Raw genomic sequence first — 56,404 nt, 5'->3', positions numbered from 1 at the left:
GTGAGTCCCCCACAGTTGCCTGAACTAAGCCATTCGACTCATGAATGTACATAGACCTAAACTTTAAAATATAAATTATTTTTCCATGCAAACCATGTCGCTGCTGCTTAAAAAATACTGGCCCCGGTGAATCCACCCTGATTAAGATGGCAATAAAAAGTAGGAGTGGGGATAACAGGATCAACATCAAAATAGAGATGATGATGTCTATAACCCGCTTGAAATATGAAAAAAATGGGCTGACTAATTTAGGGACAGTCGATAATTGTATAAAGGGGAAGGTATTAATTGCCTCTAAGATATTATTTCGTAAAGTGGCATTCTTATTAAACTGAACATACCAAATCAGCTCAATTGGGTACTCTGACAGTGCGCGGACTAATTGCTTGTTATTTTCAAACTCATTTACTGTAAAGGGTAAGAAGATTGTTTTAACCCCCAAGCCTTCTAACAAATGGTGCGAAAGGGGAAGAATATCCTCGCCCCCCGACTTCGGGATATGAAGATACAGCCGCCCTTCGTCTTGCTCGATAAAGCCCAGTACACTCTTACCGCACTTACGCATAACGAGGCCTAGATGCTCCTTTGAAAAATATTCACGGCTGAAGAAAAGGGCTGAATCAGTCGATGACATATCGGCAGACATTGAGCTCCATATTTTTTTGATGACAAAGTAGGTGATAACCTGCGTTATAAATCCAAAAAAATAGAGTTGCAATATTACTAGGCGCGAAAAATAGTTGCTTAATTTAAAAAAAAATAATAATGCAATTCCGGAGGTTATAACTAAAGTCCACTGGATCAATAGAGAGAATAAAAAATCAAATTTTGACTTTTTAACGTAAATATTTGTCTGCCCATAGAAAATAAAACTGAGTATGGTAGTTACAGCTAAATAAAGATAATCCTGAGATTGGATGCCCCCCATTTTTAGTACTGTGAAACTAAAATACAAAGTGTTGAAAAAAATAATGGCAGCCAACCAATGAATTAGAAAATATCGAGACTGATTAAGATATTTCATTTACTAAATTTTAGAAAAAATTGGGGGAGTTTAATCATATATCGTAGCAGCAATTTAAAATAGCTTGTATCAATGCCGCTTTGAACGCATGCTCTTCGAATCTCTTTGTTCACCAATATCACGTTGGAAAGCCTGATGGCACTTGCGCCTCCAGTGAGCATTTTCACAAAAGGCATTTCAAGATACTTAGCTTTTATCCCAGAAACTTGAAATAATCTACAGCACATTTCAAAATCACCAGCAATTCTATAGCTCGCGTCATACCCTCCGATTTGCTTATAAATGCCTGCTTTTATAAAAAGCGACGGATGAGCTGGCATCAAACCATATTTGAGTTTTTCATCCGAAAACCGCTGAGAACTGTAATAACGAACTGGACTACCATCGGCCGACTGATAGAGTACATCACCATACACAACATTTAATTGATTATCTTGAAACGATAACATTACTTGCTCGACTATGAACGGAGAAAAAAACTCGTCGTCAGAATTTAGAAAACAAATTACATCGCCCTGCGACCTATCCAAACCTTTATTCATCGCATCATAGATTCCATAATCCGGCTCCGCCAATACTACCCCTGGTCGATCCTTGTATTTAGACACAAGCTCTAGAGTCTTATCTAGCGAGCATCCATCAATCACAATATGTTCAATGTTTTGATAAGTCTGCCCATTAACAGATCGAAGCGTTTTCTCAATTGTTCGCTCCGAATTAAAGCTTACTGTAATAACGGTGATTTTTTTCACGATTTAAAGAAAAACTTGCCTGCTTTATGATCTAGCAACTTCATAAATGGCTTACAAAATCTTTGTAAGCCAAGTCAAGACCCAGACGTAAATTTACCCGTGATCCCCATCCCATCCGGTTAATCAGCGATGAATCCATCAGCTTTCTTGGAGCGCCGTCAGGCTTATTGACATCAAAGTTAATTGCCCCTTGATAACCAATAACTGCGCTAATAGTGTTTGCTAAATCAGCAATCGTTATATCCTCACCAATACCTACATTGACATGACTTTGCATCGGCTCGGCATGCAGATCATAGATGGCTTTCTCCAAATTCATAATAAAAACTGATGCTGCAGCCATATCATCGACATATAGAAACTCACGTCTTGGGGTGCCGGTACCCCAAATGACTACCTCTGGCGATTTTTTTATCTTGGCCTCATGAAACCTCCTAATGAGCGCCGGTATGACATGACTATTCTCAGGATGATAATTATCGCCGGGGCCATATAAATTGGTCGGCATCACTGAGCGATAATCAACTCCATAACTTTGGCCATACTGGCGGTTGTAGCTTTCACATAACTTGATGCCCGCGATCTTTGCAACCGCATATGGTTCATTTGTGGATTCTAACTTACCAGTCAAAAGTGTATCTTCTGACATAGGCTGTGGTGCAAGCTTAGGGTAAATGCAGCTTGATCCTAAAAATAATAATTTCTTGATTCCACTAGAAAATGCTTGGTGAATAACATTGGCTTCTATCATCAGATTTTGATAAATGAACTCGGCTGGGTAAGCGTTATTTGCATGAATCCCACCAACCTTCGCCGCAGCTAAATACACTTGATCGGGCTTTTCAGATTTGAAAAAGGCTTTTACCGCTGTTTGGTTAGTTAAATCCAACTCAGCATGCGTACGAGTAATAATATTTTGATAACCTTTTGCTTGCAAATTTCTCACAATAGCCGAACCCACCATGCCCCGATGGCCGGCGACATAAACCTTTTGATTAAGATTCATATCTGCATTTGAACTCATGCGAACGAGCCCTTATTCAATACCTGCATTTAGTTTTCCTTGCCGACAGATACTGAATAACCATGCTTGTGAAGCAAAGCATGTTGCTTCGCTTGATCCAAATCATTGGCCACCATCTCTACGATCATTTGATCAAGACTGATTTCTGGGACCCAACCAAGTTTCTCTTTGGCTTTAGCAGGATCTCCTAAGAGAGTCTCCACCTCAGTAGGTCGATAGTAACGTGGATCAATTTGCATAATCACATCGCCCAGCTTTAAAGCAGGAGCTTTATCGCCCTCAATGGCGGCTACGATAGCTTTTTCGCTCTCCGCAGAGCCTTCAAACTTAAGCGTGATACCTAGCTGTTTTGAGCTGCGAATAATAAATTCACGAACAGTAAATTGCACACCGGTGGCAATAACAAAATCTTCGGGCTGATCTTGTTGCAACATGAGCCATTGCATGCGCACATAATCTTTTGCATGACCCCAGTCCCTTAAAGCATCAATATTACCCATAAATAGGCACTTCTCAAGGCCTTGAGCAATATTGGTCAATCCACGCGTGATTTTACGAGTTACAAAAGTTTCACCTCGACGCTTAGATTCATGATTGAAGAGAATACCGTTACATGCGTAAATACCATAAGCCTCACGATAATTCACAGTGATCCAATAGGCATACATCTTGGCTACAGCATAGGGGCTTCTAGGATAAAACGGTGTAGTTTCTTTTTGTGGAATCTCTTGCACTAAGCCATAGAGCTCGGAAGTGGATGCTTGGTAAAAGCGGGTTTTCTTTTCCAGGCCAAGAATACGAATAGCCTCAAGCATTCTGAGCGGCCCCATAGCATCAACGTCTGCCGTGTACTCAGGAGACTCAAACGACACTGCTACGTGGGATTGAGCGCCCAAGTTATAGATTTCATCAGGCTGAGTTTGCTGAATAATGCGCACTAGGTTGCTAGTATCGGTTAGGTCACCATAGTGAAGAATCAGGTCTGGATGACTAACATGTGGATCCTGGTATAAATGGTCAATTCGCTCAGTATTAAATGAGGATGCACGGCGTTTAATACCGTGAACAATATAACCCCTCTCCAAAAGGAATTCGGCTAAGTATGATCCATCCTGACCAGTGATACCTGTAATTAAGGCTACTTTTTGGGTTTTTGTTATTTTGGGCATATTGTTATCAAATTTATTCTTTTAATTACTAAATTTTCTTAGCTACGTCCATATACATCTTCTAGGCGAACTATGTCATCTTCACCAAGATAACCACCAGACTGCACTTCAATAATTTCTAAAGGTGTTTTTCCTGGATTGGCTAGGCGATGCGTTTGTCCTTGTGGGATATAAGTACTCTGATTTTCTGTCAAAGTGATTATTTGATCGCCATTAGTAATTTCAGCAACACCCCTAACCACAATCCAGTGTTCTGCCCGATGATGATGCATTTGTAATGAGAGACTTGCTCCTGGATTGACCTGAATTCGCTTCACTTTAAAACGATCGCCTTGGTCAATGCTGTCATACCAACCCCAAGGTCTTGAAACTTTTTGGTGCAAGTTTTTCTCTTCACGTTTTTGTGTCTCCAACCGTTTAACAATATGCTTTACATCTTGACTCTTTTGACGATCTGCAACTAGCACCGCATCAGCGGTCTCAACAATAATAAGATTTTCTACACCAACTGCACTTACCAATCGGCTGCTCGCATGGACTAGAGAGTTTTTAGAATCCGTAATCATAGTGTCGCCACTCGTGACATTACCTTGATCATCCTGCTTACCCACTTGCCAAACCGCATCCCAGGCACCTAAGTCATTCCATCCAGCATCAAGCTCTACCATTTTGACCGTGTACTTGCTACCTGCACATTTCTCAATCACAGCATAGTCAATCGACTCACTTGGAATTGAGCTGAAGAACTCCCTAGCGGGGCGCACAAAGGCAATATCAAACTCAGCGTTACTAGTCTGATCTATAGCTCTCGATACCCAGGCTGTTTCAGTTGCACTAAAGATATCAGGGCGAAATTCTTTTAAAGCAGCAAGCCAAGTGCTTGCCCGTAAAACAAACATACCGCTATTCCAAAGATAGTTGCCATTCTCCAAATAGGTCTTGGCAGTTTTTACCTCAGGCTTTTCAACAAACCCCTCCACAACATACTCTTGATTAATCCCCGCAGAAGCCTTGCGCCGAATATAGCCGTAACCCGTTTCTGGAGCAGTAGGAGTAATGCCCAAGATAGCAATCGTTTGATTGGTCCGATCAGCATCCACTACAGCAATACAGTCTTGCAAAGCCTTAGTAAAGGCTTTTGAATTTTTTACCGTCTGGTCGGCTGGAATCACTACCAGAATGGGATCATTATCACTCCTAGCCTGTAGCGCCGCCAAAGTGAGCGCTGGTGCAGTATTGCGGCCAGAAGACTCTAATAGCAAAGTAGCTTTCACGCCTTTAAGCTCACGCAACTGATCTAAAGCTAAGAACCGATGCTCCTCATTAGTCACAATTAGAGTCGAATCCAACTCAATTCCCGGGTTACCAATGGCATTAATTCGTTCAATAGCCTGCTGAAAAAGACTTTGGCCAGAGCCATCACCCGAAAGCACTAAAAACTGCTTAGGAAAACCTGTGCGAGATAAGGGCCACAACCGGGTGCCGGATCCGCCACAAAGAATGACTGGGGTGACGTGTGTCATGAAGATAAATACTGGCCGCTTTTATAAAAAATGAATATGAATTTTAAAGGTTTATCAAAGCTGTAACCATTTATTAGCATATTGGCTGCTAGAAAACACCAAATATTAAAAAATATGCGGGAATTTTATGATTACCTCAAGTAACGCTTAGAAAATTAATGTCCGTAATTTAGTCGCCGAGTGCGTTCATTCGCTTAAAAAAGGAAAATACCAGCGAATATCACAACTATAGAGTTAAAGATTGCATCATTCAATTGCTACTAGTAAAGGTAAGTAAAAATTCGTAAGTAATTGTTTTTGTTTGGGTTTTTTATATTTAGCCTAGAACGCTTACCTGTCGAATTACTATATACAGCCATAGCTAGTATTAGCAATATGGAATACACCATTACCGGAAGGAGGGCGTAACACTAATGCGTAATATAGCCAAGCAACCATAAATCTGTGCTGAATGTAGCCAAATCGACGCACCTAATAAAAAAGCTGCCAAAGCAGCTTTTTTATTGAACTCCCAACTAATTTGGCATTAAGCCTTCTTAGCGTAAGCAGAGCACCAGCCTTTGCTAGCAACTTGCTTACCAGCAAATAATCCACAACCACCAGCGGCTGCATCAGCTTTGCCTTGGAACAAAGCACAGTTGCTACATGCTTGACCAGCAGCATACTTGGGATACTTTGCTTTATCTACAGTTGTAGCGTTTGCTTTGTAACCCAAAGCAGAAGCTTGTGGATCTGTTTCAGCAACCATTGCTTGAGCTTGAACTGAACCGTTCAAAGCCAAGGTACAAGCACCAGCGGCAGACAAAATCATAAATTGGCGACGACTATTTTTCATACATTCTCCAGAGAGTGAAATAGAACAAAGATTGCATCTGGACGGATCATAGAGCAGATCAAATTTGTCGACTATAGGCAGTCTAAGCATCTGATTTATATAGTTATTTTGTTGAGAATTGTTCTCAAACTGAATTTACTACGAATTTCTAGTGCCAGCCCTTGAGATTCATGCAGGCAATACGCTGTTTTACGTGAATGCCTGATCCTGACTCTGGATAGGAGTGCGCGCAATCCAGAGCATCTTGACGAAAAGTCGCCTTATTGTTTTTGGCGAGATCGGTATTCACATCGGGATACACAGAGCACCCCATGAGAACGAACCCCATCAGCAATGTATGGATGACATCGGTCAGATGCTGACCCAATTTAGATACAGTCATGCGCCGGCTTTTGCCTACCTTTTATCAAGCAGGGATAAGAACTCTCTACGTAAATTAGAGTCCTTCAAGAAAGCACCTCGCATAACGCTATTGATCATCTTTGAATCACGATCTTTAACGCCACGCCACTGCATACAGAAGTGATCTGCCTCCATCACAACAGCAACACCAGTCGGCTTAATTTTTTTCTCCAGCATATCGGCTAACTCCACTACCGCCTCTTCCTGAATTTGGGGGCGGCACATCACCCATTCAGTTAAACGTGAGTACTTTGATAAACCAATGAGAGCAGATTCTTTACTTGGTAATACCCCAATCCAAATACGTCCCATGATTGGGCAAAGGTGATGAGAGCATGCACTACGAACAGTGATGGGTCCAATAATCATCAGCTCATTTAAGCGGCTGACATTAGGAAATTTAGTTAAGGTGGGTTGCTCTACATAGCGCCCATTAAATACTTCCTTAACAAACATCTTAGCCACACGTTGGCTAGTGCTCTTGGTGTTGTGATCGCTTTCAGTATCTATGACCAAGCTTTCTAAAACGGCTTGCATTTTTTCGGCCACCTCATCTACCAGGCCCTCTAACTCACCAGGCTGAATGAATTTAGCAATATTGTCATTGGCATGAAAGCGCGCTTTTTGAGCCTCGATACGTCGACGAATCACCACGGACAATGGAGTGCCCACGTCACTCTTTTGGGCGGCTACTTTCTTGGCGGGCTTAACGGCTGAGACTTTCTTAGCATTAGACTTAGCAACTGTTTTCGCAGAAGTTTTTTTAGTAGGCATATCTATTTATTGTCTCGATGAATTTGGTGAATTACTTTTTGTTCTTTTAAATCTGGAGGAAGATTGCTACTACGCAAGCTAAGCCAGCAAGCCATACGATAGACCGAATTGTTGGCCAGTCAGCTACATAGCTAACCAGATAAGAAATGCGTGCTACAACAAATCCGATTGCTAGCAGATCAATTCTGTTTTGTGGGGCGTTAGCCGTGGATGCAATGATGACGGCAGCGAAAAAGAATGGAAGAGATTCAAAAAGGTTGGCTTGCGCAGCATTGGCTCGCGCCCGAAATCCTGTCTGCTTAGCAAGCCATTGTCTGGGCATGCCATTGTCATAGCCCTCAAATCCTTTTTTAGCAATCCCTGTTGCCACATAGGGAAAGAGCCCCATGAACAACACACACCAATAAGCAATAGTCATGACTGTCCTTTTTTCTTAGAGCCAATACGACTTTCTTTACCATTCATGAGATTGTGAATATTGCTGCGATGACGCCAGATCAGCAGTAAGCACACCACTAAGAGTGCAACACCCGTCGGCTGAAAGCCAAACAAAAATATAAAATAGATTGGGCCAAAGACCGCAGCCGCTAAAGCCGCCAAAGAGGAATAACGCATGATCATCGCCACGATGATCCAGGTTCCCAAAGTTGCCGCACCCAAAATCCAATTAATACCAAATAAAATACCGCAGGCAGTCGCAACCCCTTTGCCACCTTTAAAACCATGGAAGATTGGAAACAGGTGCCCCAAGAATACGGCGACCACAACACCACATAACAACCAAGAATTGAGTGTCGATGTCAAAGATTCATCGCCCAACAAAATTCGGGCCAACATGACCGCAAGATAACCCTTAAAGGCATCACCAATGAGAGTGAGCACGGCTGCTAGCTTGTTACCAGTTCTAAGGACATTGGTTGCACCTGGATTACCAGAACCATAGGAATGGGGGTCAGGCAAACGCATGCACTTACTTACCACTACCGCAAAAGATATGGAACCAATCAGGTAAGCAATTGGAATTAGCAATAGATCTAAAGTTAAATTCATAGGGATATCTTAAACACTTATTACATTGTTGCTGATTGCTTGGATCAACACGCTTTATGTGCCCCTAGGATGGTGCTGCTGATGAATCGACTTCAAGCGCTCTCTAGCAACGTGGGTATAAATCTGAGTAGTTGATATATCAGCGTGACCCAGGAGGAGCTGCACAACCCTTAAATCAGCTCCATGATTGAGTAAATGGGTTGCAAAAGCATGTCGTAAGGTATGCGGAGATAAGGCAACGGGGATATTGGCAATGGTGGCGTAGCGCTTGATTAGCGCCCAGAAAGCCTGACGGGTTAGGCCTGAACCCGTGTGGCGCCCAATGAATACTGCATCTGAAGTCTTACCTTCTAGCAACAGGGTTCGAGCATCTGCTAAATAGCGACGCAACCACTGGCCTGCTTCACCACCAAAGGGCACTAAGCGCTCTTTGCCGCCCTTACCATTGACTACCCGAATAACACCTTCATTTAATCCTAAGGCAACCGTCTTTAATGACACTATCTCGGAGACCCGCAAGCCGCTGGCATACATCAATTCCAACATCGTGCGATCACGCAATCCTAATGATGTCTCCACATCAGGAGCATTGAGCAAGGCAGTAACCTGATCTTCACTCAAGGTCTTGGGGAAACGTAGCGCCTGCTTGGCAGCGCGTAAACCAATACAGGGATCACTTTTCACTAAGTTCATGCGCAGGGCATGACGATAAAAGCGCTTGAATACCGTCAACCGACGATTAGCAGTGGTCGCTTTATCTGCGCGTCGATGCGCAATGTAGGCAGTAAGATCTTTTTCTGTAACACCGTAGAGATCGGTGACGGCATCTTTTTGAAGCCACTGAGCCAAGAGCAGTAGATCTCGGCGATAGGCAGACAAACTGTTTTGTGCCAATCCATCTTCCAACCAACAAGCATCACAGAAGCGCTCAATGGCCTCTTGGCTTGCTGGATGGATGGACGGCACAACTACATTAGTCACGGAAGTTGTTAAAGCCTAATGGAGCCTCGCTGACTTCTTTCTTGAGCAATGCCATAGTCTCTTGCAAATCATCGCGCTTAGTACCAGTCACGCGCACAGCATCACCCTGAATACTGGCCTGGACTTTGATCTTGCTGTCTTTGATGATGCGCACTACTTTTTTAGCCAACTCGGAAGTAATGCCTTTTTGAATCTTCATGGTTTGCTTGCGCTTATCACTACCGATAGTCTCTTTTTTGTCGTCTTTGAGGTAGCGAACGTCCACATTACGTTTAGCCATCTTGCCGTAGAGAACATCACGCACTTGACCCAACTTAAAGTCGTCATCACCAAACAAGATCAAAGTCTCATCTTTTTGCTCCACTCGGCTATCGGAGCCTTTAAAATCAAAACGATTGGTAATCTCTTTATTAGATTGCTCGATTGCGTTTTTCAACTCAATCATGTCAGGCTCACACACTACGTCAAATGAGGGCATCTCAAACTCCTTAAATAATCTGGGTAATCAATTCTGCAAATTCAATCATTGCATTGTTACTTTTCAAGTTTTTTCATAAATTACGAACAGAAACTCGAACACGAATAAGATTGTGGCATGAACTCCGAGAAAAATGCGCCCAATCCAGCAAAATTGACCCCCAATCTGGGGCTCAAGCACCGGAATAGCTTTGGCCTAGATTCCAAGGCGGAGCTTGCGTACGAGATCACATCCGCAGATCAGTTACCAGCCCTGATGAAAGAGTTTGGGGATAAAAAACTTGCCTGGCGTGTATTGGGCGGCGGCAGCAATGTGATTCTTCCAGAGTCTTTGCCTGGAGCGACCCTACTCATTAATATTCTCGGTCAATCTCTCGTTAAATCGGATGACGCCAACTCATGGCTTGAGGTGGGTGCCGGCGTTAACTGGCATGAATTGGTTTCCTGGACGCTAGAGCACAATCTCCCGGGGTTTGAGAATCTGGCACTCATACCAGGAACGGTTGGTGCGGCACCGATTCAAAACATTGGGGCATACGGTGTTGAAATTGGTGAGTACATCGACAGCATCGAGGCATTTGATTCTGCGGCCCATGCCTTTGTCACTCTCCAGCAAGAGGCCTGCCAGTTTGCCTATCGCGACAGCTACTTGAAGCAAAATCCCAACCGATTGATCGTGACAAAGGTTGTTTTTAAAATCCCTAAGTCTTGGCAGGCACGATTACAGTACGCCGATCTGGCAAAGCAATTTGCTGAGTCAAACTCCAACCCAAGTGCAAAGCAAATTTTTGATGCCGTATGCACTATTCGATCTAATAAATTACCAGACCCCAAGGTGATTGGCAATGCGGGAAGTTTTTTCCAAAACCCGATTGTCAGCACTGAACAATGCGAGCAACTGAGCAAGCAATTTCCGAATCTGGTTTCTTATCCAGATAGCAATTGCAAACGTAAGTTGGCGGCTGGCTGGCTCATTGACCAATGCGGCTTTAAAGGCAAGCGTGTTGGCCCTGTAGGCGTTTATGAAAAGCAAGCGCTGGTGCTAGTCAATCATGGTGGTGGGACATCTATCGATATCCTTAATCTAGCAAAAAGTATTCAAGAAGAGGTGTTGGGGAAATTCGGAGTACAACTTGAGATTGAGCCAAATATTCTTTAGCCATACATCTGTAGGGGGCGGTTTCCTACCCTCTTTGCTTTCGGGTTATTCAAATCCTAGACAATATTGAATGTCCAAATTCTTGGGCCGTCTCAGTTTATACCGCCAAACAAAAACACAACAGATATGTTAATATTTCTATGAACTCAAAACAGATGAAGAAATGGCTTGAGTTACAAGGAGCAACATTTATGCCGGGTAAAGGTTCACACCTGAAAGTATTTTTAGGCGGGCGACAGTCATCCTTGCCAATGCATGGCACGACCGAGCTTGGCAAAGGTCTTGAGGCTGCGATTAAACGACAGTTAGGCTTGAAATAGAGGAGGGTTAAATGTTTAAGTATCCAGCAACAATTACCAAAGATGGTCGAAACCTTCTTGTTAAATTTAAAGATGTGCCTGAAGCGATTACTTTTGGCAAAACTGAAGCCGATGCACTCTCCAATGCTGTGGATGCCTTGGAAACAGGATTATCTTTTTATGTTGATGCACGTAAGCCACTACCCAAGCCGAGCAAAGCTAAGCGTGGACAAAAAATAATTTCTCCATCCGCACTTGAATCCGCAAAGCTGGGTGTGTACCAAGCCATGATGGATCAAGGTATTAAGAAAGCTGAATTAGCACGTCGTCTGGGCTGGCATATGCCTCAAATTGACAGATTGTTTGACTTAAAACACTCATCCAAGTTTGATCAGATTGAAGCTGCCGCAACCGTTCTGGGATGCCATATTGAAATTACAGTAGCCGCCTAATAGTGCAGTGATCAAAATTTTCTTTAAATAATTATGCCAAAAAAAGCTGCTATAGCAATGCAATACAAATCCCATCAGATTTACTCCGAAAAACAATATCGGAAAATGGTTGAACTTGCAGATATGTTGAGCGATGTCATCGGCTCATCAAAAAAACATCCTCTTCTGAACTTATTTGAACTAGCTAGTGAATTAATCCGAGCCTATGATCTCGAGCACTTTGATGTCCCAGATGCAGAACCCCAAGAGCTTCTTTCTTTTTTAATGGAGGAGCATGGCCTTAAGCAATCCGATTTGCCTGAGGTCGGCAATCAAAGCGTTGTCTCTCAAATTCTCTCTGGTGCCCGCGAACTCAATGTGCGCCAAATTAACTCTTTGGCAAAACGCTTTAAGGTGCCAGCAGGAGTATTTTTTGAGCGCGGCTATTAATCAATCTGAAGATTAGTAGGCTAACTCTCCCTTACCTTCGAAAACTCCACATCTACTCGCCCCTCTGCCAAGCACACTTTAAATACGCTTTCTGTATTGAGCTCGCTTGGGCTACGGACCGCATGCATTGCTTCCTCTTCTTTACTCAAGATGACTGCATAACCCCGCTCTAGAGTTCTTTGCGGGTTCAGCATTTCAAGCTGAGACTGGTAGTGACCTTGATTACGCTTCCAATTTTCAACTCTTACCATCCAAGCTTGATTCAGTCGTTTTTGCCAGCCGCTGATTTGCTCACGCATGCGATCAGGGTTGGGCAAAGCATGACTGAGACGCAAAGCCAATTGATCTAAGGTTTGAGCTTCGCGCTCTACTCGCTGACTCACTCTTTGTAGCAATGCCTGCATGATGGCATCTAACTCTTGCAGCATTTGATCGCGTCGTGGTGCCGCTAATTCTGCGGCGCCCGTAGGAGTGGGTGCACGCAAGTCAGCAACAAAGTCGGCGATCGTGACATCGGTTTCATGTCCAACGCCACTCACAATTGGAATGGGAGACTGCGCGATAGCGTAAGCAAGCTGCTCATCATTAAATGCCCAGAGATCTTCAATGCTGCCGCCACCCCTAACCAACAAAATCACATCAACTACATGTTCTTTTTCGGCAGCCCTCAGTGCGGAAATAATTCCAGCAGGTGCATCTGGTCCTTGAACCAATGTTGGGTAAATCACAATCGGTACATGCGGCGCTCTTCTAGCAAGCGTGCTCAAGACGTCTTTTAGAGCTGCTGCCTGGGGCGAAGTAACGATACCGATTGATCTCGGGTGAGTAGGAATCGGGCGCTTATTCTCAAGATCAAACAAACCCTCTTTGGCGAGCTTAGCCTTGAGCTTTAAAAAAGCCTCATAAAGACCGCCCATGCCAGCACGGCGCATGCTTTGCACCGTCAGCTGAATGTCCCCACGCGGAACATAAAACCCGAGATTGGCAGCAACTTCCACCAAATCTCCCGATTGAGGCATAAATCCCACTTGGCCATTGCGCCCCCTAAACATCACGCAACGAATCTGCCCTTCCTCATCCTTGAGAGAAAAGTACCAATGCCCACTGTCATAGGCCTTGAAATTGGAAATCTCACCGCTAACCCAGACGGTATCAAAGCGCTCCTCTAAAGAGCTTGCTATGGCGCGGTTTAGATCGCCAACACTGAGGATTTCCCTTGATATTTCCGACATTTTTTCTCTTTTTCTATACGAGCATTAGGCCTTACAGCCAATAAATATCCACAGAAGCTTATTCGCCCTTTGTCTGAGCCGCATAAGTAAGCAATTACTGACCCTATTCGTCTCATAAAACCAACATATAATCTCTATCTCATTGATTTATATAATGAATTATTAAGCTCAATATTAGACTGAATCCTTGACATTAGGGCAACATCACCATCAATCAAGGACTTACAACGCATTTTCTAAAAAGTTTTGCACAGAGTTATCCACAGGGTAGCTTTGTGAAAACGGGTTTTTAATTCAGCTAAAGTACTGAGCTTATGTACTCAATCTTACTGTCTGCTGGCTGGCCTATCTGGCCCCTTCTTCTTATCTCCATTATCGGGCTGGCCATTGTTATTGAGCGCGCCTGGTATTTGCGGAAGATTCATCTATTCCCGAAAGACAGCTTAGAAACAGTATTTGGACTGGCAAATACCATTTCTCAGAAACAAACAGTCTCAGAAGCCGAAATTAGCGCTACAGGCCAACTTTCCCCGGTGGGAAGCCTCTTTGCCTGCATCCTTCGGGAAAAAGCCTCTGGCAATACTGCAGATTCAGCCCTAGAAGAATTGCAAGCCAGCGCTCAATCCACTTGGTTAAGGCTAGAGCGTTATCTTGGCGTCTTGGCCACCATAGCGACCGTTGCCCCTCTCTTAGGGCTCTTTGGGACCGTTGTAGGCATGATTGAAATCTTTGGCAGTCAAGGTGTCGGCAGCCCTCAACAGTTAGCCCATGGCATATCTATTGCCCTTTACAACACAGCTTTTGGATTGCTGATTGCCATTCCCGCTCTAGCTGCATGGCGTGGCCTGCGTGCAATAGCAAATCAACGCCAGCATGAGTGCGAAGAATTTACCCGTCAATTATTTAAAAAACTCTATCCACATTCTACGGATACAAAATGAGTTGGTTAGAAAATAAGCCTCAATATCGAGGCCAATTTTCATTAGGGGTAAGGACAGCTCCGGTAGAGCCTGAGATTAACCTCATTCCTTTTATTGATGTGTTGTTAGTGGTGCTGATCTTTCTGATGATATCTACTACATTTACCCGCTACCAAGAGTTAGCTATCACCCTACCTACCGCTAATGGTGCAGCAAGTCAGTCGGAGGTGAAACAAATTCATATTGCAGTCAGTCGTGATGGGCGCTTTGCTATCAATGGGAAGGTGACTGATCGCAGTCAACTAAGCAATAGTCTCAACGCACTGAACAAAGATAACGCCATCCAGGTCAATATCGATGCCGATGCTAAAGCGCCCCACCAGGCCGTTATGAGTGCTTTAGAAGCTGCGCGTGATGCTAGCCTATCTAATATTATATTTAGCAGTCAAAATACTAAAAAATAGTCCAATACACCAGAAACATTGAGCTTAGTAAATCGCATTTAATGTTATCCCCAAATAAATCTTCCTTCTTCAATAAGGCTCCTCAGTTTTGGGAAAGACGCGGGCTAACCAGTCTGGTGCTTTGGCCTTTATCTCAGGTTTACGGTTGGGTAAATCAAGCTTTAGATTTTGTAGACGAGCTGAACTTAGGAAGACGCAAACCAGCGCCGATACCGATCATTATTGTTGGCAACATCCGCGTAGGCGGCACCGGCAAAACCCCCATCGTGATTGCGTTAGCTGAAAGGCTTGCGCGCATGGGTTGGAAACCGGGAATTATTAGCAGGGGTTATGGTGCAACTGCATCAAGCCGACCCCGCCAAGTAAACAGCGATTCCAATCCAGCAGATGTTGGCGATGAACCTGTCTTAATTGCTCAGCGCACAAACAATCAGTTTCCAATTTGGGTTCATCCCAAACGAACTCTCAGCATTCAGTCCTTGTTACAACAAGACCCCTCAGTCAATGTCATCATCAGCGATGATGGCTTGCAGCATCGCAGTCTACTGCGCTGGCCCGCAAGAGAAGGTGGTCGTGATATTGAATTTGTAGTACGTGATCAACGTGGTGAACGCAATGGCTTCTTGCTTCCTGCTGGCCCCTTACGTGAACCTGCATCACGCGAGCGAGACGCTACTTTAATGACTGGAGCTATCGCACCTTCCAATCACATTGATGAATATTTTTTGGGACGACGCGCTTTTACACTAAGCAGTCAACTGGGCGCGCCCTATCAATTAAATAACCCAAGTAATACACAATCTTTATCCTCCATTGAAGGCGCCTATCTTCCCAACAAGATCGCCGCCGTCGCTGCAATTGGTAATCCACAACGCTTCTTTGATGACTTACTGAAACAGGGGATTGCAGGCAAATGTATTGGTTTAGCTGACCACGCTACCTATACCCCCGAATTTTTCTCTGCCATCCATGCGGAATGCATTCTCATTACTGAAAAGGATGCCGTAAAATGCACCTCAATACAGGATGAACGCATTTGGGTTGTTCCGATGAACTTAGAGATTTCAAATACATTAGCAGACTGGTTGCAGTCTATTCTGCAGAGACCCGATCCAAATCAATACACTTTATAAAAGATAGCAAAGATCAAATATGGACAAGCGTTTATTAGAGATTTTGGTCTGCCCTTTATGCAAAAGTTCTTTGCATTTAGATACAGAAAAACAGGAGCTAATCTGCAAAGCGGATCGCTTGGCTTACCCCATTCGTAATGACATCCCTGTCATGCTTGTTGATGAAGCCCGCAGTCTTTCTGCTGATGAAATCAATTAAGCATTGATCCAGCGCAGTCAACCTCATGAGTAACAACACCTCCAAGCCTCCAGAGTTTTTAGTAGTTATTCCTGCAAGGCTTGGCTCTACTCGCCTGCCTCGTAAGCCCCTTGCTGACATTGGCGGCAAGCCTATGGTGATTCGTGTAGCTGAGCGCGCGCAGCAATCAAACGCCCAAAGTGTCGTAGTGGCAACCGACTCACCAGAAATTCAAGCTGCGTGTGATGAGCATCGGATCGAGTGCTTATTAACTAGTGCAGATCATCCAACTGGTACAGATCGCATTGCAGAAGTAGCTCAACTACTAAAACTACCAGCAGACACTTTAATTGTTAACGTGCAAGGCGATGAACCACTTATTCCGCCAGAGTTAATCAATCAAGTTGCTCAAACTTTGGCCGACAATGCCGCGTGTGCGATTTCAACTGTGGCAGTGCCCATTGTTGATTCCGCGGAAATTAATAACCCTAACGTAGTCAAAGTAGTCCTCAATCGCTCTAATGAAGCGCTCTACTTCTCTAGATCCACCATTCCGTTTGTACGGGATCTAAACTCTGAGCAAGCCGTCACCCATTTACGTCATTTAGGCATCTACGCCTACCGGGCCGACTTTCTGCAGGCCTATACCCGCCTCGAGCCGGCGCCGCCTGAGCAAGCTGAAGCGCTAGAACAGCTCCGCGCCCTATGGAATGGCTATCGTATTGCCGTTTACACAGCCAGCGAAGCCCCACCAGCTGGGGTTGATACAGCGGAAGACCTCGAGCGGGTACGCCGCATCATGGTCAGCTAGCCCAGAATCAGATCATTCAGGGGTTCTCGGGGATAATCCTAGGAATTGATAACAAAAGATCCCGAAAAAATACGGGACAATGAGGGCTTCTAAGGGGAAAACAATGCGCTTAATTCTGCTCGGTGCACCAGGTGCTGGCAAAGGAACACAAGCTCAGTTCATTTGCGAAAAATTTGCCATTCCACAAATCTCAACAGGTGATATGTTGCGCGCTGCTGTTAAGGCCGGAACTGAACTTGGCATTGCAGCCAAAAAAATTATGGATGCCGGCGGCCTGGTTTCTGACGACATCATCATTGGCCTAGTAAAAGATCGCTTAACTCAACCTGATTGCAGCAAGGGTTATTTATTTGATGGATTTCCAAGAACGATTCCCCAAGCACAAGCCATGAAAGATGCTGGTGTGCCAATCGATTATGTTTTAGAAATCGATGTGCCATTCGAAGCCATCATTGATCGTATGAGTGGCCGTCGCGTTCACCCAGCCTCAGGTCGCACTTATCACGTCACCTTCAATCCACCAAAAGTGGAAGGTAAAGACGATGTGACTGGTGAAGCCTTGATTCAGCGGGATGATGATAAAGAAGAAACCGTTCGCAAGCGCCTGCAGGTATACAACGACCAGACTCGTCCGCTAGTGGAGTACTACTCTACTTGGGCAACACAAAGCAATTCAGCTGACAAAGTAAAGGCTCCAGCCTATCGCAAGGTCAGCGGTACTGGTAACGTTGATGACATTACTGCTTCTATTTTTTCAGAATTGAAATAATTTCTTTCTGTAAAAGCAAAAAGGACTGTAATGCAGTCCTTTTTTATTTGATGAATTCTCTATTTTTTTCAAACCATTCTTATTTAAGTTCTTTCAGCGCACTCTCAAAAGATTCAATATCTGCAAAGCTTCTGTAGACCGAAGCAAAGCGGATGTAGGCCACTTTATCCAGACGCTTGAGTTCACGCATCACGAGTTCACCAACGCGCTCACTGGGGATTTCTTTTTCGCCAAGACTAAGTAGCTTTTCTTCAATGCGAGCAATCGATTCATCCACTGAATCGGAAGAGACTGGGCGCTTACGCAATGCAAGCTTGACTGAGCTCACTAACTTATCGTGACTGTACTCAACACGGCTGCCATTCTTCTTCACGATTGCTGGCAGCACCAGCTCTACACGCTCATAAGTCGTAAATCGTTTATCGCATTTGGCACAACGGCGGCGGCGGCGAATGGTATCGCCTTCATCGGATACACGAGTGTCCAATACCTGGGTATCGTCGTTATGGCAGAAAGGGCAGCGCAATGTAGTTCTTCTTTACGTTTTAGTTTGGTTAGTTATTTTTATTAGCCGTAAACCGGGAAACGCTTAGTCAATTCAGCAACTTGCGCACGAACCTTAGCAATATTGTCAGCATCATTTGGGTTATCCAAAGCATCTGCAATAAAATTACCCACTTGACGTGCTTCCGCTTCTTTAAAGCCACGAGTAGTCATTGCTGGTGAGCCTAAACGAATACCACTAGTGACCATTGGTTTTTCTGGGTCATTCGGAATGCCGTTCTTATTGCAAGTAATATGCGCCTCGCCCAATACACGCTCAGCTTCTTTGCCGGTCATTTTCTTGGCACGCAAATCCACCAACATCACATGAGAATCTGTACCGCCCGAAACAATCCGTAGACCCCGTGAGATCAAAGTCTCAGCCAAGGCTTTTGCATTTGCAATCACTTGCTTTTGATAGTCAATAAAGCTAGGCTCTTGCGCTTCTTTAAACGCTGTCGCCTTAGCTGCGATCACATGCATTAATGGACCACCTTGTAGACCTGGAAATACTGCAGAGTTAATTGCCTTCTCGTGCTCAGCCTTCATTAAGATAATGCCACCGCGAGGTCCGCGCAAACTCTTGTGTGTTGTGGAGGTAACGATGTCCGCATGCGGTACTGGATTTGGATACACACCAGCAGCAATCAAACCAGAGTAATGCGCCATGTCGACCATAAAAATGGCGCCGACTTCTTTGGCTAACTTACCAATACGCTCCCAATCGATTACGAGAGAGTAAGCAGATGCACCAGCAATAATCAATTTAGGTTTGTGCTCACGAGCTAAACGCTCCATTTGTTCGTAATCGATCGCTTCGTTTTTATCAAGACCATAAGAAATCGGGTTAAACCACTTACCACTCATATTTAAAGCCATACCATGGGTCAAGTGACCCCCTTCAGCCAAACTCATTCCCATGAAAGTATCGCCAGGTTTCAGGAAAGCTAAAAATACAGCTTGGTTTGCAGATGCGCCGCAATGGGGCTGAACGTTCGCCGCTTCAGCACCGTATAAAGCCTTCACTCGATCAATCGCCAACTGCTCAGCCACGTCGACAAACTCACAACCGCCGTAATAACGCTTACCTGGGTAGCCTTCAGCGTACTTATTAGTTAACTGAGAGCCCTGCGCCTGCATCACTGCTGGTGAGGCATAGTTCTCAGAAGCAATCAGCTCAATATGGTCTTCTTGACGCTTATTTTCATTCTGAATCGATGCCCACAATTCTGGATCGGTTTTGGCTAAGGTATTTTGGCGGTCAAACATGGTCATAATCCTGATGAAGTTGTATTGCTGAGTGAATTAACTTAGTAAAATCAACCTACATCATACAAAATCCACCATGACACCTACTCAAGACCTCTCATTTCTCTCCCTAGTCCTCAATGCCAGCCTATTAGTCCAGTTGGTAATGTTGTTATTACTAGGGATGTCCGTAGCCTCTTGGACCATCATTTTTAAGAAAACCGCCATTCTGGGAGGGGTAAGACGCGATACCGAGCGTTTTGAGAGAGACTTTTGGTCTGGCGGTGATCTCAACACTCTACTAGAGGCCGCTCAGCGCAATACCCGCAGCGATGCTGTTTTAGAGCATATCTTTGAGGCTGGCATGCAGGAGTTCACTAAGGGGCGAGAGATAGATGCTGCCCGCCGCGCCATGAAAGCCACCTATCAACGTGAAATGGACATACTGGAAGCCAACCTACCCTTCTTGGCCTCCGTCGGCTCAGTCTCCCCTTATATTGGCCTCTTTGGCACCGTTTGGGGGATCATGCACGCTTTCCGCGGTCTAGCTAACGTACAAAACGCAACCTTAGCGGCAGTTGCCCCAGGCATTGCTGAAGCGCTAGTAGCTACTGCTATTGGCCTGTTCGCTGCTATTCCTGCAGTAGTGGCTTACAACCGCGCAGCCACAGATGTGGATCGCCTAGCGATTCGTTTTGAAACCTTTATCGAAGAATTCACCAACATCTTGCAACGTCAAGCTTCAGGTAGATAAGCATGGCCGGCTCACTGAGAAAATCCTCCAAACGTCGGGCGATGTCCGATATCAATGTGGTGCCTTACATCGACGTGATGCTGGTGTTGCTAGTCATCTTTATGGTGACAGCGCCAATGGTCAATCCCGGCGTTGTGAATTTGCCAACGGTAGGTGGTGCAAAAGTGCAATCTTTGCCGCCCGTATTTTTAACCATCGATGCCAATGAAAATGTCATCGTTCGCAAAGATGGTGATCCCGTACAAACCTTAAATAAATTTGAACTCGGCGCATTTGCGCGCTCGCAAGCAGAAAAGTCTGCCGAGCAACCCGTGGTGCTTGCTGCAGACAAATCCATTAAATATGAAGTCGTGATGGAAGTGATGTCTAAGCTTAAAGAGAATGGTGTTAAGCGTGTCGGTCTTGCCGTGAAGAGTCAATAAGCCTCTTTGTATTGAATACATGAATAGCGCGCAAACATTTCGCTCAAGCCCGTTAAACTTTAAACGAGGTCGCCCCACTAAAAACGAAAGCACTAAACGTGCTTTTAGTTTTTCTTTGGCTGTGCACCTAGGTCTGCTGGCCTTCTTAGTCATCGGCATTAGCTGGAATAACTCAACCCCTTCAGGCGTTGAAGTTGAACTTTGGGATGCAAGTCAACAAGTCGAAGCGCCTGTCGTTCCTGAAATCAAAACTGAGATGAAGGAAGAAGCGGCCGACATCGCGATCAAGAAAAAACAGGTTGAGAAAGAGCCTCCTAAAAAAGAAGTGGTGAAAGAAACGCCTAAGCCAGTTACTCCAACTAAGCCAACTCCACCCAAGGAGAAGGAAAAAGAGAAACCTAAAAAGGCTGAAGCCCCGAAAGCTGCTGTACCTGCAGAAACCAAAGCCAATGCCGCTGCTGAAAAAGTGCGCGCAGATCAATTGGCTCGCCTACGTGCAGCAGCCGGAGCTGAAGGTGGAAGTGGTGGCACCAGTGGCAGCGGTGTTGGTGGTGGTGGCAATGCCCCCTCTGGCTGGACAGATAAAGTGGTTAAGAAAGTCAAACCGCTCATCGTGTTTAATCCAGAATCTGTGAGCGGCAATCCTGCAGCAGTTGTTAAAGTAAACCTTGCACCGGATGGCGCAATCTTAAGTACAGATCTCGTTACCTCTAGCGGCAATGCCGGCTGGGATCGAGCAGTTCTTCTCGCACTGACTCGCGCAGAAAGCCTGCCGAAGGACGACAATGGAAAAATTCCTCAAAGAGAAGTTAAGCTGACCTTTAAACCCAAGGACTAAAGCATGTTGCAAGTAGCTAAAAAGTATTTTTCATTGGTAGCATCAATATTCGCAGTGATGCTGTCAATGACCGGCCTGAGCTCTTCTGCTCTAGCGCAAATGAATATTGAAATCACTGGCGTAGGACAGTCTCTCTATCCCATCGCCGTGATGCGTTTTAAAGACGAGAACAAGCTACCAACTAGCGTGACTGACATCATTCGCCAAGATCTGGCACGCAGTGGTTACTTTAAAAATACTGAGAATGGCAATGCAAGCGAGAGCGATGAGGGCACACCAAACTACAAATCTTGGGCGGCGCGCGGCGCAGATGCTTTGGTGGTGGGCTCTATAGTGCAGTCTAGCGCAGGGCAGTTTGAGATTCGTTACAAATTATTTGATGTGCGCAAGTCCCAAAGCTTAGGTGGCCTCAATCTCAATTCCAGTACAGATAATTTGCGCGCTGTTGGTCACAAAATTGCTGACGACATCATCTTGAAATTACTAGGTGAGCGCGGCATCTTTTCCACGCGACTTTCTTATGTGATTAAAGAAGGTAAACGCTATCGCTTAGTCATCTCCGATGCGGATGGTCAAAATATTCGTAATGCCATGAATAGTGGTGAGCCAATCATTTCCCCATCATGGTCTCCTGATGGCAAGAAAGTAGCCTATGTTTCTTTTGAAGATCGCAAGCCAGTCATCTATGTTCACGAACTCGCTACCGGTCGCCGTATTGCCCTGTCAAATCAAAAAGGAAATAACAGTGCGCCAGCGTGGTCACCCGATGGCAAAAAGTTAGCGATCTCCCTCTCAAAAGATGGCAATACTCAAATCTACAGTATTAATGCGGATGGAACCGGCTTGCAGCGCCTTACTCGTGGATACACCATTGACACTGAACCCCAATATTCTGCTGATGGTCGCTTCATCTACTTCACGAGTGATCGTGGCGGCAATCCCCAAATTTACCGTATGAGCTCTGAGGGCGAGCAGGCCGAAGGTACAAAACGCATTACGTACAAGCAAGGTTTTGTGACCTCACCCCGCATTTCTCCGGATGGCAAGTATTTAGCTTATATCGCCAACATTGATGGAGCTTTCCGTCTACATATTCTGAATCTGGCAACAGGCGATGCTCAAGCGCTCACCGACGGAACCAGTGATGAGTCTCCATCGTTTGCAGCAAATGGTCGTTATGTCCTGTATTCCACAAAGGTGGGCGGCAAACGGGTCTTGGCTGCGGTGTCAGTAGACGGAAACTCTAAGCAGATATTAAGCATTCCAGGCTCCGATGTTCGTCAGCCATCCTGGGGTCCATTTATGGACTAAGCCTTACTAGGCCATAGTTCGGCAGCCAGATCTTTCTGGTGAAATAGCCAATATTGGGCTCTTAGGGGCATAATATTGGCTATTAGCTTATTTAGTTACTCAGTTTGTAGGAAAAAGGACAGATCATGAAGATTTCTATCGCACGCCGTGCCGCAACCCTCGCCCTTGTTGGCATAACAGCACTATTTTTGGCAGCTTGCTCTAGCGTCAAACTAGATGATGTTGATGGTGCTAACGGTGGCGGCAGCGGAAACTTTGGCTCACAGCCATGGAATGATCCAAGTAGCCCACTCTTCCAGCGTAGCGTGTACTTTGATTTGAATGAGTACACCGTTCAAACTAAATATCAAAAACAACTTTCTGCTCATGCAAGCTTCTTAAAAGCCAATCCTCAGCAAAAGGTCATCATTCAAGGCAATACCGATGAGCGCGGTACAGCAGAGTACAACTTGGCTTTAGGTCAACGTCGTTCAGACGCTGTCCGTAAGTCACTCAACTTGATGGGCGTTTCTGAAAATCAAATGGAAGCAGTGAGCTTTGGTAAAGAAAAGCCAAAGGCTGATGGTGATAACGAAGCAGCGTGGGCAGAAAATCGTCGCGCTGACATTGTTTACATTACAAACTAATGCCTAAGCTCTCACACTCTTTTAAACAAACGCTCTCACGAGCGTTTTGTTTAAGTGCAACTGCTCTTTGCTTAAGCGCCTCTGGTAATGCGTGGGCTCTATTTGCCGACGATGATGCACGCAAAGCCATTCTAGATTTGCGCCGATCATTTGCTACAACGCAGATAGATTTACAAAATCAGATTGAGAAACTCAAGACAGATAACGCAGAGCTTCGCGGCAAGATTGAAAATCTAGAGAAGCAAGGCGAAGACATTAGCACTAGTCAGAAAACCTACTATCAAGACCTAGATAACCGCTTAGGTAATTTTGAGCCTCGCACAGAAACTATTGAAGGTGTCACTGGCACTGTTCAACCTGGCGAGAAAAAAGCTTACGACGATGCCTTAAAAGCCTTCCAGACGGGCAATCTTAAAAAAGCCGATGAAGGTTTTTCAGCCTTTGTGAACCGCTACCCTAAGAGTCCATTCGTTCCGCTGGCACTATTTTGGAGTGGCAATAGTAAATACGCCAACAAGGATTACAACGGTGCAATTGCACAGCTACAAAGTCTGATTAAGCGCTTTCCCAATCACTCCCGCATTCCATCAGCCATGTTGACACTCGGAAATGCGCAATTAGAAAGCGGTAACAAAGCGGCCGCCAAGAAAACTTTTACTGAGATTATCAGCAAGTATCCTACTAGTGAAGCAGCAAAAGATGCACAACAACTTCTCGCTACAACAAAGTAAGTAGTTAAGAAAAATATATTTGTACTATGTCTAAGCTGTCTGCCGCATTTCAGAATATTGCTCCCCGTAAACCTCATGCCCCAGCCGTCATTTTGTTTTCTGGTGGATTAGATTCCAGCACCATTCTGGCTTTGGCGAAAGATCTCGGTTATGCACCTTATGCTTTATCGGTTGGGTATGGTCAACGCCACTCTTCTGAATTAGCAGCAGCAAAACATATCGCCAAAAAGATAGGTGTTTTACGTCATGAGGTGGTTAACTTAGACCTCACACGCTTTGGTGGCTCAGCCCTAACTGACACATCAATCGATATCCCCACTACGCCAGGCAAGGATCGAGAAATCCCCGTGACTTATGTTCCTGCTCGGAATACGATTTTGTTATCGCTCGCACTCGGTTGGGCGGAGTCCTTAGGCGGTTTAGATATTTTTTATGGCGCTAATGCTGTGGACTACTCGGGCTATCCTGACTGCCGCCCGGAATATGTAGCCTCATTCGAAACGATGGCCAACCTAGCTACTAAAGCTGGTGTTGAAGCAATAAACAATGAGAATCGCTTTCGGGTTCATGCGCCGATCATTAGTATGAGCAAGGCAGAAATCATTCAACTAGGTACGACTTTGGGTGTTGATTACTCACAAACCGTTTCTTGCTATCAGGCAAATGATCTGGGTGAGGCTTGCGGGGAATGTGAGTCTTGCCGTTTGAGGCAAGTAGGCTTTAAGCAAGCCAACTTAAGCGATCCAACGCGCTATCAAAATAAGTAAAGTTCAGCAAGCTTCCCGAGCTTACTGAGCTCGCGTTTCCATCATGCGTGCAACATAACGCGCGATTAAATCTACCTCTAGATTTACTGCATCACCCTGCTTTAGCTTACCCAAGGTCGTATTCTCAAGTGTATGGGGGATGATATTGATATCTACCAAACAAGCGTCTTTGCTGTCTTGCGTTTTATTTACGGTTAACGAAACACCATTAACCACAATCGATCCCTTATATGCCAAAAATGGCGCTAATGCTTTGGGAGCTTCAATTTGCAGAAGCCAAGAACCATAAGCATCCTCAGCGACAGTTGCAAAGTGCAATACCTTGCCAACTCCATCCACATGCCCACTCACTAAATGACCCCCTAAGCGATCATTGAGTCGTAAGGCTTTTTCTAGGTTTACTGGCCCTACTTTATCAAGGCCAATCGTCTTGTTCAAAGACTCGCGTGAGATGTCTAAAGCAAAAGTCGTATCGGTCAATTCAGTAGCAGTCATGCAAGCACCCTGAATAGCAATGCTGTCACCCAATGCAACATCATCGAGATATCCAGAAGACACTTCAACTACCAAGTGTAGGCCGTCGCCTTTAGCTTGAGCGTTTTTGATTTGACCAACTGCAGTAATAATTCCAGTAAACATAGTGAGACCTTAGATAGGTATTTGTAATTTCTTGCCAAGGCGCAAACGAAGATCAGATCCACACAGACTTTGATCGATTATTTGCCAATCTTGACGTTGGTCTAGCGCGGTCAACGGAGTGGTATTAGCCATCCCGATACCATCACCCATAAAGAAGGGTGCGTAATAGAGTAAGAGCTCGTCAACACAACCTTCTCTCAGCAAGGATCCATTGAGCTTATATCCAGCCTCGACATGGATTTCATTCATATGGCGCTCTTTTGATAAAAAGGTGAAGAGTTTTGGCAAATCCACTTTGCCATGATTATTGGCTATCGAAATTACTTCAACACCTAGAGCCTCAAATGCTTTTGCCTTAGCTTTGCTTTCTTGAGAATCTAGTGAAGCGCAAACCAAGATGACGCCAGATGCTTGGGGCTTATTCAATACCCTAGCGTTTAGTGGTGTCTCTAGCTTGGAATCCACAATAATTCTCCAAGGCTGACGTTCGGTTTTCACATCCCGTACATCTAGGCTTGGGTCATCTTCTTTAACGGTGCCGACACCAGTCAAGATGGCGCAAGCTTGAGCGCGCCAATGATGGCCATCCGCCCGAGCTAAAGGGCCGGTAATCCATTGGCTTTGGCCATCTGGTAAAGCTGTCTTGCCATCTAAGCTGGCAGCGATCTTCATACGCACCCAAGGTAAGCCTCGGGTCATCCTGGAAATAAATCCCCGATTGAATGCTTGAGCCTCAGATTCCAATAAACCGCAACGCACTTCAATGCCAGCACCCTTTAATCGCTCAAGCCCTTTGCCGCCAACCAAGGGGTTAGGATCCAACATTGCCACAATCACCATAGCTGGCCTGGCTGCAATTAAGGCGTCGACACAAGGCGGTGTTTTACCAGTGTGATTACAGGGCTCTAAGGTGACATAGATCGTTGATCCAGCGGGATCCAGGCCTTTTGACTTCACATCAGCTAAGGCCTGAACTTCGGCGTGAGGTCCGCCCGCTCTCTGGGTATGTCCACGCCCTATCACTTCTCCATCTTTCACAATGACGCATCCAACCCGGGGGTTGGGGTTAGATAAGTAGAGGGCATGCCCAGCCTCGGCTAAAGCCTGGCCCATGAATTGGTGGTCGACTGCGGTGTACATGGGTCTATTAAAACCGATTGTGGGCAGAAGCGGCAAATTTGCCCACCCTACTTACAGGCTTTGGGGTCCTTAGTCGGATCACAAATTCTCCAACGACCCCCGCTACCCAATATGAGCTGTCGCTCAAGCCCAGAATCTCGATCATGGCCCAATATCAGGCGGTTAGCTACAAACCCGCCTTGGGCTGTTTTGGCAGCACCAGCAGCGCTAAACAAGATACCCCTCTTGGATGTATGAGGGTCAATGAACTGCTTACCCCCACCCTTGAAATACACCTGCCCAAGATCACCTTGAGAAATCCACTGCCGCTCTACGCAACCTGATTTTGGTTGGCGATCATTACAAACGTTTTTAACCGCCCAACCCTCTTCCCACAAACCCCCATTTATTGGAGTGATACGTATAGGTACGCCCAGTTGAAATGCTTGCGCTCTCGCAAATTGAGCATGCGCAATAAAACGTCTGGCAATAATGTCAATTTCTCGAGCGGCCATTTGCTCATGCAAAAGGGGTAATGTCGATAACGCAATGATGGCGATGATCAGCACTACGGCCATCAACTCTAATAAACTATAACCCTGATCTTCATTATTCAAAGCTCTGTCGCCAATTTAATCGTCTAGCGATATTGGATTTATCATCCAAAAATATGAGGGCTTGTAAGCTAGGTTTTAATTTACTAGATATCAACCAGAGATTTTTTCCGACAGACTGTATGTGGCAAGCAGGATTTTCTAAGACGGTGATATTGGAAAGATGTTGTTCACATTCAAGAAGGGCTTTTTCTGCAGCAACAAATCTCCTATGAGCTTCAGCATTAGTATTGATGCTCATGACTTCAAGTGCAGCTAAGCGCTCCAACTGCATGACCAGCATAGAGAGTAGCGTAAGTAGCGATAGGACCCAAGCAATAATCACAGTAGATTCACAGCAGATTACGAGCGGTAAATATGCGCTCAAACTTCTGGTGAATATATCTGCCATCGGTCATTTCTAACCTGACCTTAAAAGCCTTGCCAGCACTAGCTGGAAGCAGTTCAAAGGAAAGATGATGAATGCCATTCATTAAGGTTGTGTTCTGCGTATGCCCCTGGCGATCCAGAGACTGGCAGATTAATGAGCCGCCATTCACCTTCACTCCTTTTGGTGCAGATGCTTGACGATCCACTAAAAATCCTTGATGCGCTAAATTATTTTTAGTTCGCTCTTTTGACAAAGTATTACCAATGCAATCAAAGTCTACTCCTTGAGAAATCTCCTGTTTCACCATCAGTGAATCCGACCCTCGATATCCATTATTTTTCTGAACCTGAAGATAATCGGTTGAAGAGGTATTTCTTCTGGTGGCTACAATTGCTGAATGAGCATTCTGGTAACCAGCCATCCGAATAGCGCGCCCGATTAATTCCAGCGCACGGTCTGCTTCTGCAGTTAGAGACTGTGATTTTTCATACTGAATTTGCTTAGCGATAAACTCACCACTATTTTTTATGAGAGGTGCGACCAGGACTAGGGACAGGGTGAGACCGACGAGACATTCCAATAGATTCATCCGTTAACTTTCGTGAAATTTGGTTTGAGTTATTTGATTGCGCAGCAGTCAATATGGCGAGCTCATGCCTGTCCATCTCTTTTCTGAGTTCCACTCTTTTTTCCTCTATTTGACCCAAGCGCAAAATCATCCCCTGATAGATATTGCTTAAACCCATCCAACTGCTTGCGATAAGACTCATTGCAACCAGAACCTCCAATAGGATGAATCCATTAGTCATGGCATTTGATTTAAGGGGAGATTTGGATTTTTGAATAAGGATCAGCACAGCTCATTTTCTTCAGACTAGAGAGGTAAAAATAGGCCTTTCATGGGTGCTCACTGTCAGAAAATCTGGATATTGCTTGAATATTGGTCGTAGGATCGGGGCGAAAGCCCAAAACCCTCTCCTCAGCTTAAAATAGAGGGCTATGCAAAATAACCTCGCCTCTACAGAAGAAATCGTTGCCGAGCTCAAAGCCGGCAAGATGGTCATTCTGGTCGATGAAGAAGATCGCGAGAATGAAGGTGATTTAGTGCTTGCTGCCGATCATGTCACTCCAGAGGCTGTTAATTTCATGGCCAAGCATGGTCGTGGTTTGATTTGCCTGACTTTGACTCGTGAGCGCTGCCAACAAATCAATCTGCCGCTAATGGTGCGGGACAACGGCACTTCGATGGGGACTAATTTCACTGTTTCGATTGAGGCGGCCAGTGGTGTGACTACTGGGATCTCAGCTGCAGATCGTGCCCACACAATCAAGACGGCCGTTGCCGCAAATGCCAAGTCGAATGATCTAGTTCAGCCCGGCCATATTTTTCCTTTAATGGCACAACCCGGTGGCGTGTTGATCCGCTCTGGTCATACAGAGGCTGGATGTGATTTGGCTGCGATGGCTGGTTGCTCACCCACCGCCGTCATTTGCGAAATCATGAAAGATGATGGCAGCATGGCGCGATTGCCAGACTTGCTCGAATTTGCAAAAGAGCATCAATTAAAAATTGGCAGTATTGCCGACCTGATTCAATACCGTAGCCAGCATGAAAGCATTGTTGTGCGCGAGGGTGAACGTGAGTTCACTACTCCTTGGGGTAAGTTTCAGGGAATCATCTACCGCGATACACCAAGCTCATGCATGCATTTGGCGCTAGTTCATGGCAAACCTGTAGAGACTGAAGAAACTTTAGTCCGCGTTCATGAACCCGTCACAGTATTAGATTTCCTAGACTCGAATGTCAGTACGCACTCCTGGCCTTTGGCTCAAGCTTTACAGAAGTTAGCGGCTGCACCTTCTGGGGTGGCGGTTCTGCTGAATGCTTCAGGCATTGCAGCACCTAATGATGTAGATTGGTTGGCACAGTTTCATAAACTCAATGGCAGTCATGCCGAAACAGCAGAAAAGCCATTGGCTCGCAAAACCGATTTCCGTAGTTATGGAATCGGCGCTCAAATCCTCAAAGATATCGGCGTTGGAAAAATGCGTTTGCTCGCTAATCCCAACCCAGTGCCTAGCCTTTCCGGATACAAACTTGAAGTAACTGGCTACACCCCATTTAAATCTAATTCATAAGCATTTTCAGAAAGCATCATGAACACAAGTAACGACGAATCTGCAGTAGGCGTACTAGTCACCGACCTCAATGGCCAAGATCTGCGCGTAGGCATTGTGCAAGCACGCTTCAACGAAGAGCATTGCGTTGCGCTGACTACCGCTTGCATTGAAGAGTTGATCAAACTGGGTGTGTCGCAATCTGACATCAAATTAGTCACCGTGCCGGGTGCACTCGAAATTCCTTTCGCACTACAAAAGCTTGCCGAAACAGGCGAGTTCGATGGCTTGGTTGCGCTAGGCGCCGTCATCCGTGGCGAGACTTATCACTTTGAACTCGTATCGAATGAGTCTGGCGCTGGCATTACCCGTGTTTGCCTTGAGTCTGGACTACCGATCGCTAATGGTGTTCTCACCTGCGAGACGGATGAGCAAGCTCAGGTTCGTGTTCAGGTAAAGGGTGCAGACTGCGCAAGAGCAGTTGTTGAAATGGCCAACCTAGCTTTGGCCCTTACTCCCGATATTGATTTTGAAATCAATCCTTCAGAAGAGTAATCCCTCAAGATGAATAAAAATATCCCCAGCACACAGACAACACCCGGTACACCGAGTGCAACCAGCGCACCTAAGCGCTCACTCACACCACGTCGTCGCGCCCGTGAATATGCCTTACAAGGCGTTTATCAAAGTCTAGTGATGCGCCGCGCAGGCAGCCTTCCGAATGCTGCGGCAATAGCGAAGCAGTTAGCTGAAGATCCTGGCTTTCGTCGCTGCCAACATGATTTATTTCAGGGTATTTTTGCTGGCGTCCTAGAGCGCACCGACGAACTAGAGAGCATCATTACTCCAGCACTCGATCGCCCCATCAATGAACTATCTCCTGTAGAGCATGCCGCCCTTTTGATTGGCACATACGAACTAGCTATTGATTTAGCTGTTCCCTATAAAGTGGCTATTAATGAGGCGGTGGAATTAGCTAAAACCTTTGGTGGCACTGATGGCCATAAATACGTCAATGGCGTATTGGATCTCTTAGCCCAACAGTTACGTAGTACTGAAATTCAGGCTGGTCAAGCGAATAGTTAAGGTCTTGCTCCGGGTGATTGGTTTTAATTCTTTTTATAAACCAAGTCCCACACTCCATGACCTAAGTTAATCCCGCGGTTTTCAAACTTGGTAATCGGCCTATATGTAGGCCTCTTTACATATCCAGGATGTTTGGCATCAAGTTGTTTAAGAGTGGGTTTAAATTCCTTAAAAGACTCTTTAGCAAGCTCAAGATCACTTGCAACATCGGCCGCAGAAAAAGTTTCAATGTTCATTTGCTCGATCGAGGTATTCACTAAGCTAGATTCAGCATTTAAGACTAAAAGCATTTGCTCCGCATAGTTATGCCAATCCGTTGCCAAGTGCAAATAGGCTCCAGGCTTTAAGCGAGAAACCAATAACTTGACGAACTCTGATTGGATTAATCTGCGCTTGTGATGGCGCTTCTTGTGCCAAGGATCTGCAAAATAAATGTGGATGCCGTCTAAAGAATTCGGGGTGAGCATTTTTTCCAAAACCTCAACAGCATCGTGACGAATCAAACGTAAATTGGTCAGGTGATTCTCACCAATCAACTTTAGTAAAGCGCCCACCCCCGGAGGATGGACTTCAATTGCCAAGAAATCATCCTCAGAGCGCAGGGCAGAAATTTTGGCAGTGGTCTCACCCATGCCAAAACCAATTTCCAATATCTTAGGATGGGATGAACCATTAAATGCTTGCACTAGATCTAAAACAGTTTCTTGAAACGGAATTAAAAACTGGGGGCCCAATTCCTCTATGGCACGTTGTTGACCAGCTGTGGTTCTACCAGCCCTCAATACAAAAGAACGGATACGCTCAAATCTAGGGCTATCTTTTTGATTGGAATTGGCTATGGTCAATTTATTTCAATGCTTTATGAATATTGATAAGCGCTTTGTTTAATTCTTCGTCATAGGTCAACTTTGACGCTAAGTTTCTACCATGCGTGCCTATCTGCATCGCTTCATCATCATGATCAATTAACCAATGAATCTTCTCAATCAAATCAGACATATCTGATTTCACGGGGACATAATTTACCCACGGTATTAACTCATCGTAATACCACTGTCTAAAATTATGTGGCGAGGCAATTTTTAATACCGCCGATCCGGATAATAACTTCTGAAAAAGCGCAGACCAAGCATTTGTATTTCCATCGATGTCGATTTGATATTTATATCGAGCGCTAGAGGTCATTGGTACAAAATCTTTCGCATATCCCAAAGCTTGCACTTCCCTCGCCTCTTTTGGAGATATTTGAGCAAAAGAGCTTATACCGACATCAAAAATTTCCTGATGAGGAGTGCTGTTGACTAGTTCACATAACTGAAGTCGTGGTAGACCCCGCCAATGCTCACCAACCCTGATCCCCGTGGTATTGCCACGCCAGAATGCCAAAGGCTTACGCATAGCCCATGAAGGTGAGCTCACCATAAATTCAAGTCTAGTTTCTAGATAGCCATTTGAGCTTAAGAAATCAGTGTCTGGAACTAAGATGGAATCATCCCTGTTCGAACATAAAGCCAATCCAACGTCATTAGCTAAATCATCAAGATTGATAAATATCGCGCTCTCATGAAAATATTGCGAGGTATGAAATGCCTTTATTAATGGCAGCATCAAGATTAACCTAGTGAGAAAGAATTGACTCCTATCCTTTGGCAGAGATCGATCAAAGATAAATTCACAATGCTCTTTACCCCTCAAAACCCATTGAACTCCAGTATAAGATTTGGATAAATCTCCCTCGCCCATTGAGGTTGCCAATGGATATGTCAATTCAGAAAATAAGCTACTAGCAGCACCCCACTTCTTTGCGGCAATGAGCTTAGCAATTTTTTTTATATTGACTTGCAAGGCGGCTATTTAATAGTAGAGGAAGATTATCTAAATAGATCTATTTGACAATGCCCTTAAAGTACGCAATTGTTTCTTTGAGGCCATCCTCTAAATTTACTTTAGGCTGCCAACCTAACTTATCCTTGGCTAGATCAATGTTAGGCTTGCGCTGCTTCGGATCGTCTGATGGCAAATCTTGGTGAATAATTTTCGACTTACTGCCCGAGAGTTTGAGGATTGTTTCAGCCAACTGCAGCATGGTGAACTCACCTGGATTGCCAATATTGACTGGGCCAGTAAAGCCTTCCTCGGAGTTCATCATTTTGACCATGACATCGATCAGATCGTCGACATAGCAAAAGCTTCTCGTTTGCTGACCATCACCATAAATCGTGATGTCTTCACCCTTAAGGGCTTGCACAATGAAGTTGCTCACCACGCGTCCATCATTAGGATGCATACGTGGACCGTAGGTATTAAAAATACGCACTACTTTGATATCTAGTTGATGCTGTCGGTGATAGTCAAAGAATAAGGTTTCTGCACAGCGCTTGCCTTCGTCATAGCAGGAGCGAATACCAATCGGATTTACTTTGCCCCAATACTCTTCTGGCTGTGGATGCACCTCTGGGTCACCATAAACCTCGCTGGTAGATGCTTGCAAAATACGCGCCCTAGTTCTTTTTGCCAATCCAAGCATATTAATAGCACCATGGACGCTAGTTTTAGTTGTCTGCACGGGATCGTATTGATAGTGCACCGGTGAAGCTGGACAAGCTAAGTTGTAGATCTGATTAGTTTCTACATAAAGCGGGAAGGTTACATCGTGACGCACAAGCTCCAAATTGGGATTACCTAAGAGGTGAGCTAAATTTTGCTTGGTACCCGTGAAGAAGTTATCAACAACCAAAACCTCATTGCCCTCTTTTAGGAGTTTCTCGGTAAGGTGTGAGCCCAGAAATCCGGCGCCACCAGTAATGAGAATTTTTTTATTGCGATTGTAATTTTGCATAATTTTATTTTGGAAAAGGGGTATTCCAGCTAGCTGAACGATAAGCATAAACCACTTCACTCAAAACGATAGAGAGCGAAGTCATAAAGGAGACCAGACCGAGTACAAAAGTCCAGATTACATAAGTTGCTTGCAAAGATCGGACTGCACCCGCTTGAAAGAAAAATAGCTCTAGTACGGTAAGTGAAATAAACACGCCACTTAATACGTCAAAGAAAATGGCAGCAGTACATAGACGACCTCGAACTTTTGCCTCATTAGCCTCTTTCATCATATGACTCAGTAAAACTTGATCCTGAATTCCGCCTTCCTGAATACGGTGCTGAATGGCCCGCATACGATCGACAGAACGAGCCAAGCGAGCAGAGATTGCGTTAATTAACGTAGCCACTGCAGTCAATAGGAATACTGGGGCAAGAGCTAATTGAATATTGTTCGTAATTGCGTCTATTGATATATCCATCAGTTTTCCAGTCGATCTTTATTAATATTGATAAGAGCTATCTCAATGTGACCAAGCAACTAAACCGCTATATGCGCTCAACAATACCAGCACACCGAAGATGATTCGATACCAAGCAAAAGGAATGAAGTTGTGTCCAGCAACATAATGAATCAGCCAACGCACGCAAATAAAAGCGGATACAAAAGCAGCAATAAAACCGACAATAATTGCCCAAGTAAAGTCCCCAGATAAAGAGATGGGACTCTTCCAAAGCTTAAGCAACTCATAGGCAGTAGCCCCGCCAATGACTGGAATAGCCAAGAAGAATGAGAACTCCGTAGCTACTGCGCGTGGTAAGCCAAATAACATTCCGCCAATAATGGTTGCTCCAGAGCGAGAGGTTCCTGGTATCAAAGCAGCGCACTGAGCTAAGCCCACCTTCAATGCATCCAAAGGAGTGAGCTCATCTACCGACTGGATATGATTTTTAGTCACAGTGACTGTTTTCTGACGTTTCTCAGCCCAAAAGATGACTAGCGCCCCTACGATAAAAGCGCTAGCAACCGGAATGGGGGCAAACAAGACAGCCTTAATATGCTTGCCAAATAGAAAGGCCAGACTCATCGCCGGAATCGAGGCAATCAATAGGTTCATTACAAAGCGCCGAGAGATTGCACTTGTTTTGATAGTAGAGGTCACCTTCCAGAGCTTGGCTCGGAACTCCCAGCACACCGCCAAAATGGCACCAAACTGGATAATGACCTCGAAGGCCTTCCCCCGCTCATCATTGAAGTCGAGCAAATCACCCACCAAAATCAGGTGTCCCGTACTAGAGATTGGCAAAAACTCCGTTAAGCCCTCCACAACTCCCAGTATTACTGCTTTACCTAGCAAAATTAGATCCATAGCCCCAATTTTATAGATAGATGAAGTCAAGCAGAGGATTTGGCAAAATGAGCTTCAATTGAGGCGTTTTACTCAAATAAGCCTTAAACTTCATGGCATATAAAAAGTAACTAAATTAGATGACCCCGCCCCGTTTTCGTCTCTCGCAACTCAGTACCCTAGGCTTAATCCTGTGCCAAGCACTAGGACTTAGCGCGACGTCAACCAACACCTTTGGGCAGGTTGCCAATGGGGCAAAGCCATCGCTACCTACCCCGATGAGCGCTCCAGCCTTAATTGGGCTAGATATGCCCCCACAAATGGTGCGTACCCCTCAGCAGGCTATACCGACTTCTGCCGCACCCTCAAACCTCAATGGAAATGGTGCAGCCAACCCTGCCGTGCAGGCTTCAGACCTCGTTCGACTATATCAAGAGGCTGCATTTAGCGACCCAGTCCTCAACGCGGCACGTTTTAACTACCAGGCAAGCAAAGAACTCTATTGGCAAGGCTTATCTCTTTTGCTACCTCAAGCAAGCGCAACTCCAATTGGAACTAGATACTACCAACATGCAACCAATGGATCTGCCTTAACAAGCTTCTCAGGTAACTCTCGCGTTTTTGATCAAAAGGGTTATACCGTAACTCTCACACAACCTGTTTTTAATTTGGCAGCATTTGAGGCATCCAAACAAGGTGACCTCAATACCAAGATTGCAGACATGCGTTTTTATTTGGCGCAACAAGATCTCATATTGAGAGTCTCACAAGCTTACTTTGATGCACTCACCAGCCAAGATAACGTAGAACTTTTTCGTAATAAGAAAAGTCTCATCAAACAACAACTTGAGATCGCACAAGCTAAATTTGATGCTGGCTTAGCCACCATTGTTGATGTCAACACAGCACAAGCAGCATTAGATCTTGCCAACTCCCAAGAGATTGGTGCGCAAGCTGATTTAGTAGTCAAGCGTGGCGTGTTGGAGCAGCTCACTGGGCGCCCAGTAGGTACGCTACGACCACTAATTAAAGAAGCAAAGATTGATGGAGTCTTAAAAGATCCTCGCTCCAAAAATAAAGATAGTAGCGGCATTCCGATTGCGGAAAGTGTTAACCCACAACTACCAAAAGGCCAAACTCTGGATGATTGGATCCAGCAGGCAGAGACTGCAAACTTTAATGTATTGACTGGTCAACTATCCGTCAGTCTTGCTGAGAGCACTTACCGTGGTTCGCAAGCGCTCAATTATCCCTCTGTCAATTTTGTTGGAACAGCTGGCTACAACACTGCAAATGGTAGCGCTAATAGCTACACACCTGCAAACACCAATATTTACAACAATACTATTGCCCTGCAAATGACAATCCCGCTGGTTTCGGGAGGATTTAATAGTTCCGTCATTCGTCAGAATGCAGCCTTGCTCGATGCCGCTAAAGCTAGTTACGATAATGCTCGGCGCACTGCAGCCCAAAATACGAGAACTGCGTTTACCGGATTTTACGGGGGTCTAGCTAGTGTTAAAGCCTATGAAGCAGCAGAGCGATCTTCTAACTCTGCACTGGAATCCAGTAAGTTAGGATTTCAAGTGGGGACGCTGATTAATATTGATGTGCTCATTGCATTAGATACGCTCATTACTACCCGCTCACAACTGCAACAGGCGCGCTACAACACCATTCTGAATGCGATTAGATTGAAAGCCCACGCAGCTACATTATCAGACGAAGATTTGATTTCGATTAACGCCCTGCTGCGCTAAGAACTTACTTTAGAAGTTTCAAAGATACGTCAAGAACCTCTTGAACACTTGGTGGATCTTGAATATCACCCACATTAGCAATGCGCTCAGACCAATAACCTTCGGTTTTCCAGCGCGGTGAGTCGCAATAAATCTCTACCGTAGGTTTATTGAGTACTGCCGCTAAATGCGTCAGACCTGTATCCACACCTACCGTTAAAGCAGCACCCGAAATTACGGAGAATGCATCCCCAATAGAAAACGCAGGTGGTACAAAAGCGTTAGCTATTTTGGCAGCAAGCAATTGACTGATAGTTTTTTCTGCAGCGCTGCCCCATGGAAACACGACTTGATATCCAAGAGCAGAAAGTGCATTACCAAATTCAATCCAATGACTATTGGGCCAACGCTTAGCCTCTCTAGCAGTCGAATGAAAGCATAAGACATATGGCGCAATCAATCCGTCAACAGTGCTCTTTGGAATGCTGGATATAAATTGTGAGGGATAAAACTGTGGCGCATCACCACGCTCTATTAAAGACCAATCTAATGAAGAACACATGACCCAACGCGAACGGTCTACAGCATGGCACTGAGCTGGCACTTGGACTGACTGATTATAGAAAGATCTAGCCAAGGACTCGTATCCAGAAAACTCAGTTGCATTAGCAAGACCTGCAACTACGGCACCAGATCTTTTTTTAGCCAGGGAGCAAACGATGGCAGATTTAAGTAGGCCCTGTGTTTCGATCAAAATGTCATAGGTGGTGGATTGAAGTGTTTTTCTAAATGAAAAAAACTCTTTCCAGGTTGCCAAGCTAAAAAGATTTTTCTTCCAGCGACGAAGTCCAAAAGGAATTACGCGATCGACACCTCTAAAACCATCTCGAGATAAAAGTGGGGTGAGTAGGTGGACATATCCCTCTTCCACAACCCAATCAATTTGAGCATCCGGTAGACGCGAACGCAAATCCCACACAATCGGCAAGTTATGTAATACATCCCCAAGAGAGGATAGCTTTACCAGAAGAATTTTAGGAGAGACGCTCATGCGGGCATTATCTTATCTTTTGAAAATGCACCTAAATTCAGTTAGAACTTGGGGGCAGCATCCCACGATAAACCAGCCGAATCTTTGGTATTCATATTAGGAGCCATGCCCTGAGGTAGTGGCCATTGGATACCAACACCAGGATCATTCCATGCTAGACAGACTTCACTTTGGGGATGATAGTAGTCAGTAGTCTTGTACAGAAACTCGGCCACCTCAGATAGAACCAAGAAACCATGAGCTAAGCCAGGAGGAATCCACATTTGCTTGTGGTTTTGTGCGCTTAACTCAACACCCGCCCACTTCCCATAGCTTGGTGAATCTTTGCGAATATCCACAGCAACATCAAACACGCTACCAGCTACAACGCGCACCAACTTACCTTGCGTCTGCTCTAGTTGGTAATGTAAACCACGCAAAGTCCATTGGCGAGAAAAAGAGTGGTTGTCCTGAACAAAGTCGACATTTAAACCAGTGGCCAGGGAGAAGTCTTGTGAATTGAAGGATTCAGTAAACCAACCCCGTTCATCACCCAATACTTTAGGCTCAATAATCAGCACATCATGAATGGCTGTTGGCGTAACTAATAGCTTGGAAGTTGCGTTCATCCAATCATCTTCTTGTGCGATAAGGAAACGGCTTGGCCGGAGGTGTTGAGCTCGTTCACAATCTTACTTAGGTATTGACCATAGCTATTCTTGCTCAGTTGAGCAGCAACTTTAAGAACATCTTCGGCGCTGATCCAGCCTTGGCGATAGGCAATCTCTTCAGGGCAAGCGACCATAAGGCCTTGACGTTTTTGTAAGGTAGCAATAAAACCTGCTGCGTCCAATAATGAATCATGCGTTCCAGTATCTAGCCACGCAAAACCACGACCCATAATTTCTACGCTCAATTCATTTTTTTCAAGATAGGCACGATTAACATCCGTAATCTCTAACTCGCCACGGGCACTAGGCTTAATTGAGGCAGCAATATCGCACACCTGATTGTCGTAAAAATAAAGGCCTGTTACCGCATAACTACTTCTAGGTTTTAGCGGTTTTTCTTCAATCGAAAGTGCCTTGTAATCTTTATCAAATTCGACAACGCCATAACGCTCTGGATCCGTAACGTGATAAGCAAAGACAGTTGCGCCGCTAGTGCGCGCATGAGCACTATCAAGCTGATCGACCAGTTCATGGCCATAAAAAATATTGTCACCCAATACCAATGCACTTGGGTTATTACCAACAAAGTTTTTGCCCAAGGTAAATGCTTGCGCCAAGCCATCAGGGGAAGGTTGTACACAATACTCAATATTTAAACCCCATTGCGAGCCATCGCCAAGCAACTCTGCAAATCGCGGAGTGTCATGCGGTGTTGAGATTAATAATATATCTCGAATGCCTGAAAGCATCAGCGTAGTTAATGGGTAGTACACCATCGGTTTGTCATACACAGGCATTAACTGCTTAGAAACAGCCTGAGTCACAGGATACAAACGAGTGCCAGAGCCTCCTGCCAAAATAATACCTTTGCGATTCATCTGATTTACTGCCATAGCACTCTCTTTAGATAAGTCCATCTTTAGCCAAATTGTGGACATAGGCGCGAACGGCTCCATCCCAGGGCTGATTTAATAGTTCTAATTTTGACATATCGCCCTGAACTCCAAAGACCTTTGCCAGCTTATCTGTCGACATCCGTGAATTCATGGGCCGGGGGGCTGGCAAAGGGTATTCCGCCGCAGGAATGGGCTTGACAGCATGAGGGAGTGTCCTCAACGGCACCCCAGCATCTAAAGCAGCTTGCACAGCCCAGCGGGCTAGACCATACCAACTTGTCTCACCAGCTGGAACAGCATGATAGATGCCGGACGGGAATGTGTCCAAGCGCCCTTTTGCATTCATTGCCAAACCTAAACTCACTTGGGCAAGCCACTCGGCGCTAGTAGGGACACCATGCTGGTCAGTTATTACCTTCAACTCATCCCGGTCTTTTGCTAGACGCAAAATTGTACGAATGAAATTACCGCCATCTCCATATACCCAGCTGGTTCTAAAGATCGCGTATTGACCGGTGCCTCTTGAGGAACTGGTTACAAATGCTTGAGCAATCGCTTCTTCGCCAGCCGCCTTACTCTTGCCATAAACACCGAGAGGATTGCGAATATCATCCTCTAAATAAAAGCCATACTTCTCGCCATCAAAAACATAATCTGTGGAGTAATGCAAAAAGCTAGCTTCGTGCGCTGCTGCATATTGTGCCATCAGGGCAGGTGCCGTTGCATTCACTGCAAATGCTAATTCCGACTCAGTCTCCGCCTTATCAACAGCGGTGTAAGCTGAGGCATTAATAATCAGCTGAGGATGAAATTGATTTAAGAGGGAATTTAATTTAGCAGCATCAGATAAATTACATTCAACGCGACCAACGTATTGAATGTTAGGCTGCTCCGCCAAAGTGGGTAGCAACGAATCCAATAACACTTGAAACGCTTTACCTAATTGACCATCTTTACCAAATATCAGGATATTCATTGGGGGCTTATGCGGTTTAGCTGTACTGCTTCTGCAACCAGTCACGATAGCTGCCGCTGACAACACACTCTACCCAGGGTGGATTATCCAAATACCACCGCACTGTCTTACGAATCCCGGTATCAAATGTCTCTGCAGGCCGCCAGCCTAACTCCCGCTCTACCTTGCTAGCATCAATCGCATAGCGGCGATCATGCCCAGGGCGGTCTGTAACAAAAGTAATTTGATCCGCATAGGACTTGTTATCAGGACGCGGCTTTAGCTCATCCAAAATCGCGCAGATTGTTTTAACAACATCGATGTTGGCTTTTTCATTCCAACCACCAATGTTGTAGGTCTCACCTAATTTACCCTTAGCAAGCACCTCGCGAATAGCAGAGCAATGGTCACCAACATAAAGCCAATCCCGAATCTGCTGACCATCACCGTAGATTGGTAATGGCTTACTATTCAGCGCATTAAGAATTACCAGCGGGATCAACTTCTCTGGAAAGTGATAAGGGCCATAGTTATTGGAACAATTGGTAGTCACAACTGGGAAACCATACGTATGATACCAAGCGCGCACTAAATGATCTGATGCTGCTTTTGATGCGGAATAGGGGCTATTGGGCTCATAAGCATTTTTTTCAGTAAAAGCAGGATCGGTGGATGACAAAGATCCATACACCTCATCCGTAGAGACGTGATGAAAGCGAAATGCTTTCTTGGAAGACTCATCCAAGCCATTCCAATATGCTTTTGCGCACTCCAGTAGGTTGAAGGTACCTAGAATATTGGTTTGCACAAACTCAGCAGGACCGTGAATAGATCGATCCACATGACTCTCTGCAGCAAAGTTGAGAATGGCGCGAGGCTGATGCTCTTTTAACAAGCCGGCAACTAACTCTTTGTCGCCAATATCCCCATGAACAAAAATATGGCGGGAGTCATCTTTCAGAGTCGCTAAATTAGCCAGGTTACCTGCATAAGTCAGCTTGTCGAGATTAATCACACCTTCAGCCATAGGATTGGCAAGCCAATCAAGGGCGAAATTGCTTCCAATAAAGCCGGCGCCACCTGTTATTAAAATCATGATTTACCAATAAATGAAGTGCGAAATGTAATACGATAAGAGTAACCAGTGGTTTTCTTAAATTAAGACTAAATCTATAAAATCAAGAACCATTGCTTATAAGCGCATTTTAACAAAACATTACCCCATTGAATCGTGAACCCCAATAAATACAGCCTAACTTTTGCCTGCTACAACTCTGTTGAATACACCAAAATGTGCATTGATAGCATGGTAAGGCATGGCACCCCATTGGATCGGCTCGTAGTGGTGGATAACCACTCAACTGACGGGACTCGCGATTACCTTGCAACACTGCCGTTAGGCGGAAGAATCCTGAACTCCACCAACCTAGGGTGTGGAACTGCTTGGAATCAAGGGGCGCTCGCACTACAAAGCGAATGGAGCATCATCATGAATAATGATGTTCTCGTATCACCCCTGTGGATTGAGAACCTCATTCACGCTGCAGAATCCAATAATCTCAAAGTCATTAGCCCAGCATTAATTGAAGGGCCGCTAGACTATGACTTTGAAGCGTTCAATCTAAAAGCTACGGCAGAAATGAAGGATGCACATCGCTTTGGCAGCAAGCATGCGGTGTGCCTCGCTATTCATAAATCGGTCTGGATGGATGTAGGTTATTTTCAGCCAATTCCTAAACTCCTCGGCTATGAAGATACTTTGTTCTTCAATGAGCTCAAGAAGTCGAATATTCAAACCGCAATTACTGGTGCATCGTGGTTGCATCACTTTGGCTCGATTACCCAAACTGCTATGAAACAAGAAAGAGGGCTCGCAGAAAAAGATGGCTTAGCGAATCGCTACAACTACAAACTACTGAATCAGAGCTGGGTACAAAGAAAGTTAACCAAGATTCAAACTAAAAAACACCAGACAGAGGCGAGCAGAAGCGAGCTCAAAGAACATGGTATGTCCATACACGGACTCAGAAAAAATAATGCTTTTGAATGGATTTAATTAAGCCTTTTCAAGCAAGCTAATAAGACTTTTAGTATTGGCATTGAGAGAGAATTTCTCAACAACCATTTGCCTTCCTGCTTTTGCCATTTGCCTTGCAGGCTCTGGATTAGATAGCATCCAAATGATGGCATTAGCCCACTGCTCAACATTGCTAGGCTCAATCAAGAGACCAGTCTCCTGATCTAGCATTGTTTCTGGAATGCCGCCCACTCTGCTGGCAATTGTCGGCACCTCTAAATATTGTGCCTCGATTTGGAACATACCCAGAGGTTCAACTAAAGAAGGTAAAACAGCTAAATCACTCCTTCTTAGTAATGGCGCTATCTTTTTTAATATCCCCGTTAACAGCACGCTCTCACTAAGACCAAGTTCTGCAATCTCAGTCTCTAGTAGTGGCTTGTCTTGACCTTCTCCGGCAATTAAATAGCGCACATTGGGGATCACCTTCTTAACCTTGACAAGAGCCCTCAAAATGGTTCTGTGCCCTTTTTCGCCCCTCAGAATTGCACCGTGCGATATCACTGGACCAGGACGTGAAGCAAGCCAATTCAAGACATCATCGGGCAACTGTTCTGGTGCACTATCAAGCGCTGAAAAATCAATTCCTGGATAAACCACCCGGAGTTTATTGGGGTTGATAGCAGGGTTTACTAAAAAACGTGAGCGTAGATAGTGACTAGGAATGACCGTTCCCGAAAAGAGATAGTTGTACGCAAAAGATAGGGGATACCCATGTTGAAAGGTTTTTACACGAAAGACTGGGGCACGCTTACCCGTCCGAAACGCTTGCACCATTCCAACTAGCGCGCAAATCAGTGCATCATGACTACCGTGACAAAATATGGTGACTGGGGTTTTTTCTTTTACCAAGGCAAATAACTGCTTCAAACTAGGTATATGAAAAGCGTTTCGGAAAGGAATTTCTTGAACCGCGATACCGTCGCTTCTAGCACGAACAGAAATTGCACTCTTGGGCTTGCAAAGCAAAATTGTTTTATACCCGAGGCTATTGAGTGAGCGCATTTGTTGCAATGCTTGCAACTCTTGACCGCCAATATTCATAGAGGAATCAGAAAATAGAATGACTTTTGCATCATCCACATTTAAATTCATCTCCATTAGACCTAACCCACTTAGACCACTGAAGCTTGGCGAGTCGGCTCTAGAGCTGAAGACTTAAAAAGCACTTGAGCCAGTAAAGCGGCAACCATCAAGCCATAAAAAGTACACAAGTACTTGAGGGATAACTGCTCATTAGATAGTCCAGCAATAAATATGCCAGTAATATAAAAAAGACCAATTCTAGATGCCTGCTTTACGTTCAAATCCAATGCGTTGCGATACTTCCAAAAAATAGAGAATGGTACGAGCAAGAGACTTAAGTAGGCGACCAATCCAAAGAGGCCTGTAGATACTAACTTGCTCAGAATATCGCTATGAGGTCCGGCAACAGTCATATCATGAATTGCTATTTTATTTGCAGGGATATCCAGATAACTTCCGACAAGTAGATTGCCAATGCCAACCTCACCAGCGCCAAACCATAAATGTTGCATTGCAAGCTGCAGCGAAATCTTCCACATGCTAAGACGAATACCAGCAGAACCATCTAAATTTGCACCACTAATCCAATTGAGGATTTCAAAATAACCACTAATGATTCGAGTAGATAGCCTCTCTGAAAGATAAAATCCCATTGAAAATACTATGCAGATAGAAACACAAACTGCAATTGTTTGTAGCCACATTTTCTGCTTTTGAGATTGGCTAGCATGTGCAATGTCCCCCAATCTCAGAAATAAAATAACTAAAAGAATAAAGGGGGCAGTTAGCCAGCCGCCGCGTGAGCCAGAGCCAACGGAGATATATAGGCCGAGCAACCCACCAAGAACTTGCAACACGATTATTCCCATGGATTTTTTTCTACTCCATTCAATCATCAAAAAGGATAGGAGGCCAAGAATGAATGTTTGGGATCCTAAAGTATTGGGGTCAACAAAATAAGTGGCATAACGCCCGCCCCAATACGCACCTGGGTTTAATTGCACGCTTAAAAATACACAAATCAATCCGACTGGAATAGCAATGCTCAAAACTTTGATGTATGGAATATTGAGATGCCTGATAAATAAGAAGACCACTCCCGCAGTCAAAAGACGAGATGGCCCATCAAATGCCGCAAAGTGTATGACCCCACGGAATACCTGAGACAGCAATATCGATATAAACAACCCCGAAAATGTTAGAAGAATCACGGCATCGAGCGGGTAATTCAACTGCATCCTAGGTGATTTTCCGCTCAAGAAGTGATACATAGCAAGAAGTGCAAGAGCGAATAAGGAAACATGGACACCATGACGAACAGTCAGAAACGTCACTGGGAACATAAAAACACACAAAATTACTAACCAATCTAGATTTATATAGGCGAGGTTTATTCTGTTTTTCATGGGTATCTTAGGGTTTAAATATAACCGTCAACTGCAGGATATTATTATTTAAATAAATACCCATTAAATAATGTGTTTTCAGTCCCACTGAAGATGTATTGCAAAGAGAATACCATTAGGACCTTTAAAGCCCTTTACTTTTAATTCACAAAATATGAAGACAATTCTGGTTACTGGTGGAGCAGGATATATAGGCTCACATACTGTAGTAGCCCTCCAAGATGGCGGTTATCAAGTGGTAATTCTGGATAATCTTTGCAACAGTAAATTAGTAGTCTTAAATAGCATCCAAAAAATTTGCTCTAAAACCCCTGTCTTCTATCAAGGAGATATCCGGGATCGGACATTGCTTTCCAAAATTTTCAACAATCACTCGATTTCAGGAGTCATTCATTTTGCAGGGCTGAAGGCGGTTGGCGAATCCCAAAGTCAACCCCTCAAGTATTACGACAATAATGTGGCCGGCAGCATTACCCTTCTAGAAGAAATACTCAAGGCTAAAGTAGATACCTTTGTATTTTCTTCTTCTGCAACCGTATATGGGGAACCAGGGGCTTCGCAGTACCAAGAGGATATGCCTACTGCCCCCATTAATGTCTATGGCCGAACGAAGCTCATGGTAGAAGAAATACTTGGGGATAGCGCAAAAGCGAATCCCGGACTGAAAGTAGCCTGTTTGCGCTACTTCAATCCCGTGGGGGCTCACTCATCAGGATTAATTGGAGAAAACCCTGTTGGAACTCCAAATAATCTGATGCCCTATATTGGTCAAATTGCCTTAGGCATTTTGCCGCGCTTAAAGGTCTTCGGAAGTGATTACCCCACTCCAGATGGCACTGGTCTCAGAGACTATATTCACGTTGACGACTTAGCTATAGGCCATGTGTTGGCGTTGGATTACTTAGAGCGCAATCCAGGGGCAATTACAGTCAATCTAGGTACCGGAAAACCCTATAGCGTCCTTGAAATGATTGCCACGTTTGAAAAAGTCAGCGGTAAAAAAATTCCATACGATCTTGTAGAGCGAAGATCGGGGGATTTGGCAGAGTATTATGCAAATTCAGGCTTGGCCAAAGCAGTCTTGGGCTGGCAAGCAAAGCATGGAATTGAAAGAATGTGTGAAGATACTTGGCGCTTCTATAGTCAATTAGGCGCCCAGGGTTCATAAACAATATCAACTGAGAATGACTGATCCCTAGATGCATAAATTTAAAAAAATATTAGTAGTTTGCCCAGCGGGAGCTGTTACTGGGGGTCCAGAAGCACTTCATCAATTAACTGCACATATGAATAGCTTGGGCTTGCCGGCGTATTTGTGCTACCTGCCATTCTCAGAAACGGCAAAGCCACCCGCACCTTATGAGCACTACCAAACTCAGTCAGCCCCATATGAGGACGTACCTGGCAATCTAATCATTTTTCCCGAAGTGGATCCAATGCTCGCGCTCAAAGTAAAGCATGCAAAGGCAGCTTTATGGTGGCTTTCCCTAGAGAACTTTTTAGAGCGTAGACACATTTGGCCACTGCATGATCGTGTCCGCTACTTCAAAAGAGTACTTCAAGGGCGCAGGCCTTGGGGTGGCGCCAAGAATCTAAAGAGTCTCCTGCATTTCTCACAGACAGAGCACTCAACCCAATATCTAAAATCCTGCGGTATCGACCCCATTCCATTAATTGATTCAATCAATGAAGATTTCCTCACAGACAAATATCTAGACAAAATTGACCACAAGAAGAATATTATTTTGTATAACCCAACCAAGGGATGGAAAGTCACCCAGCAATTAATTGCACACTACCCTCAGTGGCAATTTCTCCCCCTCAAGGGTTTAAACCGTAATCAACTATCAGAAAAGCTCTATAGCGCAAAACTGTATATTGATTTTGGTCACCATCCTGGCAGAGATCGCATGCCACGCGAAGCGGCTATGCATGGATGCTGCCTTATCACTGGAGAATTGGGTTCAGCTGGAAATGCAATTGATCTGCCAATACCATCACAATACAAATTTGATAGTGGCGCCCCAAATTTTGTGGAAGCCTTTGGTCAACTTGCTAATGATGTGATGGAAAACTTCCCCAAACACTATGCAGATTTTGGTGTGTATAGAAAATGGCTGCAAGATGAGCCAAGAATTTTTAAACAGCAAATTGCGGATTATTTCTTAAGCAATTAATTGCCTGCCACAATAGACATCACCGCCATCCGCACCGCAATACCAAAGGTGACCTGATTGAGAATGACTGATTGAGGGCCATCGGCTACAACAGAATCAATTTCAACACTACGGTTCATAGGGCCTGGATGCATTACGATGGCATCAGGCTTAGCCAAAGCAAGACGTGTGGGCGTTAAACCATACTGATTGAAGAAGGCATCTCCTTCTGGGACTTGACCTACTTCCATGCGCTCTTTCTGAATGCGCAAGGTCATGACTACATCAACACCTTTTAGACCCTCTTCCATGCTATGGAATACCTTTACCCCCAGCATATCTAAATCACTTGGCAACAGACTCTCAGGGCCAATCGCACGAATATCCGAACAGCCCAAGGTTCTTAAGGCGCAGATATTAGATTTCGCTACACGGCTATGTACGATATCTCCAACGATAGCCACTTTGAGACCACTAAAGTCTTTCTTGAAGTGGCGCATTGTGTACATATCTAACAGGCCCTGAGTAGGATGCTGATGGCTACCATCGCCTGCATTCACCACGTGAACGTGTGCAGGCACATGTTGGGCGATCTCGATCGGTGCCCTTGAGGTGCTATGGCGCACTACAAAAATATCTGCCTGCATTGCCACTAAGTTATCAATCGTATCTAAAAGACTTTCACCTTTTGCGGTAGAGGATGTAGAGATATCTAAATTAATGACATCCGCTGATAAACGTTTAGCAGCAATCTCGAAAGTAGTACGAGTACGAGTGGAGTTTTCAAAGAACAGATTGAAGACACTCTTGCCACGAAGCAGTGGAACTTTTTTTACTTCTCGGGCAGGATCTGTCACGCTGACAAACTGTTGTGCGGTATCGAGAATGTGAAGAATTTGTTCTTTTGGCAAGCCCTCCAAAGTCAGCAAATGAGTTAACTCACCAGCGGCATTAAATTGATTTACAAAATTGCTGGGTTGATTAATAGTTCCGCTCATGCTGCACGCCCCTCTAATTGAAAGCTAAACTTGCCAGCACCATCTTTTTCTAAAACTAATATTTGACTCTCTGAAATACTCACTTGCTCCCCCACAAAATCTGCTGAGATCGGTAACTCACGACTCTCACGATCAGCCAAAACCATCAATTCGACACGTGCCGGTCTACCAAAATCAAACAACTCATTCAGAGCAGCACGAACTGTACGACCAGTAAGCAAAACGTCATCAATCAAAATCACGTTTGCGCCATTCACCTCAAAAGGGAGATGGGTAGACATGGTGCTAGCGGTTCGAAGTGCTGTCATGCCCTTCTCAGCATAGTCATCCCGATGAAACGCCACATTAATGACACCAAAGTGGGGAAGGATTAAATCTGCAGCTAGGCGCTCCGCAATCCAAGCCCCACCCATTGCAAGACCAGCCAACTTAAATACATCGCCAGCCTTTTTGCGCTGACTCAAAGTCTCTAGTAATTTCAGATAGGACTGCTCTGCATTCATCTCAACCAATCCAATTCTTCTCAAGAAAATACTGCTCCAAAATCAAGGCCGCAGACTGTGCATCCAAATTGTCTCGCATATCAGGATCACCCTCTAAAACGGCAGAGGTATAGCGCTCATCCACCCACTCCACCGGCAACTGAAAGCGTCCGTGCAACTGATTACCAAAGCGGTGGGCCCTGGCACTCATCTCATGCTCTGTACCGTCCGGATGGCAAGGCAGCCCCACCACCAATTGATTTGGCTGCCACTCCTTGATCAGGGTCTCAATAGCTCTAAATCGCACATCCTCAGATGGCTCCGCAATAATCTTCAAGGGCTGGCCGGCTTTGGTCAGAGTATTGCCAACGGCAACTCCAATACGTCGCGTCCCGAAGTCAAAAGCCATGACCGTCAACTCTGCGCCCCTCTTGATACCCTCAGGCATGCCCTGCCTCGCCAGATAGATGGGATGGATCAAACCCCAATAGACTCATCGTCCGATCATAGCGCTGGCTAGAAGGGGTATCAAAAATAATCTCAACCATTTGCTTCTGGGATAGGGGGACGTTCATCCAGCCATTGAGAGTAATCTCCTCCTCAAGTTGCCCAGCACTCCAACCTGCATAACCCAAGGTCATTAAGAATTTACTGGGCCCAGAGCCTGTTGCCACGGCCTCGAGTACATCCTTGGATGTCGTCATGGTCAAGCCCCCTAGAACGGCCAAGGAAGAGCTGTAAGCCACTTCTTCGGTGGGCTCGTGCAAGACAAATCCACGCTCAATTTGCACTGGACCACCAAAATAGACTGGTTGCTCAGATACAGGCTCAGCCTCCAGCTTGACCTCAATTTTTTCAAATAAGGCGCCCATATCGAGCTCGGTTGGGCGGTTGATCACCAAGCCCATCGCACCCCGTTCAGTATGCTCAAAAAGATAGATAACTGAACCTGCAAAATTGGGATCGACCATCCCAGGCATGGCAATCAAGAATTGGTTTGCTAAATGATCAGCAGAATACGAAATTGAGGACCTAACAGCGGAAGCTTGGGAGGTCTGGGTGGGTATTGAAGCTTGACCCACGGGGGCTTTTTTAGCCATGTTCATATAAAGTACGATTTTACAGAAATTTCCGCATATTCAAGCACTTTTAGACAATAGATCATAAGATGTTGCCTATGAAAAAAGCTCTCGTTTGGCTCCGCCGCGATTTACGCCTGTATGACAATGCCGCGCTTCATCACGCCCTAAAAAATAATGATCAAGTTTGGCTAGCGTTTATCTTCGATACCGATATTCTGGATCCACTAAAGTCCGAAGATCTAGATGCAAGCGGCCTTAAGCATGATCGGCGTGTAGACTTTATTTGGCAAGGTCTGCAGCAAATCGATGCGCAATTACGTAAACAAGGTGGCGGACTGATTGTTCAGTATGGCAGGCCCACTACGTGCATTCCGAGAATTGCAGAGACTTTGGGGGTCAACACCGTTTACACCAATCATGACTATGAGCCAGCGGCAATTGCACGCGATGCCTCTGTTGCCAGATCACTAGAAAAACTTGGTATTGAATTAGAAACTTTCAAGGATCAGGTCATCTTTGAGAAGAAAGAGATTCTCACCAACTCCAATACCGTCTTCTCCATCTTCACGCCTTATAAAAATAATTGGCTTAAGACACTAAAAGAAAAAGATATTGCCGCTTATGACTGCGATCCTAAAAAAGGTCAGTTAGCCGCTATCCCAAAATTATTAGAGACGCCCTTTCCATCGCTAGAGTCTATGGGCTTTTGCGCCACAGGTATTGAAACTTATCTCCCGCCAGGATCTGAGGGTGGCCAGAGTTTCTTGGAGGACTTCCTCAACCGCATCGATCAATACCAAATCGGTCGAGACTTCCCGGCAATCAAAGGCGTGAGCTATTTATCGACACACCTGCGCTTTGGCATGCTCTCTATTAGAGGCTTGGTACGTGAAGCGCACCGCCGTATGCTTGCTGGCAGTATGGGTGCAACGATCTGGTTGAGCGAGCTCATCTGGCGTGATTTTTATTTCATGATTCTGGCCAATCACCCACGCCTTGCTGAGGGTGCAGCCTTCAAACCAGACTATGACAATATCGAATGGGAAAGTGGTGCCACTGCCAAGAAGTTATTTAAAGCTTGGTGTGATGGCAAAACGGGTTATCCATTGGTGGATGCTGCTATGTGCCAACTGAATCAAAGTGGCTATATGCATAACCGCCTACGCATGGTGGTTGCCAGCTTTCTTACCAAGGATTTAGGAATTGATTGGCGCTGGGGGGAGCTGTATTTCGCAAAACACCTCAACGATTTTGAGTTGACTTCTAATAATGGTGGATGGCAATGGGCTTCTTCCTCGGGATGTGATGCGCAACCCTACTTCCGCATCTTTAACCCGATTACCCAATCCCAAAAGTTTGATCCCGAAGGAAAGTTCATTCGTCGGTATTTGCCTCAACTAGAAAAACTCTCCAAGAAGTCGATTCATGCACCTTGGGAAGCTGGTCACATTGAACTAGAGGCTGCCGGCATTCTTTTGGGGCGAGACTATCCCCTGCCGGTAGTTAACCATGATGAGGCACGCAAAAAGACCTTAGTGCGCTACAGCGTTGTCAAAAAGGTTAGTCCAGAAAGTGCATCCGATTAACTTGTTGTAGGCTCCGACACTTTCCGATTTAAGATAGGGCATGAGCAAGATCTATGCCGTAGGTGATATTCAAGGGTGTGCACCCTCTTTGAAGACACTCGTTAAAAAACTACCCGTTCAATCCAAGATGATTTTTTTGGGCGACCTTGTCAATCGCGGTCCTGACTCCTTGGGTACCCTACGCTACCTCAAGAAATTACAAGAAGAACAACGCATTGAATGCATTCTTGGGAATCATGATCTCCATTTGCTTGCAGTAGATGCTGGTATCCGAAAAACTAAGGGGCTGGATACCGTACAACCCATTCTAGATGCACCTGATAGAGCCGAGTTAATGCATTGGTTACGCCATAGGCCAATGGCTCTGAGTAACGGAAAAGTACTTACTGTTCATGCTGGGGTTCTACCCCAATGGGACCTGCAGCAAACGATTGAATGCGCGCAAGAAGTAGAAAAAGTGCTCCGCAAAAAATCTTATAAAGATTTTCTAGCAAATATGTATGGCAATACCCCGAATAAGTGGAGTAATTCCCTTCAAGGATATGAACGTTTGCGCGTTATCACCAATGCACTAACCCGTATTCGTTTTTGCACTCCAGCAGGCATGATGGAGTTTGAGAGCAAGGAAGGCTTTGAGGATGGTCCCAAAGGCTATATCCCTTGGTTTAAAACTCCTAAACGAAAAACTCAAGATACCCTGATTTACTTTGGGCACTGGTCCACTCTAGGACTGCTCCAGCATGGGAATGTCATTGGCCTCGATACAGGCTGCGTCTGGGGTGGCAAACTCACTGCCATGGAAATTCCAGAGTCAGGTAAATCGAGCAAGAAGCTAGAAATTATTCAAGTGGATGGTTACGACCATCCACTCAGAATGTAATTCTGACTCCGCTTCTTATAACTTCTTAAATGCAGTTTTAGCTGCAGCGATGATATCTTCTAAAACTGCATTGTCATGAGTAATAGAAGTAAATCCAGCTTCATACGCAGATGGTGCTAAATACACCCCTTGATCTAACATCAAGTGGAAGAACTTCTTAAACGCTTCGATATCAGTTTTAGTCACTGCCTCAAAAGAAGTTGGAACCTCATTGGCAAAGTAAAAGCCGAACATACCACCAACGCTATCAACAGCAAATGGCACGTCCGCTTCATCCGCAGCCAGCTTTAAGCCGGCCATCAGTTTTTCAGTTTGACCAGTCAAGCACTCGAAGAAACCTTCTCGAGAAATAATCTCCAGCGTTTTTAATCCCGCTGCTACTGCCACCGGATTGCCAGACAAGGTGCCTGCCTGATAAACATTACCCAGAGGCGCTAACTTAGACATGATTTCTTTTTTACCACCGAAGGCAGCCATCGGCATGCCGCCGCCCATCACCTTGCCAAGACAAGTGAGGTCGGGAGTGATGCCTTGTAGCGACTGGGCGCCACCTAAAGCAACCCTAAAGCCGGTCATCACCTCGTCGTAAATTAATACGCTGCCATGCTGACTTGTTAGCTGACGCAGTGTCGATAGAAATTCCTTTGAGGGCTTAATCAGATTCATATTGCCAGCAAACGGCTCAATAATCACCGCGGCAACCTGGTTACCCTGCTTTGTAAATACCTCCTTCAGTGCTGCCACATCGTTATATGGCAATACCAGTGTGTGCTTCACTAGATCATTAGGAACACCCCCTGATGACGGTGCATTTTGAGTTGAATCTGCAAAGGTCAAGAGGCCAGAACCTGCTTTCACCAAAAGACTGTCGGCATGGCCGTGATAGCAACCTTCAAATTTAATAATGAGATCGCGACCGGTATAGCCACGTGCAAGACGCAGAGCGCTCATGGTGGCTTCGGTTCCACTCGATACCATCCGCACTTGCTCAATGCTTGGAACCAACTGACAAATGCGTTCCGCTAATTCAATTTCACCTTCGGTAGGAGCACCATAGCTAAAGCTAGTTTCTGCTGCCTGCTTAACTGCCTCAACCACTTCTGGATTCGCATGGCCTGCGATCATGGGACCCCAGGACATAATCAAATCAATATAGCGCGTACCCTCAGCATCCCAGAAGTAAGGGCCTTTGGCTTTAGCAACAAAGCGTGGTGTACCGCCTACCTGACGAAATGCGCGTACTGGAGAATTCACACCCCCAGGAATTGTTTTTTGTGCGCGCTCAAATAAGATGTCATTTTTTCCCAAGATTCTTTTCCCGATTTAGCTAATGAATTTAAATATTGTCTAATTAAATTGATCTATTAGATCGCCATCATTTCAAAGTCTTCTTTGCGTGCACCACACTCAGGACAGGTCCAGTTCATGGGTACATCTTTCCAAAGTGTGCCTGGTGCAATACCCTCTTCAGGTAAACCTGCAGCTTCGTCATAAACCCAGCCACAAATCAAGCACATATATGTTTTAAATTCCATTACTGTCTTCCTTATTGATCTTTTTATTTTAAATCGGATGCAGCATCACGTTTTGGATGCATCTCGAACTTAAACAACCTGCATTCTAGAGGGCCGTTGAATAAAGGCGTACGCTTAGACTCCTTGATACGCAACTGACCTGGTAAGGCCATATCTGCCGTCAATACAAAGACATTCCAGCCACCAAAAACATCCTTGAGATGCTGGCCAAACTGCCTTAAGAACTCGACAAATTTAGGATCCTGATCTTCTTGAGCTTGTAGCTTTTTAAGAGACTCACGGCTAGAGCGTTTAGCGCTTTGACGCCCTGTTTCCAGATTAAAGGCATAGCGATCCTCTGGCTCCTCGGCTTGCTCATAGTCATCTCGCTCCATCTCGCCGCCCGCAGAGCGATCTTGACCTCGTCCACCCTTGATCACTAAGCGCTCTCCATAAGGCGGGTTCAATAGCATCACACCATTTTGAGCATTTGCTGGCGGCCTACTTGCTAAAGCATCAATTTGACGCGTTACTGGCATTCCTGGTAATTGAGCCCGCTGCCAATTACCCTTAAACATGGCAACCAAGCGCTCATTAATATCGCCACCACTAATACCCAGTGACTCTGAGTCTGGGTATTGCTTGCGCTTATCCATCATCTCAGCATGTACAGCGTCTTTCAGAGCCGCCCAACGCTTTTGTTCAGCAGTCTCATTAAATGGCTTGAGTCGCTGAAATCCAAACCCATGAGCGGAAGTGACTAATGGGCGATAGGCGAGTCGACTCGGCTTAGCGTCATCACCATAAATCCCCGCCCGAATAGCCCCCGGCGGAATAGCCAAAGCCATTTGAGCAGCCTCGACCAAGAAGGTCCCGCTACCGCACATCGGATCAAATAAAGTTTGCGAAGGCTTCCAACCAGTAATCGATAAGATACCTGCTGCAAGATTTTCTTTTAAAGGTGCGTCACCTTTTTCATCACGCCAGCCACGTTTAAATAAGGCCTCACCAGAAGTATCCAAATAGATCGTGGCATGCGTTGCTGTGAGATGAGCCTGTACCCGCACATCTGGAAATGCGGTATCAATACTGGGACGATCACCAGTGACGTCACGCAAACGATCAACAATCGCATCCTTAATCTTCAAGGTTGCGAAATTCAAACTCTTCAGTGGGGAGCGATGCGCAGTGACATCAACACGTAAAGTTTGTTTAGAAGAAAACCACTCCTCCCAAGCTAAACCACTAGCCAGCTTATACAAATCTTCTTCCTGACGGTATGGCGATTCCGCCATCTGCAGCAATATTCGACTCGCAATCCGTGAATGTAAGTTCAATGCCATGGCGGCCGATATTGGCGCCGCCAAACCCACTCCACCTGTAGGGCTCGTAGGCGTAGGATCAATCACCCAAGCACCCAGCGCTTTACAGTCAGGACGCTGCGCAATACTTGCTAGCTCTTGTGCAAGAGGCACTTCCAGTCCACCTGGACAAACAACAAAAAATCTCATGAGGCTAGCAATCTAAAAGGGATGAAATAAAAAAATTAAGGCTTAATGACTACCAAAGCGGTCACGATCAACAGGAGGAGGACTGGCGCTTCGTTAAACCAGCGATACCAAACTCCTGAATGGGTATTGACGCCATTGCGGAATTTTTTGAGCAAGCCCCAACACGCATGGTGATAGCCAATTACCAGAAGCACGAAGAACATCTTGGCATGCATCCATACTTCGCCCGAACCTATTTTGAAATGCAACCATAAAGCAAGGCCTAGCAATACGGCAGGTACCGCCAAGATTGTCATAAATCGAAACAAGCGATTCGCCATTCCTAGAAGGCGCGCATGGACCTCGGGATTTTTTTCATCAGCCAAGTTCACAAAAATACGTGGAAGATAAAACAAACCAGCAAACCAAGAGGCAATCAAAACAATATGCAGCGTCTTAGTCCATAAATATGCATTACCCATGATCAATCATTTCCGTTCTGTAATAAAACTGAATTAAGCACGCATTTAAGTACGAATCTCGCCATGACCCATGACGACGTATTTGAGAGAAGTTAGGCCATCAAGACCTACAGGGCCTCGTGCATGCAGCTTGTCATTTGAGATACCAATTTCGGCACCAAGACCATACTCAAAGCCATCGGCAAAACGGGTGCTGGCATTAACCATCACGCTGGCGCTATCGACTTCACGCAAGAAGCGATTGGCTTGCACTTGATTATTGGTAATGATGGCATCGGTATGTTTACTGCCGTATTGCTCAATATGGCCCATTGCTTCGTCCATATCTGCCACAGTCTTAATCGACAAAATGGGTGCCAAATATTCTGTTTGCCAATCCTCTTCAGTGGCATTGACTAAGTCTTTAAAACCCGCCGCCTCAAGAGTTTTTCGGGTTTGATCATCAACGCGCAACTCCACACCCTTTTCTTGGTAGATCTTACAAAGCGCTGGCAATACTTGAGGTGCAATCGTTTTGTTGACCAAGAGTGTTTCCATCGCATTGCAAGGTGCATAGCGCTGAGTCTTGGCGTTATCACAAACCTTAATCGCCATGGCAATATCTGCATCTGCATCAATATAGGTATGACAGATACCATCCAAATGCTTAATCATTGGCACGCGCGCTTCTGCCATCAAACGAGCAATCAAACTCTTGCCACCGCGTGGAACGATCACATCAA

The 56,404-nt window shown here is 45.2% G+C and carries 67 protein-coding genes (2 of these 67 only partly in view); 26 read left to right on the top strand and 41 right to left on the bottom strand.

The features are described 5' to 3' along the window. The 12 genes from FD977_RS01550 to FD977_RS01495 all read right to left on the bottom strand — a co-directional run. Positions 1-1,024, bottom strand: partial view of an exopolysaccharide biosynthesis polyprenyl glycosylphosphotransferase gene (locus FD977_RS01550; RefSeq protein ID WP_215305835.1) — the 5' portion only. Its footprint begins 350 nt before the window's first position; only the first 1,024 of its 1,374 coding nucleotides appear in the window; it begins with the start codon at positions 1,022-1,024; the stop codon falls past the left edge of the window. Next, positions 1,021-1,776, bottom strand: coding sequence for a glycosyltransferase family 2 protein (locus FD977_RS01545; protein WP_215305834.1), 756 nt, complete (start codon positions 1,774-1,776; stop codon positions 1,021-1,023). Before FD977_RS01545 ends, FD977_RS01550 begins: the two co-directional genes overlap by 4 nt. Positions 1,777-1,816: 40 nt before the next feature. Further along, positions 1,817-2,800 (bottom strand): GDP-L-fucose synthase, encoded by a 984-nt coding sequence (locus FD977_RS01540; RefSeq protein ID WP_305849425.1) that lies wholly within the window; start codon positions 2,798-2,800, stop codon positions 1,817-1,819. 29 nt (positions 2,801-2,829) lie between these two features. Further along, on the bottom strand, positions 2,830-3,969 hold the full coding sequence (gmd, locus tag FD977_RS01535; RefSeq protein ID WP_215305833.1) for a GDP-mannose 4,6-dehydratase: 1,140 nt from the start codon (positions 3,967-3,969) through the stop codon (positions 2,830-2,832). A gap of 38 nt (positions 3,970-4,007) precedes the next feature. Continuing rightward, positions 4,008-5,492 (bottom strand): mannose-1-phosphate guanylyltransferase/mannose-6-phosphate isomerase, encoded by a 1,485-nt coding sequence (locus FD977_RS01530; RefSeq protein WP_215305832.1) that lies wholly within the window; start codon positions 5,490-5,492, stop codon positions 4,008-4,010. 526 nt (positions 5,493-6,018) lie between these two features. After that, positions 6,019-6,327, bottom strand: a complete 309-nt coding sequence (locus FD977_RS01525) for a high-potential iron-sulfur protein (protein ID WP_215305831.1) — start codon at positions 6,325-6,327, stop codon at positions 6,019-6,021. Between the two features lie 148 nt (positions 6,328-6,475). Continuing rightward, positions 6,476-6,709 carry a hypothetical protein gene (locus tag FD977_RS01520; RefSeq protein ID WP_215305830.1) on the bottom strand — a complete coding sequence of 78 codons (234 nt, stop codon included), beginning with the start codon at positions 6,707-6,709 and terminating at the stop codon, positions 6,476-6,478. A gap of 14 nt (positions 6,710-6,723) precedes the next feature. Next, positions 6,724-7,503 carry a GTP cyclohydrolase I gene (folE, locus tag FD977_RS01515; protein WP_215305829.1) on the bottom strand — a complete coding sequence of 260 codons (780 nt, stop codon included), beginning with the start codon at positions 7,501-7,503 and terminating at the stop codon, positions 6,724-6,726. A 46-nt stretch (positions 7,504-7,549) separates the two neighbouring features. After that, positions 7,550-7,921, bottom strand: a complete 372-nt coding sequence (locus FD977_RS01510) for an MAPEG family protein (RefSeq protein ID WP_215305828.1) — start codon at positions 7,919-7,921, stop codon at positions 7,550-7,552. Next, positions 7,918-8,553, bottom strand: coding sequence for a glycerol-3-phosphate 1-O-acyltransferase PlsY (gene plsY / locus FD977_RS01505; RefSeq protein WP_215305827.1), 636 nt, complete (start codon positions 8,551-8,553; stop codon positions 7,918-7,920). Before plsY ends, FD977_RS01510 begins: the two co-directional genes overlap by 4 nt. Positions 8,554-8,607: 54 nt before the next feature. Continuing rightward, positions 8,608-9,534 (bottom strand): site-specific tyrosine recombinase XerD, encoded by a 927-nt coding sequence (gene xerD, locus FD977_RS01500; protein WP_215305826.1) that lies wholly within the window; start codon positions 9,532-9,534, stop codon positions 8,608-8,610. Next, complete coding sequence (locus FD977_RS01495) at positions 9,527-10,012, bottom strand: YajQ family cyclic di-GMP-binding protein (protein WP_215305825.1); 486 nt, start codon at positions 10,010-10,012, stop codon at positions 9,527-9,529. The genes xerD and FD977_RS01495 overlap by 8 nt, the downstream gene beginning before the upstream one ends. A 117-nt stretch (positions 10,013-10,129) precedes the next feature. Here FD977_RS01495 and murB point away from each other — a divergent pair, with 117 nt between their 5' ends. The 4 genes from murB to FD977_RS01475 all read left to right on the top strand — a co-directional run bounded on the left by murB (position 10,130) and on the right by FD977_RS01475 (position 12,350). Continuing rightward, complete coding sequence (gene murB / locus FD977_RS01490) at positions 10,130-11,170, top strand: UDP-N-acetylmuramate dehydrogenase (protein WP_215305824.1); 1,041 nt, start codon at positions 10,130-10,132, stop codon at positions 11,168-11,170. A 140-nt stretch (positions 11,171-11,310) separates the two neighbouring features. Next, positions 11,311-11,490, top strand: a complete 180-nt coding sequence (locus tag FD977_RS01485; RefSeq protein WP_215305823.1) for a type II toxin-antitoxin system HicA family toxin — start codon at positions 11,311-11,313, stop codon at positions 11,488-11,490. Between the two features lie 11 nt (positions 11,491-11,501). Then, a complete protein-coding gene (locus tag FD977_RS01480) occupies positions 11,502-11,921 on the top strand; it encodes a type II toxin-antitoxin system HicB family antitoxin (protein WP_215305822.1) in 420 nt (139 codons plus the stop codon). Positions 11,922-12,026: 105 nt separating this feature from the next. Beyond that, positions 12,027-12,350 carry a type II toxin-antitoxin system HigA family antitoxin gene (locus FD977_RS01475; RefSeq protein WP_215305821.1) on the top strand — a complete coding sequence of 108 codons (324 nt, stop codon included), beginning with the start codon at positions 12,027-12,029 and terminating at the stop codon, positions 12,348-12,350. A gap of 20 nt (positions 12,351-12,370) precedes the next feature. Here the strand turns inward: FD977_RS01475 and xseA are convergent, their stop codons facing one another. Then, entirely contained in the window at positions 12,371-13,582 is a 1,212-nt protein-coding gene (xseA, locus tag FD977_RS01470; protein WP_215305820.1) for an exodeoxyribonuclease VII large subunit, read from the bottom strand. Between the two features lie 314 nt (positions 13,583-13,896). Here xseA and FD977_RS01465 point away from each other — a divergent pair, with 314 nt between their 5' ends. From FD977_RS01465 to adk, 6 genes are all read left to right on the top strand, one after another. Then, on the top strand, positions 13,897-14,523 hold the full coding sequence (locus FD977_RS01465) for a MotA/TolQ/ExbB proton channel family protein (protein WP_215305819.1): 627 nt from the start codon (positions 13,897-13,899) through the stop codon (positions 14,521-14,523). Further along, on the top strand, positions 14,520-14,966 hold the full coding sequence (locus tag FD977_RS01460) for a biopolymer transporter ExbD (protein ID WP_215305818.1): 447 nt from the start codon (positions 14,520-14,522) through the stop codon (positions 14,964-14,966). Before FD977_RS01465 ends, FD977_RS01460 begins: the two co-directional genes overlap by 4 nt. A 41-nt stretch (positions 14,967-15,007) precedes the next feature. Further along, entirely contained in the window at positions 15,008-16,099 is a 1,092-nt protein-coding gene (gene lpxK, locus FD977_RS01455; protein ID WP_215305817.1) for a tetraacyldisaccharide 4'-kinase, read from the top strand. Positions 16,100-16,118: 19 nt separating this feature from the next. Next, positions 16,119-16,298: a Trm112 family protein gene (locus FD977_RS01450; protein ID WP_215305816.1), complete on the top strand. Its 180-nt coding sequence runs from the start codon at positions 16,119-16,121 to the stop codon at positions 16,296-16,298. A 25-nt stretch (positions 16,299-16,323) separates the two neighbouring features. Further along, positions 16,324-17,088 (top strand): 3-deoxy-manno-octulosonate cytidylyltransferase, encoded by a 765-nt coding sequence (kdsB, locus tag FD977_RS01445; protein ID WP_215305815.1) that lies wholly within the window; start codon positions 16,324-16,326, stop codon positions 17,086-17,088. 103 nt (positions 17,089-17,191) lie between these two features. Continuing rightward, on the top strand, positions 17,192-17,857 hold the full coding sequence (gene adk / locus FD977_RS01440; protein WP_215305814.1) for an adenylate kinase: 666 nt from the start codon (positions 17,192-17,194) through the stop codon (positions 17,855-17,857). Between the two features lie 79 nt (positions 17,858-17,936). Here adk and nrdR read toward each other — a convergent pair whose 3' ends face one another. Continuing rightward, positions 17,937-18,383: a transcriptional regulator NrdR gene (gene nrdR / locus FD977_RS01435; protein ID WP_015420459.1), complete on the bottom strand. Its 447-nt coding sequence runs from the start codon at positions 18,381-18,383 to the stop codon at positions 17,937-17,939. Between the two features lie 41 nt (positions 18,384-18,424). Next, entirely contained in the window at positions 18,425-19,669 is a 1,245-nt protein-coding gene (gene glyA / locus FD977_RS01430) for a serine hydroxymethyltransferase (protein ID WP_215305813.1), read from the bottom strand. Positions 19,670-19,745: 76 nt separating this feature from the next. On the opposite strand from glyA, the gene tolQ reads away from it, so the two are divergent. From tolQ to queC, 7 genes are all read left to right on the top strand, one after another. Next, complete coding sequence (tolQ, locus tag FD977_RS01425; RefSeq protein ID WP_215305812.1) at positions 19,746-20,402, top strand: protein TolQ; 657 nt, start codon at positions 19,746-19,748, stop codon at positions 20,400-20,402. A 2-nt stretch (positions 20,403-20,404) separates the two neighbouring features. After that, complete coding sequence (gene tolR / locus FD977_RS01420; RefSeq protein ID WP_215305811.1) at positions 20,405-20,824, top strand: protein TolR; 420 nt, start codon at positions 20,405-20,407, stop codon at positions 20,822-20,824. A 19-nt stretch (positions 20,825-20,843) separates the two neighbouring features. Next, a complete protein-coding gene (gene tolA / locus FD977_RS01415; RefSeq protein WP_215305810.1) occupies positions 20,844-21,662 on the top strand; it encodes a cell envelope integrity protein TolA in 819 nt (272 codons plus the stop codon). 57 nt (positions 21,663-21,719) lie between these two features. After that, positions 21,720-22,973: a Tol-Pal system beta propeller repeat protein TolB gene (gene tolB, locus FD977_RS01410; protein WP_215307002.1), complete on the top strand. Its 1,254-nt coding sequence runs from the start codon at positions 21,720-21,722 to the stop codon at positions 22,971-22,973. 125 nt (positions 22,974-23,098) lie between these two features. Continuing rightward, complete coding sequence (pal, locus tag FD977_RS01405; RefSeq protein ID WP_215305809.1) at positions 23,099-23,599, top strand: peptidoglycan-associated lipoprotein Pal; 501 nt, start codon at positions 23,099-23,101, stop codon at positions 23,597-23,599. After that, positions 23,599-24,330, top strand: a complete 732-nt coding sequence (gene ybgF / locus FD977_RS01400; RefSeq protein WP_215305808.1) for a tol-pal system protein YbgF — start codon at positions 23,599-23,601, stop codon at positions 24,328-24,330. The genes pal and ybgF overlap by 1 nt, the downstream gene beginning before the upstream one ends. Positions 24,331-24,356: 26 nt before the next feature. After that, entirely contained in the window at positions 24,357-25,097 is a 741-nt protein-coding gene (gene queC / locus FD977_RS01395; protein ID WP_215305807.1) for a 7-cyano-7-deazaguanine synthase QueC, read from the top strand. Positions 25,098-25,118: 21 nt separating this feature from the next. Here the strand turns inward: queC and FD977_RS01390 are convergent, their stop codons facing one another. Genes FD977_RS01390 through FD977_RS01370 form a run of 5 tightly spaced genes read right to left on the bottom strand, consistent with a single transcriptional unit; the run spans position 25,119 to position 28,428 of the window. Beyond that, a complete protein-coding gene (locus tag FD977_RS01390; RefSeq protein WP_215305806.1) occupies positions 25,119-25,736 on the bottom strand; it encodes a riboflavin synthase in 618 nt (205 codons plus the stop codon). Positions 25,737-25,745: 9 nt separating this feature from the next. After that, complete coding sequence (gene ribD / locus FD977_RS01385; RefSeq protein WP_215305805.1) at positions 25,746-26,876, bottom strand: bifunctional diaminohydroxyphosphoribosylaminopyrimidine deaminase/5-amino-6-(5-phosphoribosylamino)uracil reductase RibD; 1,131 nt, start codon at positions 26,874-26,876, stop codon at positions 25,746-25,748. A 47-nt stretch (positions 26,877-26,923) separates the two neighbouring features. Next, positions 26,924-27,472 (bottom strand): GspH/FimT family pseudopilin, encoded by a 549-nt coding sequence (locus FD977_RS01380; RefSeq protein ID WP_251369509.1) that lies wholly within the window; start codon positions 27,470-27,472, stop codon positions 26,924-26,926. Further along, positions 27,465-27,752: a hypothetical protein gene (locus tag FD977_RS01375; protein WP_215305804.1), complete on the bottom strand. Its 288-nt coding sequence runs from the start codon at positions 27,750-27,752 to the stop codon at positions 27,465-27,467. Before FD977_RS01375 ends, FD977_RS01380 begins: the two co-directional genes overlap by 8 nt. A gap of 49 nt (positions 27,753-27,801) precedes the next feature. After that, positions 27,802-28,428, bottom strand: coding sequence for a PilW family protein (locus FD977_RS01370; protein ID WP_215305803.1), 627 nt, complete (start codon positions 28,426-28,428; stop codon positions 27,802-27,804). Between the two features lie 410 nt (positions 28,429-28,838). On the opposite strand from FD977_RS01370, the gene ribBA reads away from it, so the two are divergent. From ribBA to nusB, 3 genes are read left to right on the top strand one after another with little or no spacing between them, the layout of a single operon-like run. After that, a complete protein-coding gene (gene ribBA / locus FD977_RS01365; protein WP_215305802.1) occupies positions 28,839-29,978 on the top strand; it encodes a bifunctional 3,4-dihydroxy-2-butanone-4-phosphate synthase/GTP cyclohydrolase II in 1,140 nt (379 codons plus the stop codon). An 18-nt stretch (positions 29,979-29,996) separates the two neighbouring features. Beyond that, positions 29,997-30,512: a 6,7-dimethyl-8-ribityllumazine synthase gene (gene ribH / locus FD977_RS01360; RefSeq protein ID WP_215305801.1), complete on the top strand. Its 516-nt coding sequence runs from the start codon at positions 29,997-29,999 to the stop codon at positions 30,510-30,512. A gap of 9 nt (positions 30,513-30,521) precedes the next feature. Then, entirely contained in the window at positions 30,522-31,043 is a 522-nt protein-coding gene (gene nusB, locus FD977_RS01355) for a transcription antitermination factor NusB (RefSeq protein WP_215305800.1), read from the top strand. Between the two features lie 23 nt (positions 31,044-31,066). Here nusB and trmB read toward each other — a convergent pair whose 3' ends face one another. The 5 genes from trmB to FD977_RS01330 are packed head-to-tail and all read right to left on the bottom strand — an operon-like array spanning position 31,067 to position 35,233. Further along, positions 31,067-31,888 (bottom strand): tRNA (guanosine(46)-N7)-methyltransferase TrmB, encoded by an 822-nt coding sequence (gene trmB, locus FD977_RS01350; RefSeq protein WP_215305799.1) that lies wholly within the window; start codon positions 31,886-31,888, stop codon positions 31,067-31,069. 1 nt (position 31,889) lies between these two features. Continuing rightward, positions 31,890-32,888 (bottom strand): glycosyl transferase family 90, encoded by a 999-nt coding sequence (locus tag FD977_RS01345; RefSeq protein ID WP_215305798.1) that lies wholly within the window; start codon positions 32,886-32,888, stop codon positions 31,890-31,892. A gap of 40 nt (positions 32,889-32,928) precedes the next feature. Then, positions 32,929-33,882, bottom strand: coding sequence for a UDP-glucuronic acid decarboxylase family protein (locus FD977_RS01340; protein WP_215305797.1), 954 nt, complete (start codon positions 33,880-33,882; stop codon positions 32,929-32,931). Positions 33,883-33,886: 4 nt separating this feature from the next. Next, complete coding sequence (locus tag FD977_RS01335) at positions 33,887-34,345, bottom strand: DUF2721 domain-containing protein (protein WP_215305796.1); 459 nt, start codon at positions 34,343-34,345, stop codon at positions 33,887-33,889. A gap of 42 nt (positions 34,346-34,387) precedes the next feature. Continuing rightward, positions 34,388-35,233 (bottom strand): undecaprenyl-diphosphate phosphatase, encoded by an 846-nt coding sequence (locus FD977_RS01330; protein WP_215305795.1) that lies wholly within the window; start codon positions 35,231-35,233, stop codon positions 34,388-34,390. Between the two features lie 119 nt (positions 35,234-35,352). On the opposite strand from FD977_RS01330, the gene FD977_RS01325 reads away from it, so the two are divergent. Next, complete coding sequence (locus FD977_RS01325) at positions 35,353-36,972, top strand: TolC family protein (protein ID WP_215305794.1); 1,620 nt, start codon at positions 35,353-35,355, stop codon at positions 36,970-36,972. Between the two features lie 4 nt (positions 36,973-36,976). Here FD977_RS01325 and waaC read toward each other — a convergent pair whose 3' ends face one another. From waaC to rfbB, 5 genes are read right to left on the bottom strand one after another with little or no spacing between them, the layout of a single operon-like run. Further along, a complete protein-coding gene (waaC, locus tag FD977_RS01320; protein ID WP_215305793.1) occupies positions 36,977-38,002 on the bottom strand; it encodes a lipopolysaccharide heptosyltransferase I in 1,026 nt (341 codons plus the stop codon). Between the two features lie 41 nt (positions 38,003-38,043). Beyond that, positions 38,044-38,610 carry a dTDP-4-dehydrorhamnose 3,5-epimerase gene (gene rfbC, locus FD977_RS01315; RefSeq protein ID WP_215305792.1) on the bottom strand — a complete coding sequence of 189 codons (567 nt, stop codon included), beginning with the start codon at positions 38,608-38,610 and terminating at the stop codon, positions 38,044-38,046. Further along, positions 38,607-39,530, bottom strand: coding sequence for a glucose-1-phosphate thymidylyltransferase RfbA (gene rfbA, locus FD977_RS01310; protein WP_215307000.1), 924 nt, complete (start codon positions 39,528-39,530; stop codon positions 38,607-38,609). The genes rfbC and rfbA overlap by 4 nt, the downstream gene beginning before the upstream one ends. A 25-nt stretch (positions 39,531-39,555) precedes the next feature. Continuing rightward, positions 39,556-40,524 carry a dTDP-4-dehydrorhamnose reductase gene (gene rfbD, locus FD977_RS01305; protein ID WP_215305791.1) on the bottom strand — a complete coding sequence of 323 codons (969 nt, stop codon included), beginning with the start codon at positions 40,522-40,524 and terminating at the stop codon, positions 39,556-39,558. 16 nt (positions 40,525-40,540) lie between these two features. Next, entirely contained in the window at positions 40,541-41,599 is a 1,059-nt protein-coding gene (gene rfbB, locus FD977_RS01300) for a dTDP-glucose 4,6-dehydratase (protein WP_215305790.1), read from the bottom strand. 135 nt (positions 41,600-41,734) lie between these two features. On the opposite strand from rfbB, the gene FD977_RS01295 reads away from it, so the two are divergent. Then, entirely contained in the window at positions 41,735-42,559 is an 825-nt protein-coding gene (locus FD977_RS01295) for a glycosyltransferase family 2 protein (protein ID WP_215305789.1), read from the top strand. Here FD977_RS01295 and FD977_RS01290 read toward each other — a convergent pair whose 3' ends face one another. Both FD977_RS01290 and FD977_RS01285 read right to left on the bottom strand, forming a co-directional pair. After that, positions 42,560-43,675: a glycosyltransferase family 4 protein gene (locus tag FD977_RS01290; RefSeq protein ID WP_215305788.1), complete on the bottom strand. Its 1,116-nt coding sequence runs from the start codon at positions 43,673-43,675 to the stop codon at positions 42,560-42,562. Between the two features lie 20 nt (positions 43,676-43,695). Beyond that, positions 43,696-45,012 carry an O-antigen ligase gene (locus tag FD977_RS01285; protein WP_215305787.1) on the bottom strand — a complete coding sequence of 439 codons (1,317 nt, stop codon included), beginning with the start codon at positions 45,010-45,012 and terminating at the stop codon, positions 43,696-43,698. A 154-nt stretch (positions 45,013-45,166) separates the two neighbouring features. Between FD977_RS01285 and galE the strand changes: the two genes are divergently transcribed. Next, complete coding sequence (gene galE, locus FD977_RS01280) at positions 45,167-46,180, top strand: UDP-glucose 4-epimerase GalE (protein WP_215305786.1); 1,014 nt, start codon at positions 45,167-45,169, stop codon at positions 46,178-46,180. 31 nt (positions 46,181-46,211) lie between these two features. Continuing rightward, a complete protein-coding gene (locus FD977_RS01275; RefSeq protein WP_215305785.1) occupies positions 46,212-47,189 on the top strand; it encodes a hypothetical protein in 978 nt (325 codons plus the stop codon). Here the strand turns inward: FD977_RS01275 and FD977_RS01270 are convergent. From FD977_RS01270 to FD977_RS01255, 4 genes are read right to left on the bottom strand one after another with little or no spacing between them, the layout of a single operon-like run. Beyond that, a complete protein-coding gene (locus FD977_RS01270; protein WP_215305784.1) occupies positions 47,186-48,166 on the bottom strand; it encodes an aspartate carbamoyltransferase catalytic subunit in 981 nt (326 codons plus the stop codon). The two genes, FD977_RS01275 and FD977_RS01270, sit on opposite strands and share 4 nt — an antisense overlap. Beyond that, positions 48,163-48,678: a bifunctional pyr operon transcriptional regulator/uracil phosphoribosyltransferase PyrR gene (pyrR, locus tag FD977_RS01265; protein WP_215306999.1), complete on the bottom strand. Its 516-nt coding sequence runs from the start codon at positions 48,676-48,678 to the stop codon at positions 48,163-48,165. Before pyrR ends, FD977_RS01270 begins: the two co-directional genes overlap by 4 nt. Continuing rightward, positions 48,671-49,096, bottom strand: coding sequence for a Holliday junction resolvase RuvX (gene ruvX / locus FD977_RS01260; RefSeq protein ID WP_215305783.1), 426 nt, complete (start codon positions 49,094-49,096; stop codon positions 48,671-48,673). Before ruvX ends, pyrR begins: the two co-directional genes overlap by 8 nt. Continuing rightward, a complete protein-coding gene (locus tag FD977_RS01255; RefSeq protein WP_215306997.1) occupies positions 49,089-49,673 on the bottom strand; it encodes a YqgE/AlgH family protein in 585 nt (194 codons plus the stop codon). Before FD977_RS01255 ends, ruvX begins: the two co-directional genes overlap by 8 nt. Before the next feature lie 152 nt (positions 49,674-49,825). On the opposite strand from FD977_RS01255, the gene FD977_RS01250 reads away from it, so the two are divergent. Both FD977_RS01250 and FD977_RS01245 read left to right on the top strand, forming a co-directional pair. Beyond that, positions 49,826-51,316: a deoxyribodipyrimidine photo-lyase gene (locus tag FD977_RS01250; protein WP_215305782.1), complete on the top strand. Its 1,491-nt coding sequence runs from the start codon at positions 49,826-49,828 to the stop codon at positions 51,314-51,316. 40 nt (positions 51,317-51,356) lie between these two features. Beyond that, on the top strand, positions 51,357-52,196 hold the full coding sequence (locus FD977_RS01245; protein WP_215305781.1) for a symmetrical bis(5'-nucleosyl)-tetraphosphatase: 840 nt from the start codon (positions 51,357-51,359) through the stop codon (positions 52,194-52,196). 15 nt (positions 52,197-52,211) lie between these two features. Here the strand turns inward: FD977_RS01245 and hemL are convergent, their stop codons facing one another. The 5 genes in view from hemL to FD977_RS01220 are tightly spaced (at most 56 nt apart) and all read right to left on the bottom strand, a layout consistent with a single transcriptional unit that may run on beyond the window. Further along, the gene (gene hemL, locus FD977_RS01240) at positions 52,212-53,504 is read right to left on the bottom strand and encodes a glutamate-1-semialdehyde 2,1-aminomutase (RefSeq protein ID WP_215305780.1); all 1,293 of its coding nucleotides are present in this window, start codon (positions 53,502-53,504) and stop codon (positions 52,212-52,214) included. 56 nt (positions 53,505-53,560) lie between these two features. Next, on the bottom strand, positions 53,561-53,731 hold the full coding sequence (locus FD977_RS01235) for a rubredoxin (protein ID WP_011902084.1): 171 nt from the start codon (positions 53,729-53,731) through the stop codon (positions 53,561-53,563). 23 nt (positions 53,732-53,754) lie between these two features. After that, the gene (locus tag FD977_RS01230) at positions 53,755-55,221 is read right to left on the bottom strand and encodes a class I SAM-dependent RNA methyltransferase (protein WP_215305779.1); all 1,467 of its coding nucleotides are present in this window, start codon (positions 55,219-55,221) and stop codon (positions 53,755-53,757) included. Positions 55,222-55,256: 35 nt separating this feature from the next. Then, positions 55,257-55,682, bottom strand: a complete 426-nt coding sequence (locus tag FD977_RS01225; protein WP_215305778.1) for a CopD family protein — start codon at positions 55,680-55,682, stop codon at positions 55,257-55,259. Between the two features lie 45 nt (positions 55,683-55,727). Further along, a protein-coding gene (locus FD977_RS01220) for a glutamate-5-semialdehyde dehydrogenase (protein WP_215305777.1) crosses the window boundary here: on the bottom strand, positions 55,728-56,404 show its 3' portion. Its footprint extends 610 nt past the window's final position; 677 of the gene's 1,287 nt are visible here — the last part of the coding sequence; the start codon falls outside the window, past its right edge; its stop codon occupies positions 55,728-55,730.

Source organism: Polynucleobacter sp. AP-Elch-400A-B2 (assembly GCF_018688355.1).
Classification (GTDB): domain Bacteria; phylum Pseudomonadota; class Gammaproteobacteria; order Burkholderiales; family Burkholderiaceae; genus Polynucleobacter.
The sequence above is the reverse complement of the archived record's forward strand: the minus strand, read 5'-3'. Positions and strand labels throughout refer to the sequence as shown.

Coding starts and splice junctions, on each gene's coding strand:
- FD977_RS01510 (WP_215305828.1), bottom strand. CDS start 7,921: ATGACTATTGCTTATTGGTGTGTGTTGTTCATGGGGCTCTTTCCCTAT.
- FD977_RS01540 (WP_305849425.1), bottom strand. CDS start 2,800: ATGAGTTCAAATGCAGATATGAATCTTAATCAAAAGGTTTATGTCGCC.
- FD977_RS01335 (WP_215305796.1), bottom strand. CDS start 34,345: ATGGATATATCAATAGACGCAATTACGAACAATATTCAATTAGCTCTT.
- FD977_RS01480 (WP_215305822.1), top strand. CDS start 11,502: ATGTTTAAGTATCCAGCAACAATTACCAAAGATGGTCGAAACCTTCTT.
- ruvX (WP_215305783.1), bottom strand. CDS start 49,096: ATGCCTGAGGGTATCAAGAGGGGCGCAGAGTTGACGGTCATGGCTTTT.
- FD977_RS01525 (WP_215305831.1), bottom strand. CDS start 6,327: ATGAAAAATAGTCGTCGCCAATTTATGATTTTGTCTGCCGCTGGTGCT.
- xseA (WP_215305820.1), bottom strand. CDS start 13,582: ATGTCGGAAATATCAAGGGAAATCCTCAGTGTTGGCGATCTAAACCGC.
- queC (WP_215305807.1), top strand. CDS start 24,357: ATGTCTAAGCTGTCTGCCGCATTTCAGAATATTGCTCCCCGTAAACCT.
- FD977_RS01340 (WP_215305797.1), bottom strand. CDS start 33,882: ATGCAAAATTACAATCGCAATAAAAAAATTCTCATTACTGGTGGCGCC.
- FD977_RS01390 (WP_215305806.1), bottom strand. CDS start 25,736: ATGTTTACTGGAATTATTACTGCAGTTGGTCAAATCAAAAACGCTCAA.
- FD977_RS01270 (WP_215305784.1), bottom strand. CDS start 48,166: ATGAGCGGAACTATTAATCAACCCAGCAATTTTGTAAATCAATTTAAT.
- FD977_RS01285 (WP_215305787.1), bottom strand. CDS start 45,012: ATGAAAAACAGAATAAACCTCGCCTATATAAATCTAGATTGGTTAGTA.
- tolA (WP_215305810.1), top strand. CDS start 20,844: ATGAATAGCGCGCAAACATTTCGCTCAAGCCCGTTAAACTTTAAACGA.
- adk (WP_215305814.1), top strand. CDS start 17,192: ATGCGCTTAATTCTGCTCGGTGCACCAGGTGCTGGCAAAGGAACACAA.
- rfbB (WP_215305790.1), bottom strand. CDS start 41,599: ATGATTTTAATAACAGGTGGCGCCGGCTTTATTGGAAGCAATTTCGCC.
- kdsB (WP_215305815.1), top strand. CDS start 16,324: ATGAGTAACAACACCTCCAAGCCTCCAGAGTTTTTAGTAGTTATTCCT.
- FD977_RS01330 (WP_215305795.1), bottom strand. CDS start 35,233: ATGGATCTAATTTTGCTAGGTAAAGCAGTAATACTGGGAGTTGTGGAG.
- tolB (WP_215307002.1), top strand. CDS start 21,720: ATGCTGTCAATGACCGGCCTGAGCTCTTCTGCTCTAGCGCAAATGAAT.
- rfbA (WP_215307000.1), bottom strand. CDS start 39,530: ATGAATCGCAAAGGTATTATTTTGGCAGGAGGCTCTGGCACTCGTTTG.
- FD977_RS01250 (WP_215305782.1), top strand. CDS start 49,826: ATGAAAAAAGCTCTCGTTTGGCTCCGCCGCGATTTACGCCTGTATGAC.
- gmd (WP_215305833.1), bottom strand. CDS start 3,969: ATGCCCAAAATAACAAAAACCCAAAAAGTAGCCTTAATTACAGGTATC.
- FD977_RS01495 (WP_215305825.1), bottom strand. CDS start 10,012: ATGCCCTCATTTGACGTAGTGTGTGAGCCTGACATGATTGAGTTGAAA.
- tolR (WP_215305811.1), top strand. CDS start 20,405: ATGGCCGGCTCACTGAGAAAATCCTCCAAACGTCGGGCGATGTCCGAT.
- ribD (WP_215305805.1), bottom strand. CDS start 26,876: ATGTACACCGCAGTCGACCACCAATTCATGGGCCAGGCTTTAGCCGAG.
- FD977_RS01235 (WP_011902084.1), bottom strand. CDS start 53,731: ATGGAATTTAAAACATATATGTGCTTGATTTGTGGCTGGGTTTATGAC.
- tolQ (WP_215305812.1), top strand. CDS start 19,746: ATGACACCTACTCAAGACCTCTCATTTCTCTCCCTAGTCCTCAATGCC.
- FD977_RS01375 (WP_215305804.1), bottom strand. CDS start 27,752: ATGCTGGTCATGCAGTTGGAGCGCTTAGCTGCACTTGAAGTCATGAGC.
- ribH (WP_215305801.1), top strand. CDS start 29,997: ATGAACACAAGTAACGACGAATCTGCAGTAGGCGTACTAGTCACCGAC.
- FD977_RS01325 (WP_215305794.1), top strand. CDS start 35,353: ATGACCCCGCCCCGTTTTCGTCTCTCGCAACTCAGTACCCTAGGCTTA.
- FD977_RS01275 (WP_215305785.1), top strand. CDS start 46,212: ATGCATAAATTTAAAAAAATATTAGTAGTTTGCCCAGCGGGAGCTGTT.
- FD977_RS01530 (WP_215305832.1), bottom strand. CDS start 5,492: ATGACACACGTCACCCCAGTCATTCTTTGTGGCGGATCCGGCACCCGG.
- FD977_RS01520 (WP_215305830.1), bottom strand. CDS start 6,709: ATGACTGTATCTAAATTGGGTCAGCATCTGACCGATGTCATCCATACA.
- FD977_RS01230 (WP_215305779.1), bottom strand. CDS start 55,221: ATGAGATTTTTTGTTGTTTGTCCAGGTGGACTGGAAGTGCCTCTTGCA.
- FD977_RS01475 (WP_215305821.1), top strand. CDS start 12,027: ATGGTTGAACTTGCAGATATGTTGAGCGATGTCATCGGCTCATCAAAA.
- FD977_RS01290 (WP_215305788.1), bottom strand. CDS start 43,675: ATGAATTTAAATGTGGATGATGCAAAAGTCATTCTATTTTCTGATTCC.
- plsY (WP_215305827.1), bottom strand. CDS start 8,553: ATGAATTTAACTTTAGATCTATTGCTAATTCCAATTGCTTACCTGATT.
- ybgF (WP_215305808.1), top strand. CDS start 23,599: ATGCCTAAGCTCTCACACTCTTTTAAACAAACGCTCTCACGAGCGTTT.
- glyA (WP_215305813.1), bottom strand. CDS start 19,669: ATGTTTGACCGCCAAAATACCTTAGCCAAAACCGATCCAGAATTGTGG.
- galE (WP_215305786.1), top strand. CDS start 45,167: ATGAAGACAATTCTGGTTACTGGTGGAGCAGGATATATAGGCTCACAT.
- pal (WP_215305809.1), top strand. CDS start 23,099: ATGAAGATTTCTATCGCACGCCGTGCCGCAACCCTCGCCCTTGTTGGC.
- waaC (WP_215305793.1), bottom strand. CDS start 38,002: ATGAGCGTCTCTCCTAAAATTCTTCTGGTAAAGCTATCCTCTCTTGGG.
- rfbC (WP_215305792.1), bottom strand. CDS start 38,610: ATGAACGCAACTTCCAAGCTATTAGTTACGCCAACAGCCATTCATGAT.
- FD977_RS01225 (WP_215305778.1), bottom strand. CDS start 55,682: ATGGGTAATGCATATTTATGGACTAAGACGCTGCATATTGTTTTGATT.
- FD977_RS01460 (WP_215305818.1), top strand. CDS start 14,520: ATGAGTTGGTTAGAAAATAAGCCTCAATATCGAGGCCAATTTTCATTA.
- nusB (WP_215305800.1), top strand. CDS start 30,522: ATGAATAAAAATATCCCCAGCACACAGACAACACCCGGTACACCGAGT.
- FD977_RS01450 (WP_215305816.1), top strand. CDS start 16,119: ATGGACAAGCGTTTATTAGAGATTTTGGTCTGCCCTTTATGCAAAAGT.
- folE (WP_215305829.1), bottom strand. CDS start 7,503: ATGCCTACTAAAAAAACTTCTGCGAAAACAGTTGCTAAGTCTAATGCT.
- FD977_RS01370 (WP_215305803.1), bottom strand. CDS start 28,428: ATGAATCTATTGGAATGTCTCGTCGGTCTCACCCTGTCCCTAGTCCTG.
- FD977_RS01485 (WP_215305823.1), top strand. CDS start 11,311: ATGAACTCAAAACAGATGAAGAAATGGCTTGAGTTACAAGGAGCAACA.
- murB (WP_215305824.1), top strand. CDS start 10,130: ATGAACTCCGAGAAAAATGCGCCCAATCCAGCAAAATTGACCCCCAAT.
- FD977_RS01465 (WP_215305819.1), top strand. CDS start 13,897: ATGTACTCAATCTTACTGTCTGCTGGCTGGCCTATCTGGCCCCTTCTT.
- lpxK (WP_215305817.1), top strand. CDS start 15,008: ATGTTATCCCCAAATAAATCTTCCTTCTTCAATAAGGCTCCTCAGTTT.
- FD977_RS01245 (WP_215305781.1), top strand. CDS start 51,357: ATGAGCAAGATCTATGCCGTAGGTGATATTCAAGGGTGTGCACCCTCT.
- ribBA (WP_215305802.1), top strand. CDS start 28,839: ATGCAAAATAACCTCGCCTCTACAGAAGAAATCGTTGCCGAGCTCAAA.
- rfbD (WP_215305791.1), bottom strand. CDS start 40,524: ATGAATATCCTGATATTTGGTAAAGATGGTCAATTAGGTAAAGCGTTT.